Source organism: Marinitoga sp. 1135, from assembly GCF_013363245.1.
Lineage (GTDB): Bacteria > Thermotogota > Thermotogae > Petrotogales > Petrotogaceae > Marinitoga > Marinitoga piezophila.
Map to the genome: position 1 here is coordinate 115,344 of NZ_LBEZ01000009.1, position 55,967 is coordinate 171,310.

Genomic DNA, 55,967 nt, shown 5'->3' on the forward strand with positions numbered 1-55,967 from the left:
GTGTTGGGACATTTGTAACAGAAATAAATATTGTTTCAAGAAAAAAAATAGGTATTGTAGTTCAAAATACCAGTATTATATATGGTATTATAAAATTTTGCTCAAAAATTGGAAGCAAATGTTTTGTAATTGAAAGACCTACGACTCTTGAAAAAGAACGTGAGGCATTAAAACAATTACTTTCTATGAATATTGATGGATTAATAATAGAACCAGCTACAACAACATTAGCGAATGAAATATTGAAAGATTTATTAAAAGAAGGTTTCCCGGTTGTATTCGTTGATAGAAATATTGACACCGGATATAATATTCCTGTAATTTTAAATGATAATTATTCAGGTGCGAAAAAATTAGGTGAACATATGAAAAAAATACATAATACTCAAAATGCATTATATGTAATAAGTGAAGATATGTATATATCAAGTGTAAATGAAAGGTTTAAGGGGCTTTCTGCAGGTTTAAACTTTGAACCAGAAATTCTCAAACTACATTCAATAGATGGAGATTACTCCCAACTAAAAAAATATATAAAATATACAGATACTATTTTTTTCTGCAATGATATGATGGCTGTACGTGGAATTTCGACACTTCTAAAACTTGGAATTAAAATTCCTGAAGATATAAAGGTTGTAGGTTATGATGATGATTATGTTGCTCATATTCTTTCACCAAAACTTACAACTGTAAAACAAGATTTAATATTAATTGGCGAAACGGCAGCATCAGTTATAATAAATCTTATAAAAGGAGAAAAAACAGATAAAATACATAGAATAAAATCAGAACTTATTATTAGAAATTCCTGTGGTTGCAAGGAGGCGGAAGATGTATAGAGATAAAGATAAAGAAATAAGCCATTTAAAGCGATTACTTTCTGAATTTTATCCTTATTGCATTATAGAAAGAAAAGAATATATAGGTTGGAAAAATAATGATATAGAAATAACAATTCCCTATACCTGGAAAGGAAATATAGCCTCGTTTGAAAATTTTTTTTCTATATCAGAAAAAAATTTCTATCTACGGGTATGGTGTGGTGGGGAGTCACTTGTTTTAATAGATAATAAACCACATGGAGAAATAAATCCATATCATAGAGAAATAGATCTGACTCCGTTTGCCGATGGAAAAAAACATAAAATAAAAATAGAAACAGTTCCTCGGGGACTATTTGGAACAAAAGAAACAAGTGAATTCAACGAATCTTTTCTTATAAAATACGATATTAATTTTAAAAAAGCTTTATTATATGTATTTAACATAATTCAAATAGCTGAAGAAACCGATGATTTCTATCTGGCTAAAAAATTAATAGATTTAACAGATAATTTTTTGTCTTCAATATACGTACCTCGTGATACACAATTATATCTAAAATCTCTTTACGACAATAAAGCCATTATTGATGAAATAAAGAATATATGGGAACCACCTGAAATTATTCCATTTACTGGTACCAAGGATAATACAAACTTAAAAAATGAATTCCTGGATAAGTTTAAAAAATTTAAAGATTCTATAAAATCACTGTATTTCCCCAAAAATGGAAAAGTAAACCTTATTGGTCATGCACATATTGATTACGCATGGTTATGGCCTATAGAAGAAACAAAAAGAAAAATATTAAGAACCTTCTCAAACGCTGTAACCCTTGCAAAAAAATATCCAGAATTTATTTACACTCAATCTTCAGCAGTTATGTATAAAGATATAAAAGAAATGAATTCTTCACTATATAATGAAATAAAAAAACTTATAAAAAAAGATAAATGGGAACCCATAGGAGGAATGTGGGTTGAATCAGACTGTATGATTCCTTCGGTAGAATCTTTAATAAGACAATTTTATTATGGTCAAAAATTTTTTGAACTTGAATTTGGTAAAAAAAGCTCTGTATGCTGGCTTCCAGATGTATTTGGTTTTTCATGGACCTTACCTCAAATTCTTAAAGAAGCCGGTATAGATTATTTCATAACAACCAAATTAAACTGGAATGAATCAAATAACTTCCCTTATGATTTATGCAAATGGCGAGGGATTGATGGAAGTGAAGTTATATATTACAATTTTAAAAATATGGAAGAAGGTTATAATGGAAAGATTTCAGCTAAATCCATTATAAATACCTGGAAAAACTTTAGAGAAAAAGATAAAAATAATACAATATTATTATCCTTTGGTTATGGTGATGGAGGTGGTGGTCCAACAGAAGAAATGTGTGAAAACTACTATGCATTAAACGACGTTCCAGGAATTCCTGAAATTGCATACAGTAAGATCGAAGAATTTGTAAAAAATTTAAATATTGAAAATCTGGAAACCTGGGATGATGAATTATATCTCGAACTTCACAGAGGAACTCTTACTTCACAATCAAGAACAAAAATCCTTCATAAAAAAAGTGAAGATAAACTGAGAGAAACAGAAATTTTCAATGCATTAACAAATAATGATTTTCAGAAAGAGATAGATAATCTCTGGAAAATACACCTTTATAACGAATTTCACGATATACTTCCCGGTTCAGCAATAAATGAAGTATACAAAAAATCCGAAAATGATTTTTCCTATATACTGGAAACATTAGAAACTATAAAAAATAATATCTTTAAAAACACTTCTTCGGAAAATGATATTTATATATTTAATCCTTCTTCATTTTCTCAATATATCCTGTTTGAAGATGATAATCTATATAAGATTAAAAATAAAGATTATATTGTACAGAAAACTTTTGATGGAAAATATCTCTATTATATTAATGAAAAAATTGATCCATTATCTTCAATAAAATTATCTGTTGAAAAAAATCAAAAAATTGAAAGTTATAAAACTTTTTTCGAGACAACCTTAAGAATTGATATTTTTGATGATGGAACAATAAATATTTATAATAAAAGTAATGAAAAATACCTTTTTAATGAAAAAGGTAATATACTTTATATGTACAAAGACATTCCTTACTATTGGGAAAACTGGGATATAGATCCAAATTATCATAAATCAGCTATAAAATTAAACGCAGAAAAAATTGAAAATATCGAAGATGGTCCTATAAGAAAAGTAATAAAAGTATTATATAGAATTGAAAATACAGAGATAATCCAATATTATATTCACTGGAAACATATAAATTTCATAGAAATAAAAAATAAAATACACTGGCATCACCGAAGAACATTATTAAAAGCTATTTTCCAAACAAATATATTGAGCAGATATTTAACATGTGATATAGACAATGGCTATATTACACGTCCAACACATAAAAATACAAAATTTGAAAAGGCTCGATTTGAATTTATGGCACAACGATGGATAAATATTTCGCAAATAGATAATGGAGTTTCAATAATAAATAATGGAAAATATGGTTATTCTGCAAAAAATAATGAAATTGGTATTTCGCTCATAAAATCAGGAACTTATCCTGATTTTTATGCTGATGAAGGAATACATGAGTTTTCATATGGAATATATCCATCTAATGATATAAAAAGTACTATAATATTATCTGAAAATTTTAATAAACCTCTAAAAAAAATAAAAGGATCTTTATCTTATAACAATTTTATAAAAATTAAAAATAGCAACTTTAAAATTTATGCTTTAAAGAAAATAGATATAAACACTTTTGTTTTAAGATTGGCAGAAGTAATGGGTTCGTCGGGAAAAACAGAACTCTATTTTCCACATAATATAAAAAAGGTATATCTTGCAAATATTTTAGAAGAAAAAAAGAAAGAATTAAAAATTAAAAATGGAGTCCTCCCTTTAATATATAAACCATTTAAGATTTATACGCTTATATTAACCACTTAAAATTAATAATATTTAAGCCTCCTTTTAAAACTTAAAGGAGGCTATTTTTATAAAATTATAAAATAATTACCAAAATTCCTATTGTTATATATGATAATGTAAAAAGTGTATCTTTAAACTTCCAGTTAAACTGTTTATATCGTGTTCTTCCTTCCCATCCATTATAACATCTCGATTCCATAGCTATACTCAACTCATCAGCTCTTCTCAGTGCAGATACAAGCAATGGAATTATAATTGCCACCATACCTTTTAATCTTCCAGAAAACTTCCTTGAATCAAAATCTGCACCTCTGCTCATTTGAGCTTTAAAAATCCTTTCAGCTTCACTTGCCATTACCGGAATAAATCTAATTGCTATAGTCATAACCATGGATAATTCATGTGCAAATGATTTTTTTACCCTGAACCAGATTAAAACATCTTCCATTGCATTTGCCAGCGATGTTGGAGAAGTGGTAAGGGTCAAAACAGAAGATAGCATTATGGCAAAAAATAATCTAAATGTAATAATAGCCGCATTTGATAAACCAACATCTGTAATTTTTATAAACCACAATTGATAAATCACATTACCTTCATAATTAAAAAGTTGAATAACAAAAGCAAAAACAATAAGCATCCACATTGATTTTAAGGATTTACCATACATTTTAAGACCTATTCGAGATAGTAGCATCAAAAGAAAGGTATAAAAAGACATTATTGCAACATCATAAAAACTATTTATGGTAAAAGCAAATCCTGCAAGAAAAAACAAACCTATTAATTTTGAACGTGGATCAAGACTATGCATCAAAGATTCTTTTTCCACATAACGTCCTATAGCTATATTTTCAGAAAACATTATTTACACCACCTGTTATAACATTTACTACATTCTATTTTACTATTTTATTTTATCCTTTGAAGTATTTTTTGTTAAGATTCTATAAAGGAAAAAAATAAAGGCATGAGTTCAACTCATGCCTTTTTTAACTCTTCAATCTTCTTTTCAATTTCTTCTAATTCTTTGTTGATTTCTTCCCATTTTTTATCAAGGTTTTCATCATGTTCATGAGGCCCCATATACTTTTTAATAGCTTCTTTTTCTGATTCTAAAAATTTCTTTCTTTCAAGTAACTTTTCTAATTCACCCATATAAGTCCCCCCTGTTTTTAGTTGTGAAAAAATTCTTTTATCACTTACTAATTTACTCCCCATATTCATTATAACATAATTTTCAAAAAATTACAAATCAATTAATATATCAAAACAAAAATATTTCACCAATTTTTTAAATTTCTTTTTGCGTCCATATATCCCATTTTTATCAATCTTTTTGCATCTTCAGGAGAAAAATTCATAGGTGAGGGAACATTTCCTGAAGGTGTTATAATAACCATATTCTCAGATTTTTTCATATCAAGCATTATTTTAAAAACCAAATCTGCCGGACTATTAATAACAGGAAATACAGCTATCATTCTATCATATCCATATTTTTCTGCTAATAATGCCGGATATACGTTTGAAAAAACGCCTCCATCTGTATATTTTTTACCATCAATTTCAATTGCTCCAAATAGCGGATAACTTGCACTTGCAAAGATATAATCCACCATATGCTCTTTCATATCCTCTTTTTTTAAAAAAACAACCTTAAATTTATCAAGGTTAAAGGTTAAAATCCCATAGTCTATAGGGGATTTGAGAATTTCTTCTTCTGATATATATCCCTTTAAAAATGTATATAACGGTGTTGGATCCAGAATAAATGGTTTAAGATTTGGCGCATGGTTAAATGGATCAAAATCAAATATATCCTCTTTTTTCATAGAAGTCCATAGTTCCTCTATTTCATCTAATCTTCCCATTACAAATCCTGCTCCATTTAAAGCACCAGCTGATACGCCATATACACCATCTATTTTAATATTTTTTTCGACAATATATCTTAAAACACCTATTTCATACGCTCCAGCAGCACCACCACCGCCTAAAACAAGAAGGGTTTTTGAGTATGATATTATCCCTATAATTACAAAAATAAATAATATTATCTTTTTAATAATTTCACCTCGCTTTCAAAAGATATTTTTATTATAATATTCTAAAATTACCATAAAAATCCCAATAACCATAAAGGTATCTTATTCTTTAATGGCAAATCTATATCATCACGAATAACAAAATCCGAATTTTTAATCTTTTTATTTTTCCCACCAACCTCTATTTTTATTCCATTCCACACAAAATCTCCGTCCTGCTCATTCTTTGATGAAAATATTTTTCCTTTTTCTTTTAAAGCAAAAACAGTAAATGCTTCTCTGAAATTACCAATTTCGCCATTATATATATAATAATACGAAGGATCAGCCAGAAATATCTTTTCTCCTTTTGAATTTATTTTAAAATCCTTTTCCTTTAATACTATATTTATTAATTCGGCCTCTTCCATCACATTTAACAACTCATACAGTTTATTTTTGCTTAATTGCCATTCTTTTCCCATTCTTTCCACATTTATTGTAGGAATTTTAGAATATATTAAATATCCTATTATCGCTTTCATTAATTTTAAATGATTTTCTTTTATAGTATTTAAGAAAAAAGGAATATCGCTATATAATGTCTTTTCAAGAATATTTTCCATTTTTTCAACATAATTATTTTCGAGAAAAAACGGACGTGTTCCAGAAGAAGCATAATCCTTAAACAATTTTAAAATATCCATATCTCTTATTTGATTCATAAATCTGTCTTTTTCAATATTAAATGGATTTTCAATCTCCATAATCTCTTTATTTGTTAAAAAATGTATATACTCCCTAAAAGATAATAACGGTATTCTAACCTTTACAAATCTCCTTGAAAGGTCAGCTATTCCTGTTCTAAGAATAATAGAACTACTATCGCTTATCCATATTTTCTTATCAGGATACGAATCATACAATGCCTTTATATGTATACTCCATTTATTTAAATAATGCACTTCATCTATTATTATTCCATTATATCCCTGCAGAAAAACCTTTTCTCCAAGATCAAACAATGGAATAGCCGCTACTTTCGGATCATCACCAGATAGATAAAAAAAATTATTTTCCGCAGCCTTCATAAGCAAATATGTTGTCTTTCCAACACCACGCGGCCCATATAATAACATCCCTCTTGTATCATCATATTTTTCTATTTTTTGAAAATACAACCTTTTTTTTTCAGGCAATGCATTTAAAAGCCTTTCTTTTTTCAATTCAAGCTGTTCAATAACATCTTCTATTTCCATTTTCTCACCTCCGTTCTCTTCCAATACTTATTATATCACAATTCGTATCATTTTAATACTATTTTTGATATTATTTTTATTTATCGTATTAATATAGAACGATTTTTATAATAAATCGTTCTGTTTTGATACGAAGCGAAACTATAAATCATTGAAAAAAAATTAAAGTTCTTTTTTATTTTAAATTAGATATAAAAAATAGAAATAATAATATGAGAGAAGGCTTGAAAATTCCCGAAGAGAAACAATTATGATTGAGAAAAATAAAAACGAACGAAAACTCGCAGGTTGCCCGAGAAAATCACGAATGGAGGCTGTCAAAAAAACAGGATGTTTTTTTGAGCGCAGCTTCTGCAGGGATGCAGAATCTAAGCGACAGCCGGGAATGAGTGATTTTCGAGGATCAGCAACCAAGTCGTTTGAGGGAGTTTTTATTTTTCTCAATCAACAACAAAAAAGACGAACATGGATGTGAGTCTGCAACGACCCCTGAGAACGAGCAATTTTCGAAGATTAGCACTCAAGTCGCATGAAAGAGCTTTTATTTTTTCCAACACAAAGAAACTTCAAAGGTAAATTATAAATGCTCCCAATATCAAAAATACCGTTCCAACAATTCTAATAGCAATCCTCTCCCCAAAAACAAACCTCGCCATTATCGCTGTAACCAACGCCGACAACATAGAAACAGGTTCTGCAATACTTATATCAATATATCTAAACATATTCAACAATGCCACATAAGAATATGCATTAGAAATTCCGCCGTTTATAAGTGGAAATATCTTTCTTTTCACAATAGAAATATGCGGTTTTATTGATTTAAACTTTATCAATGTAAAAATTAAAAAATACGTGCTAACAATTAAATATATGCTTATAGAATAACTCATAGAATCTATACCTTTTGCAAAATAACCATCAAAAGTCCTTCCAATTGCCATAAGCATGGAAGAAATCAACATGGCAACAGCGCCTTTACTCTTTAGCAGATTTTTATAGGATTCCTTCATATTTACATCCTTTTTTAAATAAGAAACACCATAGAGCATAAATAAGCTTCCAAAAATCTTTTGAATAGTTATTGGCTCTCCTAAAAATATAAATGTTGTAATTATTAAAAAAATAACGTTCATATTATAAAGTGGCGCTATAACAGAAGCGTCCTCATTAGCCAATGCATAAACGTATAAATAAAAAGAAATTGCATAAATACTTCCACTTATCAGCGCAGCAATTATAGAATCTATTGTTAATTTATAAAAAAACGGAAAAAAGGATAAAAATGAAAAAAAGAAAAACGCCCATGAAGAAATGAGCGCATCATCATCTGTTGTTATCTGCTTTCCTGCTATTCTCTCATATCCCAATAATATAATCCTTATTGCAGTCCATAAATACACCATATTTATCTCCTTTTCTTATCCTAAAGCATTATCTAAAATCATCATTACAAGAAATCCAAATATAAGAGAAAAGGTTGCAGCTCTTTCATTATTGTGAGCATGTGTTTCAGGAATAATTTCATCGCTAATAACATAAAGCATAGCTCCTGCAGCCAATGCCAAAAAGAACGGTAAAGCTGGTTTCATTAAAACAATAAATGTTGCTCCAATTATTCCACCTATTGGTTCTACAAAGCCAGAAAAAGCTGAATACCAGAATGCCTGTTTCTTAGTATAGCCTGCTTTTATAAACGAAACAGCTGTTGCTGTTCCTTCGGGAATATTCTGAATTCCAATGGCTGTTGCAACTACAATACCATTTTTTATCATCTCTGTGGTTCCACCACCAAAACTCACACCAACAGCCATTCCTTCCGGAAAATTATGTAATGTAATAGCAATTACAAATAACCATACCTTTTTTACCACAGCAAGATTTGGACCTTCATGACCTTTTAAAAAGTGTTCATGTGGAGCATATGTATCCATTAATTCAAGAATTATTGCACCTATAATAATTCCAATTACTGTTATTGTAATACCTCCAAACTCTATAGCCGGAACAATCAAGGAAAACATAGTAGCTGCAAGCATAACACCAGCAGCAAACCCCAAAGCCATGTCCAGCTGCTTTTCTGTTAGCGTTTTTTTCATAAAAAATATTGGCAATGCTCCCAGAGAAGTTGCCGCTCCCGCAATTAAACTTGCAATTGTACCATAACTCCAGACTTGAAATCCTGTTAATTCCATTTTCTCACCTCTCTTTTCATTTTTATTATATACTAAAATATTATTTTTATCAACAGAAATATTATGATATAATATATTGAACATATTAGCGATTTTTATGTCTAAATTATCTGGAAAAAATAACGGAGGTGGTTTATAGATGTTCTATCCATTTTGGCTTGATCCTACTTTTATAATTTTATTGCCAGGACTAATTTTATCTATTATAGCTCAAATGGCTGTTCAAAGTACTTTTTCAAAATATTCGAGAGTAATATCTTCAACAGGAGAAACTGGCGCTGAATTTGCAACGAGAATGTTAAACAACCTTGGATTATATGATGTTCGTGTTGAAGCTGTTTCTGGATTTTTAACCGATCATTATGATCCAAGAAACAAGGTTCTAAGATTATCTTCTGCAACATATTCAAGTCGTTCTGTTGCAGCATTGGGAGTTGTAGCCCACGAAGTTGGTCACGCAATACAACATCAGGAAAATTATTTACCTTTAGTATTAAGAAATTATTCTGTTCCATTTGCCTCTATTGGTTCTAACTTATCATGGATTATATTTATAATTGGATTTTTATTTTCAAGTCCTGCATTAGTTCAAACTGGTATAATTTTATTTTCATTTGCTGTATTGTTTACAATAATTACATTACCTGTAGAGTTCAATGCAAGTGCAAGAGCAATAAAGATTTTACCTATGATGGGAATGCCAACATCTGAAGTTGTTCACGTAAAAAAGGTTCTTGGTGCAGCAGCTATGACATATGTTGCTTCAGCAGCAATGGCAATTTTGCAATTATTAAGAATGCTAATGCTCGCAGGTTTAATGGGAGATAGAGATTAAAATAAAATTAGAATAAAAATACCGCCATTTAAAAATGGCGGTATTTTTTATGATATAATTATTATATATTATTAATCGAGGTGATAGCATGGGAATGCTTGACGTAGTTGGACCTGTAATGGTTGGCCCTTCCAGCTCACATACACTTGGTGCATTAAAAATAGCAAGATTTGCTCACAAATTATTTGGTGAAAAACCAGATAAGGTTATTTTTTATCTTCACGGGTCATTTGCCCAGACATATTTAGGACATGGTACAGACAGAGCTTTAATCGCAGGAATTTTAGGATTAAGAGAATATGATTACAGAATCAAAGATGCTTATAATCTCGCTAAAAAAGAAAATCTTAATTATTCTTTCGTAAAAACAGACCTTGGAGATGTTCATCCAAATACCGTTTTAATAAGAATGGAAAAAGAAGGAAAGGTAAATGAAGTCCAGGGTGCCTCAATTGGTGGTGGTGCAATTTTAATCACAAAAATTAATGGCGTTGAATGTGAATTAACAGGAGATTATAATACATTAATCATTGTAAATAAAGATAAAAAAGGAGCTCTTGAAAATATTTTGGGCGTGCTGGAAGTAAATATAGCTAATTTATACTTAAAACGAACAAATATTATAGAAGGAAAGGCTTTAACCATTCTGGAATTAGATGAAATTCCTTCAAACCTTGAAAAACTAAATAATCTCGATTGTGTTTTAAGATACTTTTATATTGGAAGTGATAAGGAATGACATTTAAACAAATACTTGAAATGTGGAAAGAAACAAATATCCCTTTTGATGAAATTGTTCTCACAGAAGAAATGGTTGAAACTGGAATTGATCCTGTTGATTTAAAAAATAACATGAGAAAAATAGTTCAGGTGATGATTACAGAAGCAGAAAAGAATTATGGTAAAAAACACGAAAGTTTAACGGGATTAACAGGCGAAAATGCTCCAAAACTGTTAAATCACACGCCAAAAATGCTAAGCGAATTTAATTATGTCGCAACTATTACGGCAATTTCCACAGCAGAAAATAATGCAGCAATGGGAAGAATTGTAGCCTGTCCAACAGCTGGTGCATGTGGTGTAGTTCCCGCCTCATTATATGCATTAAAAAAGGTTTATAATGCCACAGAGGATGAACTGTTATCCTCTTTTATAGTTGCCGGAGCTATTGGCAGTATCATCGCTAAAAAAGCCACTATTTCCGGTGCTGCCGGTGGCTGTCAGGCCGAAATTGGAACCGCTGCAGCTATGGCATCAGCAGCTTTGACTTATTACTTTTCAAAAGATGCAGAAAAGTGCGGCAATGCAGCAGCATTAGCTCTAAAATCATTAATGGGACTTGTTTGTGATCCAGTAGGTGGATTTGTTGAAGTGCCATGTGTAAAAAGAAATGGCTCTGCTACAAATGTCGCTATTGTTGCTGCAGAAATGGCATTAGCAGGTATTGAAAGCGTTATTCCATTTGATGAAGTTGTCGATGCAATGTATAAGGTAGGAAAGATGATGCATGAAGATTTAAGAGAAACAGGAAATGGCGGAATTGCCGCAACACCAACTGCACAAAAATTAGTTCTTGAAATAAAGAAAAATTGGAAATAGCTACTCAAAAACGCGAATACATCTATGTAATTTTTAAGTTACTTAGATGTATTCTTTTTTTTACCTGAAATCATTGACAAATCTAAAAAATAAATGTATAATAAAAATGTAATCATTACAAAATTAAAAAACTAACACGGAGGTGTTTAAAATGGCAAATATACCATTAATAGGAGAAAAGTTTCCAGAATTAGAAGTTGTTACAACACACGGAGTAATGAAATTACCTGAAGCATTTAAAGGCAAATGGTTTGTATTATTCAGTCACCCTGCAGATTTCACACCAGTATGTACAACAGAATTTGTAGGTTTTCAAAAAAGATATGATGAATTCAAAAAATTAAACACAGAATTAATAGGATTAAGTATTGACCAGGTATTCTCACACATTAGCTGGATTAACTGGATTAAAGAAAAATTAGGTGTTGAAATTAAATATCCTGTTATTGCAGACGACAGAGGAATTGTAGCTGAACAGTTAGGATTAATTCATGCTGTAGGTAGTCACACAGTAAGAGCTGTTTTCATTGTTGATCCTAACGGAATTGTAAGAGCAATTATTTATTATCCACCAGAATTAGGAAGAAATCTTGACGAAATTATTAGAGCAGTTAAAGCTTTACAAATTTCAGATAAATCAAAAGCAGCAATGCCAGCAAATTGGCCAGAAAATGAATTAATAGGCGATAAAGTTATTATTCCACCAGCAGCTGATGTAAAAACAGCTGAAGAAAGATTGAAGAATTACGAAGGATACGATTGGTGGTTTGTTTATAAGAAACTTGAAGATTAATCAAATAGCGTTTTACAGTAATTCATCCCCTAAATAGAATGAAACATTGGGCTTCCTGTAACAGGAAGCCTTTTTTTGTGTTATAATTAAATAAAGAAAAATTACGAGGTGGATATAATGAAAACACTTGAAAGATCCTTTATAAAACTTGTAACCATATACTATTTAATACCTTTTTTATTAATAGCTTTGTATTTATCAATTAATACATATAACAAAGATATATCCTTCAAAACAACAGTGATAGAAACAAAGATAAACAATTTAAAAAGTGTAATAGAACTTGTTTTAGAAAGCAAGATGACCATCATTGACAATCTTGCCGAAAATATAAAAGAAGGAGCTTCTGATATAAAAACCATTTTAAATGGAACGTATATAATTAATTCACCAGATTTACGATTAATATATTTTGTAGATAACAAAGGTAATCTCACAGTGGCTCCACAGATTGAAATACCAGAAAATTTTGATTTTAAAAAAACAAAATGGTATCAGACAGCTTTAAAAGAAGGTTTTTCTCTCACAACCTCCTTTGAAGATCCTGAAAAAACAAAAATGGTTGTAACTCTCTCAAAAGCTATTTATGATGATAATAACAATTTTTTAGGCATTATATCTCTTGATATGACTTCTGAAAAAATGAAGAAAATTCTTCAAAAATTTGATCTATACAAAGATGAAAATCTTTATATTATAAATACAACTGGAGATGTAATATTTAATAACGTTGATAAAAAACTTAAATTCGATATAGATTTTAAAACACTTCCAGATGATACAAAAATAATAAATTCAAATGGAAAAAAAATGTACTATACAAATATTAAAAACAGACTTTTTGTAATATATGTATTTGATAACGTTGCAATCATTAAAAATGCTTTAATAAAATCTGTTGCGTATTTTATAGTTTTCCTTTCTTTTGTACTAATTGGTTCTTATTTTATCCAGAAGCATTTAAAGAAAAATATTGTTATACCTTTAGAATCGCTTTCAAATACAATGCAGGGATTTGTTAAAGATATTAATAAGAAAAAATTTGGTGGTTTTAGACTACCAAAAACAGATATACAGGAAATTAATGATATAATCGTTTCTTTTAGAACACTTTCCAGCACAATTATAGCAACAACTACAAATATGAATCTATTAAATGACCAACTTAAACGAATTTATAAGGTTACACAGGATGTAAATAGATTCTTCTTTAAATTTATCGATATAATTATTTCACTGGATAAGAAAGATTTAACAATTGAAGAGTTCTTTGAATCAACTCTGGAAATATTAATATCTCAAATAAAAGAAGCAAAATATGGAAGCATCTCTATTTTACAGGGAAATAAATGGAAATATATTGCTGCAGTTGGGCATGATATTGAAAAATTAAATGAATTAAATCTCGAAAATTCTATTGATTTGCATTTTGAGGAAAAAGTAAATATTATAAGATATAATGAAATGTTTGAATATAACAAAAAAATATTAAACGAAGAAGAATTTAAAAAATTAAAAGAAGCTACCAAACCATTTAAAGAAGCTATGACATATATAGGCAATCTTGAATGTTGTAAATTAATGATTTCCGTAGAAATCCCTGAAGAAGAAAAGATCAGATTTTCAGCAGAAAGCAGAGAAATATTTACAGCATTTATTGTATTATCAAAAATATTTATAGAGCAAAAATTTGAAATTGAAAAAATCGAAAAAATTTACTTTAAATTTGCTCAAAAACTTGCTTCTATCGCAGAAGGGCATGACGACGTTACCGGAAAACATATATTTAGAGTTGGTAAAATTTCCGCATTTATTGCTAAAAAAATGGGCTTTGACGATAAAACCGTTGAATTATTTGAAAAGTATGCTCCTTTACACGATATTGGTAAAATATACGTTCCACATGAAATATTAAATAAAGAAGGAAAATTAACTGACGAAGAATTTGAAGAAATGAAAAAACACACCATTTATGCCAAAAAACTTTTAGATGATGATAAACAATTTAAATTTGCACTTAATATAGCTCTTTATCATCATGAAAATTGCGACGGAAGCGGATATCCATATGGATTAAAATGTGAGGAAATTCCTATAGAAGCCGCAATAGTAAAGGTTGTAGATGTATATGATGCCCTTCGTGCCAAAAGGCCATATAAACGTGCATTTTCACATAAAGAAGTTATGAAGATAATTACCCAAGGTGATAATAGAACCAATCCAACTGACTTTCATAAAGAAGTATTAAAAGTATTTATCGAAAATGAAAAAGAAATAGAAAAATTATGGGATGAAATAAATAACAGCGGAGGTGAAGAGGTTTGAGCATTAATATTGAAGCAGTTGATATTAAATTTCCAGAAGATTGTAATGTTATTGTTGGGCAATCTCATTTTATAAAAACCGTTGAAGATATTTATGAAAAAATAGTAACAACAAACCCGGGAATGAAATTTGGTATTGCTTTTAATGAAGCAAGCGGTCCAAGATTAATTAGATTTGACGGTAATGATGAAGAATTAATCAATGTTGCCATTGAAAACGCTAAAAAGGTTGGCGCTGGACACTTTTTCATTATAGTATTAAGAGATGGATATCCTATAAACATACTTCCTGGATTAAAACAGGTTCAGGAAATAGTAAATATCTTTGCAGCAACAGCTAACCCTTTACAGGTATTAGTTGCTGAAACAAATTCAGGAAGAGGAGTAATAGGTGTTGTAGACGGTCAGCCTCCTCTGGGAGTTGAAGGAGAAGAAGACAAGAAAAAAAGATGGGAATTCTTAAGAAATATAACAAAATATAAAAGGTGAGGCCTTAAGGCTTCACCTTTTATATTTAATCTGGTCGGGGCGACCGGAGTCGAACCGGCGACCTTCAAATCCCGAATTTGACACGCTACCATCTGCGCTACGCCCCGAACTATAATAAAATTTTAGCATATAAATTATATCATAAAAAGCAAAAAATGTGATATAATTATTAAGAGAAAGTGAATTTAAAAAGATAAATATGAATGGAGGAAAAGTCATGAAAAGATTGTTGGTTTTCACATGGATTGAAACATGGGAAAAGCTTTTTGGAGAAGATACTGTAAAAAAAATTCTCGAAAGAAATAATGTTAATATCAATGAAAAAGGATCCCCGCTTGAAGATTTTGATGAAAACTTACTGGAAAAAATCATCAGGGAAATTGCAGACTCTGCCGGCATTAGTCGATTTGAAATGATGAAAAGAACCGGAAAGGCCAATATACAAACATTCTCAAAATGGTATCCTTTATTCTTTAAAAAACCAAATGCTTTATCTTTTTTAGCAGCCATGGACACAGTTCATTTATTACTTACACGAAGGCTTAAAGGTCTTGTCCCACCAAGAATTATATTTGAACCAATAAAAGAAAATAGTGCATATCTTACATATAAATCCAGAAGAAACTTTCAACCATATTTTCTTGGTTTAATCGATGGCGTCTCAGAATATTTCAACGAACGAGTTGAAGTTGAAAAAATCGAAGAAAAACAGGAAGATGGTATGAATGTTTTAAAGGTGAAAATCACAGGTGAAAAACCTTATGTTCGAATTGAAAAAATGTCTATTTTCAACACTATCTCTTTAGGATTAATAAAAACATTTGAAAATTTATTTGTAATACTAATACCATTATTTGCATTTATTGTTTCTTATCTTTCTTTTAAGTTTATAAGCAACGATATTATAGCCGGTATTGTAACAGCAGTTATTTTAGGAGCACTTTCCTATATAGGGGTCTTTGATTATAAAAAAGGAAGAAAGATTATAAAAGACATATTTGAAAATTACAAAAAAAGGAATTTCGATTATCCTGTTGTTGTAAAAGGTGCAAAAGAAATATCAGAAATTACCGATGAATTTTATGAATTAACCGATGAACTCAGAAAAATTTTACTTGGTGTTACCGGTGATGTGCAGGAAATCGAAGGCTCTGTAGATAACGTTACTAACTCAGCACAAAATCTAAAAGATTTAATAGATACCATGCGTGACCTTGCACAACAGGTAGCAGATACATCCGTCCAAATTAGTTCTGATACGGAATATGTTTCAGAAGCTATTAATTCAAACGTTGACACATTATCAGAAATAGTTGTAAAAGAAAGCGATATGGTTGGTTCATTAAATGAAGCAGTAAATTCTATTATGGACTCAGCTAAAAACGTTGAAGAATCTTCCATAGGTATTTTTGAAATGAGCAAAAGATTTAAAGAGCTTGTTGATTTAGGCGATACACTTCAAAATGAAGCAGAACAAATCAAAGAAATTGCAGCAACAGTTATGAATATTGCAGAACAAACAAACTTACTGGCGTTAAACGCTGCTATAGAGGCTGCAAGGGCAGGAGAAGCTGGAAAAGGCTTTGCAGTTGTTGCAGATGAAATTAGAAAACTTGCAGAAGAATCTAAAAAATCCGCAAATAACATATCCGAATTCCTCGGTTCAGTTTCAAATGGTATTAACGATTTAACGACAAAACTCACAAGTGAGTTTGAAGAAATGAAATCACAATCAGAACAGTTAAAGAAAAATTCTGATGAAAATAAAGCAGCAAGTGAAGAGATATCTCAAATTGCCGAAGAAATTTCCGTTCTCATTACACGTTTAAAACAGGAAGAAGAAAAACTGGAAAATACCACTCAAAATATAGAAAGTTTATTGGCTATTTCAGAAGAAAGTGCAGCCACAGCACAGGAAATCAGCGCATCTATACAAAACTTCTTATTTAATACCAAAGAGATACTTGAAGAAGTTGATAAAATCGGCGGTTACATAAAGATACTTTATGACAACTTTGAAGGTATTAATATATAGGAATTAAGGGGGAAATTATATGGAATACAACAAAAATTTAATTTATCAATTAGCAATTTATTTAGGAACACCATCATTCTATAATCTTCTTGGCGATTTATTAAAGGATGAATCAAAAAGCGAAAAGGTTGTTATTGTAAGAGCAGAAAGAGACAAATGGATAATTCTTGACGCAAAAGGTTTTGCACCAGAAAAGCTAGCATATGATTCATTAGAAGAACTATTGATAAAATTAGAAGATGTAAACATGCATAAATTCCCATTTAACACATATGTACTATTTGACGGACAATTTGAAGATAAGGCTATATTAAGAATTCTTATGATGCTATTTGAAAAAGAAGCTGAACTATACGAAAAGTATAGACTTGAAACAATTATTGATAGATTATCCTATCAGCTGGCAGGGCTTGAAAATCTAATTAAATACCTTTCAAAACAAATAAAGGAAGAGGATTTTGTTGAAGCTATACTTGGAAGTCTTTCTGAAATGTTCTTCTCTACAGTTGCTGTATATAGTCCAGAAAAACAATTAATAAAAAAAGTTGGAAAATTAACTGTTCCTGATGAATTAGAACTCTTTGAAGGTATGAATCTCGAAAAAGGTGACGGATACTATACCTTTAATTTCACCGAAGAACAAAAACTATATTATGATGTATTCAACATAAAATGCCTTTTACCATATTTAAAACATGGAGAATTAAAATATATTTATGTAATTTCAAGAGACACACCTTTTGAAAAGGAAGAAACAGAAATTCTTGAAACAATAAAAAGAATTACACAGTTTTTCTTTGAAGAAAATGCTATATAACATAAAAAGAGGATTCCTGAATTGGAATCCTCTTTTTATTTATGACACTGCGTTTTCATATTTCTTTTCAAATATTTTGCTTATCTTTTTTGCAACGTTGGTAATATCCCCTGCACCCAGGAATAAAAATACACCGTTTTCAATATCAAGTATCCTATCAATCATTTCATTTTCAGAATCTACAAATTCAGAGTCAGTTATTAACTTCGCCATTTTCCTTTCATCTACACCATCAATAGGATCTTCAAAAGCTGAATAAATCCTATATACAAAAACTTTATCCGCATTTTCAAGAACCTGACTAAACTTTTTATAATTTCTAAATAACCTTGTATATCTATGTGGTTGAAAAATCGCTATTATTGGAAAATCTGGAAAATACTCCTTTGCCGCTTTTATAGTATATTCAACCTCTTCTGGTGTATGTGCATAATCATCAACTACAAATATATGGCTATTTTTAAATAATACATTAAACCTTCTATTTACTGAATTAAATGTTTCAAGCGCCTTTTGAATCTTTTCAAATGAAATTCCATGTTCTAAGGCATATGCAACTGCAGCTATTGCATCATATGCATAATGTATTCCTGGAAGATTTATTTTTATCATTCCAACATATTTATTTTTATAATTAACCTCAAATGTTTGATAATACCCATGTGGCTGTCTATTAAAGAAATAATAATCAGATTTATCGTCCGAACCAAAAGATACCACTAAATTATCATTAAAAACATTCAAAATGGAATCATCGCCATTTAATAATACAAAGTCCTTTGCATGTGAAGCATGGGTATATATAGAATCAATAAGATTTTCAAATGAATTATTATAATGTTCAAGATGATCAGGTCTGAGATTGGTAATTATAGAAACATCTGTAATGGTATTTCTTATAAAACCATCGCTTTCGTCAACTTCACTGATAATAGGACCTGTTCCCATTCTAAAATTTCCATCTTCAAGATTATCATGTATTCCACCAAGAAATACCGTAGGATTACATCCAGATTCCTTTAAAATATGGGAAATCATCGCAGTAGTTGTTGTCTTTCCATCAGTTCCAGTAATACCAATACTATAATTGGTTTTTAATATATAATTCAAATATTCCATTCTATTTAGAATAGTTATATTATTTTTTTGCGCATATAAAATTTCAGGGTTATCAGATTTTATAGCGGTGCTTTTTATTACTAAATCTGCATCTTTTACATTTTCTTCAGAATGTCCTATAGAAATATCTATATCTTTATTCTTTAAATATTGTGTCCTTTCGCTATTTGCATTATTGGAACCAGCTACATCATAACCCTTATATTTTGTATAAAGAGCTAATGAACTCATCCCTATACCGCCAATTCCAGAAAAGAAGTATTTCATTTCAGGTTCCTCCTATTGAATTTCATTCAAAATTTTTTTAGCTATAATTGAACCGGGGTTTTCCTTATTTATTGTATAATCATTTCTTTTTTTAAATAAACGTATTATATTTTTTATTTTATCAAGTTCAACCTCATCCTCTTTAAAAACATGGATATCATTTTTGAGATTTTCAAGGTTTTTCGCATTTAAATATTGCTGATTCTCTGCAGACTGCCCCCAGGGTATAATTATAGCAGATAATTCAAAAAAATCAATCTCTGATAATGAAGTTGCTCCTCCTCTACATATGACAAAATCACTTATAGCTAAGTATTCATGCAATTTATCTACATATTCAAAAATTCTCACATTTGAAAATTTTTCTTTAATATTTTTTGAAACATGTAGGAAATTTATATCCTTTATTTCATTATAAACCTTAATCATCATATTGTCAATAAACTCAGAACCTAAACTTCCACCAAAAACAACTCCAAACTTTTCTTCCGGATTAAAACCCAGGTTTTCCAAAAGTCTTTTTCTATCAACATTTTCTGGAATTCGAATAGGATTTCCGCTATATATACTTTTCTCAGGGTATTTATTCCCTATAGTCTTTTCATAAGATAAAAATATCTTTGACGCATACTTACTTAAAACTTTATTAGCAATCCCCATTATACTATTCTGTTCAAGTAAAAAAATGGGAATATTCAAATCTTTAGCTGCCATCCCAACTGGAACTGTAACATACCCTCCAGTTAAAACAACAAAATGTGGTCTTATTCTCTTCAAATATCTTTTAACTTTAAGATAATTAATAAAAGTATTGCTTAATACATAAATATTTTTTAAGGAATATAAAGGCCTTTTTAACCCATAAACCTTTAAAGGTATCATATTAGCCTCTGGCAAATCTTCTGGAACTTTATAATAATCAAGTCTATTATATATAGTAAAATATGTTAAATCTAAATCAACAATCTTTTTGAATTCATTTATTAAAGATAATGCCGGATAATAATGACCACCAGTACCGCCACCAGAGAAGACAACTCTATACTTCATCTATTTTTTCCACCTTTTCAAGATTAGTTTGTGTTTCATTCTGTTTTTCAGGATTATTTCTAATAATTTCATAAAAAACCATTCCCATAATATATCCAATGGAAACAATAGTAATCAACAATGAAGAATTACCATAGCTCATAAGCGGCAAGGTTATTCCAGTAGTTGGCAACAAACCAACTGAAACACCAACATTTACAAAACTCTGAATAAATATCCAGAATGCAAAAACAACCATAAAACTCTTTGCAGCCTGATTCTTTATATGATATGACATTAAAATCAATTCCCTTGAAATTAAGAAATAAAGGGTTATTATCATAATAATTCCAAATTTTCCCCACTCTTCGCCAATAACAGCAATAATAAAATCACTATAAGAATATGGCACGGTATATTTTTCCTCTCCAATAAATGTTCCTGAGCCAAAAAAACCACCATTGCTAATTGCATCAAGAGATTGTTGTAACTGATAATTTTCCTCTTTATTCTTAAACTTTTCTATACGCTCCTGCTGATATCCATGTAAAATATCAGTATTTAAAAAAATCAAAACCCCTATAACCAAAAGCAAAAATATAGTTAAATAAAAATGTATATTTCTAACTCCATTTATATAAATAGTTAATAAAGCAAGAAAGAATATCAATAATGACGTACTTAAATCAGGTTCAAGAAAAATTAAACCCACAGTTAATATGGTTATAGCCATTGGAATAACAATTCCATATAAAAATGTATTCTTCTTCTCTTTTATCTTATAAAAATACCATGAAAGATATAAAGGCAAATATAATTTCATAAATTCTGACGGTTGAAGCTGAAAACCTGCAATAGTTATCCATCTTCGAGTTCCATTAATTGGAGTTTGAGTTAATGCAAGAACCAGTAATGCAACAAAAAACAAAAACAACGCATTCATTAGATGTTTTCCTCTGGTAACAAAACTGGAAAACAGAAATGCAAATATTCCTAACACAGCAGAAATACCTATTGTCATAACATGTTTTTGAAACATTCTATCTATCTGTGCAGATGAAAAAGTGTATTCCATTGCATTTAAAGAACTATATACAAAAAACGTTCCCAATATTAATGCCATTCCAATATATAATATAAACAACAAAGCCCTGCTTTTTAATACATTTATTTTCACATTATCATCTCCATTTTAAACTCTTTACAGCCTCTTTGAAAACTCTCCCACGTTCCTTATAATTCTCAAAAAGGTCAAAACTTGCCCCTGCAGGGGATAAAATTATGCTATCACCTCTTTCTGACCATTCCAGAGCAAGTTCAAAAGCCTTTTCAAAAGTATCTGTAATAATATAATTATTAAAAAATTCATACTTTTTAATCTCATCAACCATCTTTCCAAAAACTATTGTTTTCTTTGCATACTGTTGTAATTCTTCTAATAACATAGTCATATCCTCATTTTTTGGAATACCAGAAAGCATAGCAATATAACCTTTATTTCTAAATGACTTATATGCAGAATATGCTGCATGTGCATTTGTCGCTTTTGAATCATTAAAAAATCTAATTCCGTTATACTCTTCTATAAATTCCAGTCTATGTTCAAGTGTCTTAAAAGTTGAAATAAACTCTTCTATAACATTCTTTGAAATATCCAGGTTCAACGCAACTCCAACAGCAGCCATAACATCTTCCTGATATAGCTCAAATTGCAAACTTAAATTGTTTATATTAATTACAATATTCCCTGCTTCTATCATGTTATTTTTCCATACAATATTACCATTTTCCCCAAATAGAACAATTCTTTGTAAATTATCAAAATAACCTCTTAAATTGGCATTTACAAATGCCATTCCATTACCCATAACCGTTCGCTTTACCATATTGATTTTTGTATTATAGTACTCTTCCAAAGAAGAATGCCAGTTTAAATGATCAGGCATAAGATTTAGCAAAACAGATATCTCTGGAGTAAAGGTTGAACCCCAGAAAAGCTGAAAGCTTGAAACCTCTACAACATAAATTTCTTTATCCAGCGGTGCTGAACTTAATGGTGTCCCTATATTCCCACAAACAAATGTATTATATGTACTGCTAAGAATATGACCGGTTAACTGAGTTGTTGTTGACTTTCCATTTGTTCCTGTAATTCCCACAAAAACAGCCTCAGGATTATGTTTCTTTATGTAATTCCATGCAAACTCTATTTCAGTAGATATTTTAATATTTGAGGTTTTTAAAACCTTCACAACTTCGCTATCGGGTTTTACACCAGGGCTTAAAATAGCAAGATCGCAATTTCTTAGTAACTTCCCATGCTCTTCTTCATACTGTATATTATGTAAATCTAATAAATACTTATCTTCTTTTTTCAAAGGCTTATTATTACTAACAAAAACTTCATAGTTCTCTTTTAATAATATATTTTCAAGCAACGCTTTATTGCTAACACCGTATCCTACAAGGCATATCCTCATTTCAATCCCTCCGATAAATATAAGTCAATTAAATATTATACATTAAAAAGGATATTAATATATTAATTTTTTTTGAAATTAGAAAAATATATTTCTCTATATCCACTTGACACTGCAACAAATACCATGCTATAATTCACTCAGTGAATAAAAAATAAAATCGCGAGGTGAAAAAATGATATCAGAATATGCAAAGATACACGATACTGTAAAACTCGGTCATAATATAGAAATTGAAGAAAATGTCGTCATAGAAGAAGGAGCTATAATAGGTAATAACGTAGTTATAAAAAAGGACACAATAATAAAAAAAGGATGTGTAATAGCAGACAATACAGTTCTTGGAAAAAAGCCCTTTAAAGCCTCTGCGTCAGCTGTAACCGTAGAAAAAGAACTACCTCCACTTGAACTTGGAGAATATGTAACTATTGGTGCAAATTGTGTGATATACAGAGGGGCAAAATTATCCAATTTTGTTTTTGTAGGTGATCTTGCAAGTATTAGAGAAGATGTTGAAATCGGTGAATATACCATTATAGGAAGGGGCGTTGCAGTCGAAAACCAAACAAAAATAGGAAAACGAGTAAAAATAGAGACAAACGCTTATATAACAGCATTATCAACTATAGAAGATTATTGTTTTGTGGCTCCAGAAGTAACCTTTACAAACGACAACTTCCTCGGTAGAACCGAAGAAAGAAAAAAATACTTTAAAGGAGCTACATTGAAAAAAGGTGCAAGAATCGGTGCAAACTCAACAATATTACCAGGAATTACAATTGGTGAAGATGCCCTTGTAGCAGCAGGTTCAGTAGTTACAAAAGATGTTCCTTCTAAAAAAATTGTTCTTGGAAGTCCTGCTAAAGTATATAAAGACGTTCCTGAAGAACAATTATTAGAAAATCAAAGTTATTATAATGAATAATCAAAAAAGGCTGTTCAAATGAACAGCCTTTTTAATTATAATTATTTAAAATTTAAATTCAGCAAGTGCATTATTTAAAAGGTCTACACTCATCTGTAAATCCTCTGCGATTTCTGCAAGATTATCTGCCATATTCTGAATTTCATTGCTTGATTCCTTCATATTCTGAACATTTTCAAAGTATCTGTTCAATGAATCATTTACATTTGAGAAAGATTCTGCAATTGTCTGTGAAGAAGCATTCTGTTCTTCTGCTGATGCTGCCAATGATTGTGAACGTTCAGAAACTATAGCAGTTTGACTTAAAATATTATCCAATTCTCCAGTTAATACCTTTGAATTTTCAGTAACCTTTTCAACTGTTTCTTTTACCGTATATATTTGTTTTGTAGATTTGTCAACATTAGCCTTAATTGACCCCAATATACCAGCAATTTCATCTGTAGCTTTTCTTGTTTCTTCTGCAAGCTTTCTAATTTCATCAGCAACAACAGCAAAACCTTTTCCTGCTTCTCCTGCTCTTGCAGCTTCAATTGCCGCATTTAATGCCAATAAGTTTGTCTGTTCTGCAATATTAGAAACCTGTTCAATAACTTCTGTTATATTACTTGCGTAATTTTCAAGTTCTTTAATTTCATTTATTGTTTTCATTGTTTCTTCTGTTGCAGCATTTACAGCTTCTTCAAGTGATTTCATTACCTCTTTACTTGTATTTGTAGCTGTTTCAAGAACACCTGCAACATCAGCCAGTTCAATTGCTGCATTTGCAACTTCATCTGTAGAACGTGAAATTTCAGCAATTGCATCATTGGTATTATCTGTTTCTCTTCTCATTATCTCAGCTTCTTCTGCCATCATATCAAATGAAGCTTTGAATTCTTCAATAATTGCATTTGATTCCTGAGCACTTGAAGAAACATTATCCGCTGATATCTTAATTCCTTCCATTGATTTCTTTATAAATTCAAATGTTGGTCTTAATTTTTCACCAACAAGAGCATACATCTTTTTGGCAATAACCCCTATTTCATCATCTGAATGAATCTTAGCAGATACTGTTAAATCACCTTCTGCAATCTTTTCAAGTTCTTTTAATGGTGACAATGATTTTCTAAGCATATAAAATGCAAAAAGGCCTACCAACAAATTAATAGCAAAAACAACAAATTGAATTCTTCTCATTAAAAGAACCTTTTTTTCAGATTCCTTCTGGAATAATGTAACTGCAGTATTCATTTCAACCAAGAGTGGAACATTGTGTTCTACAATATACTTCATTGATTCTTCACTATGTGTGGTTCTAAAATCTTCAATATGCTTATAAAATTCATCCCACATTGACTTTACCTTTTCCAATTGCTTTTTTACTGTAGGAGGAGCTTCAGGAACATCAACCATTTTTTGCCAGGCAAGATCAAATGGGGCTTTTCCTCCGTCTTTTAAAGCATTAAGCGTTGTATCAAACACCTTTATAGTATTATCCAAACTCTTATTCAAAGCTTCATCTTTTAAAATATGATAAGCCAATGCTTCTTTGGTCATTCTTTGTGTAAGCATTCTCTGCCTTCCAGCAAGATTAATTACAAGTCCATCATAAGCCTGGGCTTTCGTAATCGTTCTCGTTGAAAAGTAAGTAAACAATGATAACAAAATAAATAGAACTATAGGTACTCCGAGTTTAACATATAAGCTGCTCTTTTTCATATTTTCTCCTCCCTGAATATTTAAAATTATATTAAATTTAAAATCTTTATCGCATATATTATACCATCTCCCAACAAAAAATCAACAATATTTTTAATTATATATATGAAGATTATAATCATAATAAAAATCCATTATTTATAAAATTATACAATATTTTTAAGAAAAAGTAAAGATTGAAAATAATTTCAGTATAGTATATAAATAATAAAATAAAAATTAATTGACAAAATTCAGAAATAATGTGGTAAAATATATATAGAACATATATAGACAAAATACCCCTTCCGAGCCTTTTCTCCTAAAACGCAAGCTGCGTCATGGAAAAAGGCCAATGGGTATAACTGGAAACGGTTATGCCTCCCGTGTTTGGAAAGGAAGGAAAATTCTAAAGGGGGGGTAAAAGTGTCATTTAACGGAAAAGTATTAAGAGTAAATCTTACCGAAAAAAGCGTAAAGGTTGAGAAACTGCCAGAGGATTATGAGCTCTATCTTGGTGGAAGAGGCCTTGCAACAAAGATGTTCTACGACGAAGTAGGCCCTCAAGTGGATCCCTTCTCACCTGAAAACAAATTATTCTTTGCAACAGGTCCTTTAACAGGAACTGCCGCACCAACAGGTGGAAGATATATGGTAGTAACTAAAGGTCCGTTGACAGGCACCATAGCTTCAAGTAACTCAGGTGGTTATTTTGGTGCAGAATTGAAATTTGCAGGTTATGACATGATTATTATTGAAGGAAAAGCAGAAAAACCTGTATACCTTATGATTAAAGATGATCATGTAGAACTTAAAGATGCTTCTCATCTCTGGGGAAAAGACGTATTTGAAACCACTGATATAATGATGGAAGAAATTGGAGATCCAAGAGCAAGAGTTGCATGTATTGGACCAGCAGGAGAAAAATTGGTAAAATTTGCAGCTATTATGAACGATAAACATAGAGCTGCAGGTAGAACCGGTGTTGGTGCAGTAATGGGGAGTAAAAACTTCAAAGGTATCGTTGTAAGGGGAACAAAGAGACCTGAGGTAAAAGATCCAGCAAAATTCATGGAAGTTGTAAAAGAAAAAATCAAAAAATTAAGAGAAAATGGAATTACCGGTGAAGGTTTGCCTAAACTGGGAACCAAGGTTCTCGATAATATTATTAATCAAAACGGATTATATCCAACAAGAAACTTCCAGGATTCAGTATTTGAATTTACAGATGAAGTTTCCGGCGAAGCGCTTGTTGAAAAAGGATATCTCGTTAAAAATATGCCATGTTTTGGCTGTCCTATAGCCTGTGGAAGAAGAGTAACACTTCCTAACGGCATTGAAACAGAAGGTCCAGAATATGAAACTGGTTGGGCATTTGGGCCAGATTGTGGCGTTTCAGATTTAATAGCTATAGTTGAAGCAAACCATCTATGTAATAAATATGGTTTAGACACAATTTCAGCAGGTTCAACAATTGCATGTGCAATGGAAATGTATGAAAAGGGCATTGTAAAGAAAGAAGAATTAGGAAATGGTCCTGAATTGAAATTTGGAAGTTCAGAAGCTGTAGTATTCTATACAAAACAAATTGGATTAAGAGAAGGAATTGGTGACAAATTAGCAGAAGGTTCTTATAGATTTGCAGAAAGCTATGGACATCCTGAATTTGCCATGGTTGTTAAAAAACAGGAAATTCCCGCATATGACCCAAGAGGTGCTCAGGGACACGGACTTGAATACGCAACAAGTAATAGAGGCGGATGTCACGTTAGAGGTTATATGATTTCTCCTGAAATTCTCGGTGCTCCTGAAAAAATAGATCCACAAGCACTTGAAGGAAAAGCAGAATGGGTTAAAGCATTCCAGGATTTAACAGCAGTTATAGACGCTGGAGGATTATGTTTATTCACATCATTCGCATTAGGTGCTGACGATTATGCTGATTTAATAAATGCTGCATTAGGATGGAACAAATCAACGGAAGAAATATTAAAAATTGGTGAAAGAATCTGGAATCTTGAAAGAAAATTCAATTTAGAAGCAGGAATCGATCCTTCACAGGATACTCTTCCAAAGAGATTGCTTGAAGAACCTGTAAAAGAAGGTCCAAACAAAGGTCAGGTTGTTCATCTTGATCAATTGCTTCCAAAATATTATGAAGTAAGAGGTTGGAGCAAAGAAGGTATTCCTACGGAAGAAAAACTCAAGGAGTTAGGAATTCTATGAAGGTTGAAATAAAATTTTTCGCTACCCTGAGATTACATCTCAGGGTAGCTTCATTATCTTTAGATTTAAATGAAAATACAACTGTAAATGAATTAATAGACATACTTGTAAAACATTTCAACGATGAAAAGGTGCGAGAATACCTTATTGATGAAAATGGTATTAGAAAAGGAACCATGATATTAATAAACGGAAAAAACATATTACATCTAAATGGTTTAGATACAAAAATCGAAGAAGGCGTTATTTCAATTTTTCCACCAGCAGGTGGGGGGTAATTCTTATTCCCTTATAAAATTACCTGTATCTTTTAAGAGATATCCACCCAGCTTCTCTGCATCTCTTTTAAACTCCTCAGAACCTATTATTTCCTGAATCAACTTAAATCTCGGATCATCTATAAAAGAAGGATGTATTAAAAGATCATATCTTTCATGTGCCACTGGCACAAAATCAAGATCATAAATATTGGCAGCTGCTTTTATTCCAAGCCCCACATCTGCCATATCCTTTTTTATTTTCAATGCAAGATTAACATGTGAATACTCTTCATCAGAATAGCCATGAATCTCATCCGAAGAAATACCTTCCTTCTCAAGATGATAATCCAATAAAATTCTTGTTCCCGCAGTTTTTTGCCTGTTAATATATCTAACTCCATCCTTTGTAAGATCTGAAAAAGTCTTTATACCTTTAGGATTTCCTTTTTGAACAATAAAGCCCTGTTCCCTATACGAAAGATTCATCAATGTATATTCATCAATATACTCTTCAATATAACTGATATTATACTCACCACTTTCAGGATCAAGAAGATGCATACCAGCCATATGAGCATACCCTTTTGCTATAGCCATTATTCCACCAATACTTCCAACATTAGCAGAAACAATATTTATATTCTTATCATATCTCTTTATATAATCAGCAAGCAAATCTATCAACAAATCATGACTTCCAATAACAAGAATATTATTATCCACTATTTCTTTAGAACGCTTAAGATGTATATTTATCTCTTCGCCATCTTCCAATACCTCTATACCCTTTTCTATATACACAACACCATCCTGTTTCGATACTGCTGAAATATTAGCGGCACCTCTCTTTAAAGGAATAGCTACATATCTATCTTCAACCTTACCAACACCAACCCTTAAATATTCCTTTTCTGTAATGGAAGAATGAATTCTCTTTCCAGATACACCTTCAATAATTTCATTGTCATAATATACTTCTTCCTTTGTTTTATTCAATATCAAAGGTTTCACTATATCCTCAAGTATTATATTGCACGAAACAGGAAATCCCGGCAACCCAATAACAGGTTTATCCTTAACAATACCTAAAATAGCAGGTTTTCCCGGTTTTATATTCAATCCATGAACAATAACCTTACCCAGCTCATTTACCGCATGAAAGGTAAAATCCTTTGAACCAGCTGAAGAACCAGCATTTAAAAGAATTAGATCATATTTTTCTATATTCTCTTCTATTGTTTTTTTTAAAACTTCCAGATCATCTGGCAATATACTATGCACATCAACATTTGCATTGTATTTCTCAATAAAATTCTTAATCATAGCAGAATTGGTTTCTGGAATCTGAAATTCTTCTGTTTTCTCTTCTGGTTTAACAATTTCATTTCCTGTTGGAATTAACAACACATTTAATTCTCTTAAAACAGGAATCTTAAATACGCCAGCCATCAATAAAAAGGATATATCATTTTCTGTAAGGGTATGATATCTTGGGAATAACATTTCGCCTTTACATATATCCTCTCCAACCTTTCGAACATCCTTATACGGAAAAACGCTATTTCTAATTTTAATCTTCGTATCATCAATAATCTCTATATTCTCTATCATTATTACCGCATCATATGGCTTATTAATAGGATAACCAGTATTTATATATTCAAAATCCTTCTCTAATTCCAGAATCTTTGGACTGCTTTCTGTTGCACCATATGTATGTTTGCTGATAACCGCCACACCATCCATAGCGCTGCTATTATAAGACGGAACATTCTCATTGGCAAAAATTGGTTCAGCAGTAACCCTACCAAAGCTTTCCCTTACATCAATATCTTCTTTCTCATCATTCCTAAAATATTCTTCCAGCATACTAAAAAACAATTTAATCCCCGCTTCAATATCCATCTTATTCAAATAAAATCTCCTTTTCAAAACTATCCCCCCTATTTTTTATGTGTTAATAAAATTATATCACAATAAAAAAGATTAGGAATTTCCTTCAGCAGATATCAATATAGTTGAAAAAAGAAAAATGATGTAAATGAAAACTAAGAATTTCCCGAAGCGGGAATTGCAGGATAGTTAGAAAAAATAAAAGCGAGTGAAGGCTCGCAGAGTGTCCAAGGTAAAATTACAAACGATTGAAAAAATAAAAGTGAATGAATACTCGCAGAGCACCCGAAAAAAACTGCGAATGGAGAAAGGATAAAAGAAAAATAGAAATAATAATATGAGCGAAAACTTGAAAATTCCCGAAAAAATTCGAAGTGGAGCCGGTCAAAATCACACGGATGTGATTTTGAGTGAAGACGAACAGGGATGTGAGTCTGTAGCGACCGGCGGGAACGAGAATTTTTGAGGATTAGAATTTTCTACCTGTTTGAGCGATTATTATTATTATTTCTATTTTTCATAAAACTTTCTAAGATCAGCTCTCAAGTCGTATGAATGAACTTTTATTTTTCTTCTTTTGAAATTAACAATCAATGTTTAAGCGTTTTTAATTGTTAGATATCATAGACTTTTAAGAATAAAAGAATTATAAAACAATAATCACCTTTTATTGACACTAATTAATTACCACAACCTTTAAGCAACATTTAATTAAACTATAAAATAATGTAAAATTTAATATAGTTGAAAAGAGAAAAAAACAGGAGGTTGAGAAATGAACAAGTATAAACTTCGTTGTATAAGTTGTGGAAAAGTATATGAACCTGATGAAATTGAATATACATGTCCAGTTTGCGGAGATAGGTTAGGAACACTTGAAGTTATATATGATTATGATGAAATAAAGGTTAAAAAGGAAGAGTTTGGAAAATTCGATAATATATGGCAGTTTGAGAAAATTTTACCAATAAGCGACAAAGCTTACAAAACACCTTTGCATATTGGCGGAACACCGTATTACGAACATAAAAAACTCGCTGAAGAATTAGGAATTAAAAATCTTTTTATAAAATACGACGGAACAAATCCAACTGCATCTTACAAAGATAGAGCATCAGCCCTGGCTATAGCCAAAGCATATGAAAAAGGATATGAAATAATATATTGTGCCTCAACAGGTAATGCAGCCAGTTCTTTAGCAGGATTATCAGCACCAACAAAATTAAAAACATATATATTTTTACCTGCTTCAGCACCAATTGCAAAAATATCACAACTTTTCATATACGGTGCAAACGTTATCCCAATAGACGGTACATATGATGAAGCATTTGATATTTCACTAAAAATTGGTGAAGAAAACGGATGGTATTGCAGAAACTCGGCAATTAATCCATATTTACTTGAAGGCAAAAAAACTGGAGCTCTTGAAATAGCTGTTCAAAGCAATTGGGATGTTCCAGATTACGTACTTGTAAGCGTTGGCGATGGTACAGTTATCAGTTCATTCTACAAAGGATTTTACGATTTCTATAAACTTGGATTAATAGATAAAATCCCAAGAATTATTGGTGTTCAGGCTGAAGGTGCCGCTGCAATAAAAAGAGTATTTGATAAAGGTGAACCATTTATGCCTGACGACATAGAAACACATACAATTGCAGATAGCATAAGCGTTGGAAAACCGCGCGATGTAATAAAAGCCTGCAAATACGTAAAAGCAAGTGGCGGATATTTCGTAAGTGTAAGTGATGAAGAAATATTAAATGCTATATATGAATTATCAACAAAGACCGGCATATTTGCCGAACCCGCCGGAGCTACTTCATACGCTGGTCTGAAAAGGATTTCAGAAAAAATTGGAAAAGATTCAACTGTTGCAATTGTAGTAACAGGAAACGGATTAAAAGATGTAAAAGCAATAGAAAGCTTTGTAAATCTAAAAAAAGTAAAACCAGACTTAAATGCTGTTAGAGAGGTGATTAAGGAATATGAAAATAAAATTTAAGTTAAACGGTAAAGATGTTGAATACGATGTTGCTGAACATAAAAGGGCTCTTGATTTTTTGAGAGATGATATGAGAATGACCTCCGTAAAAGAAGGTTGTGGCGAAGGTGAATGTGGTGCATGTACAATTATCTTAAATGGCAAAAACGTCAATTCCTGTATGGTTTTGGCAGTTGAACTCGATGGTCAGGAAGTATGGACTCTTGAAGGGTTAAATGAAAAGGGTGACACCATAATTCAGGAATCATATATTGAAAAGGGAGCTATACAATGTGGATTCTGTACTCCTGGATTCATAATGTCCACAAAAGTATTGCTTGATAACAATCCTTCACCAAAAGAAGAAGAAATAAAAGAAGCTCTTGAAGGCAATTTATGCAGATGTACAGGATATACCAAGATAATAGAAGCAGTAAAACTCGCTGCAGAGAAACGAGGTGAGTCCAGATGAAAGAGATAAAATATTTCAAACCAAAAACAATAGAGGAAATTTCAAAAATAAAATCTGAAAACGATGCCAGACTTTTATCAGGCGGAACAGATTTAATGGTAAAAATGCGAGCAGAAATCTTTAATCCAGAAGTAATTATAGACACCAAAGGTCTCGAGAAGGAAGAAGTAAAATTCTATAATGGAAGAGTAAGAATTCCTATAAACACAACATATGATGAATTAATAAAAAATGAAGAATTCAACAAACGATTTCCTATGATAGTGGAAATAATTAAAAAAATAGGTTCTCCACAAATTAGAAACAGAGCTACACCAATAGGCAATATAGCAAACGCTTCACCAGCAGGCGATTTCCTATTAAGCATGTACCTCTTTGATGGAAATGTGGAAATTAAACCTTCAAACAAAATTATGAAAATATCCCATTTTGTTACCGGTCCGGGAAAAATAAAACTTAAAAACGATGAGTTTATATATTCAATAGAATTAAAGGAAATGGAAGGATACAAATACTACTATGAAAAAGTTGGAAAAAGAAATGCAATGAACATATCCATTATCAGCATAGGCGTTCTTTTAAAAACAGATAATGATGGAAAAATAGAAGATATAAAAGTTGCATATGGCTCTGTTGGACCAACAGTTGAAAGATTCGAAGAAATAGAAGAAAAAATGAAAGGCCAAAAAGTATCAAAAGAATTATTTGAAGAAATGGGCGAAGAATATATGAAAGTAATAAACCCTATAACCGATGTTAGAGCTACAGCGGAATACAGGAAAAAAATGGTAAAAAATCTGCTTATAAAAGCATATTATGAATTAATAAAATAAACTTATTTCAAGGGAAGGGTGATAAGGGTGATTGAGATTAAGGATTATATCAGGCCAAAAAGTATCGAAGAAGCCTATGAAAAATTGGTTTCAGTGGACGGTGCCGAAATAATAGGAAGCGGTGCCTTTATGCGATTATCTTCGAGAAAGATAGAACTTGCCATTGATTTACAGGATGCAGGTGTAAATTATATAAAAGAAGAAAATGGCGAAATAAAAATTGGAAGCGCTACACCTCTTGGCGAAATAGAAAAAAGCGAAATAATAAAAAACGCTTTTGACGGAAAATTAGCCGAAATTATGAAATACATCTGGTCCGTTCAATTGAGAAACATTGCCACTCTTGGTGGAACAGTATTTCCAAAACTTGGATTCTCTGATTTGCTTACAGTATTACTTGTTTTAGATACAGATATTGTATTGCACAAAAACGGCAGAATGCCACTTGAAAAATTCCTCGAAGAAAAAATCAGAAAAGACATTATGGTTGAATTGATAATAAAAAACAACGGAAGAAAATTATCATTCCAGAATATGAGAAATTCATTCTATGATTTTTCAATATTAAATGCTGCTGCATCTAAATTGGACAATGACATTAAAATTGCTATAGGTGCCAGACCTGGCGTTGCAAGATTAACCCGGAAAACAATGGAAGAACTCAAAACACTTGAAAATATAGAAGAAAAATTACAGGAAATATCAGAAAAAGCCGCTTCAGAAGTTGAATATGGTTCAAATATAAAAGGTTCAAAGGAATACAGAGAAATGATTGCGCCAGTACTTGTTAGAAGGGCTTTAGAGGAGGTAATAAAATGAAAATAACCTTAACAGTTAATAATACAAAACATGAAGTTGAAATAAACCCTTCTGAATTTCTTCTCGATGTATTAAGAAGACTTAATTATATGAGTGTCAAAAAAGGTTGTGACACAGGAACATGTGGCGTATGTACAGTACTCATGGACGGAAAACCTGTCCTTTCCTGTTCTGTACTCGCAGCATCTGCTGACGGACATGAAATTACCACAGTAGAAGGGCTAAAAGATGATCCGGAATACAAGAAATTTACAGAGGCATTACTTGCCCAGGGAGCTGATCAATGTGGTTTCTGTAGCCCTGGATTAATTTTAAGCGTATATGCAATGAAAAAAGAATTAAAAAATCCAACAGAAGAGGAAATGAAAGAATACCTTGTTGGAAACTTATGTAGATGTACAGGATACGCAAGTCAAATGAGAGCAATAAAACAATTTTTTGAGGTGAAAGCATGAAAGAAGTAAAAAGAACTATCAAAAAAATAGACGGTTATGGACTTGTTAGTGGAAAACCTGTATATACAGATGATTTAGCGCCAAAAGACGCTTTAATAGTAAAAATTCTTAGAAGCCCTCATGCATTTGCAAAAATTAAAAACATAGATACGTCAGAAGCAGAAAAAATGGACGGCGTTGAATGTGTATTAACATATAAAAACGTTCCAAGAAATATCATTACCCGTGCAGGTCAGGGATATCCTGAACCTTCACCATATGACAAATTTGTGCTTGACGAATATGTAAGATATGTTGGCGATGAAGTTGCAGTTGTAGCAGCAAGAGATGAAATAACTGCAGAAAAAGCTTTAAAATTAATAAAAGTTGAATATGAAGTGCTTGAACCTGTGTTGGATTTTGAAAAAAACAAGGGGTCAAAAAGTATAATACACCCTGAAGCAGATTATAAAAGCGAAGGATTTATTAGTTCTGATCCAAAAAATAATATTGCAGCCTCATACGAAATGAGTGTGGGCGATGTGGAAGAAGAAATTGAAAAATCAGAAATTGTAGTAAAAGAAAGATTCTACACACAAGCACAGGCACATGTAATGATGGAACCACATGCAGCATATACATATCTTGATATGCAGGGAAGACTTGTAGTTGTTTCTTCAACGCAGGTTCCATTCCACGTCAGAAGAATCTTAGCAAGAGCATTAGGCATGGAAATTAGCAAAATTAGAGTAATAAAACCCCGTGTAGGTGGCGGTTTTGGTGGAAAACAGGGAATACACGGCGAACCATATGCAGCACTGGTTACCTTAAAAACCGGAAAACCTGCAAAGGTTTATTATACAAGAAAAGAAGTATTTGAATCAACATATACAAGACATCCTATGAGATTTGACGTAACTATCGGTGCAGATAAAGATGGAAAAATAAGAGTAATAGACGTAAGGGGACTTTCAGACACAGGTGCATATGGTGAACATGCATTAACCACATTTATGGTTGCAGGTTCAAAAGTATTGCCTATGTATAATAAAGTAAAAGCTGTAAGATTTGGTGGAGATGTAGTTTACACAAACCATCCACCAGCAGGTGCATACAGGGGATATGGCGCTATACAGGCAAACTTTGCAATAGAATCTGCCATGGATATGCTTGCAGAAAAATTAGGCATGGATCCTGTAAAATTAAGAGAAATAAATATGATTCGCGAAGGCGAAACATCACCTATATTCAAAATAATGGGTGAAGGCCGCGAAGGCGTTGAAATGATTGTTAATAGCTGTAAATTAGATGAATGTATAGAAAAAGGCATAAAGAAAATCAACTGGGAAGAAAAATTCAAAGCAGAAAAGAAGGGCACAAAAGTAAAAGGTGTGGGTATGGCAATAGCCATGCAGGGATCAGGTATTGCAAAAATAGATATGGCAGCCGCCACATTAAAATTAAATGATGATGGTTCATTTAATTTGCTTATAGGTGCAACAGATATAGGAACAGGTAGTGACACAATATTATCTCAAATAGCAGCAGAAGCATTAAATGTTCCAACTGAAATGATAATACCATATTCATCAGATACAGATACCACACCATTTGACACAGGTGCATACGCATCAAGTACAACATATGTTTCAGGTAATGCCGTAAGACTTGCAGCAGAAAAAATGAAAAATGAAATCATAAAAGCCGGTGCAGAATATTTTGAAGTACCTGAAGAAGATGTTGAATTTGACGGTAAAGAAATAAAAACAAAAGATAAAAAAATAAGCCTTAAAAAACTTGCTGAAATACTATATTACAACGAAAACCAAAAACAATTAAGCGTAACAGCGTCTTACGTTGGCGAAGAGTCTCCACCACCATTTATGGCTGGTTTTGCTGAAGTTGAAGTTGATACAGAAACAGGTAAAGTAGATCTGCTAAATTATGTAGCTGTTGTGGATTGTGGGACACCAATAAATCCAAACCTCGCCAAGGTCCAGGTAGAAGGCGGTCTTGCACAGGGTATTGGAATGGCAATGTATGAAGAGGTGATTTACGATAAAAACGGAAGATTGTTAACAAACAATCTTATGAATTACAAAATTCCTTCAAGACCGGACATTAAAAACTTAGATGTGGAACTTGTGGATAGTTATGAACCAACAGGACCTTATGGTGCAAAAAGTGTAGGTGAAATCGGAATTGACACACCTCCAGCAGCAATTGCAAACGCCGTGTATAATGCAGTTGGTGTAAGAATAAAAGATCTGCCAATTACACCAGAAAAAGTATTAAAAGCATTAAAAGAAAAGAAATAATTTATTTAAAAAATCCCCTTTCGCTTTTTCGAAAGGGGATTTTATTATTTATACAAATTCAAGAATATTTTATCTTTTTTTATAGGTCTAAATAATTCTATTAAGAAATAAAGAGAAATTATATAAAACACCGAACTCACAAGAAATAGATATGTATATCCATTACTCAATGAAGTTATAAATCCAAAAACAACAGCTGCGAGAGAACGTGAAATAAAATTCAAAAAATTTCTTATACTGCTAATAGTAGTAACCTTTTTTTGTGGAATATAACTCATTACAATAGTAGTTGACACAGGATTAGTCATATTCATAAACGAAAACCTCAAAGCATATAATACCGTAAATGCATAAGGATCTCTAACAAAAGCAAAGGAGATAATCAATGGTATAACAAGGATATTCATAATAAGCGAAAATTGATAAGCACCTATTTTTTTTGATATTTTCGATGAAAATATCGATCCTACCGCTGCGCCAAACTGCGCAAAAGCAAGAGCTGCTCCTATCATAGTAGGTTGTAAATTAAACAGGTCCTTAAATATAATATTCCCAAAATTCACAAATAATCCCGCACCAAATCCTATTAAAAAGGTTCTTATTAAATGTATCTTTACTATATGATATTGCAACTTATCAAAATCTTTTAAATTAAATAAATCCTTTAAACGCAAAGTCTGTCTGTGTTCGCTTTCATGAATAAAAATCAAAAATATATTCGAAGAAAGATGAAGCATCGCTGTAAAAACTAACGCATTTCCAAGCCCTAAAAACTCGCCCATTGTTCCGCCAATTAAATTACCAACAAGACCACTTCCCATTACAAGACCAAAATTATATCCAAAATACTTCCCTCTATTTTCATGTGTGGTAATATCAACTATTAATGAATTTAATAAAATCATCCTTGAAGTTAAAAAGCCACCATTTAAAAAGGCCGTAAGCAATAATATATTTTCAGAGGGATGAAATACTCTGAATAATAAAATTGTTGTAAATACCAATGAGGAAATTAACAACATAATCTTTTTTCCAAATTTATCTCCGGCAATTCCTATGAACAATCCAAGAATTGCTGAACCAATCATTTCAAGTGAAGTAATATGGCTTATAAATGAATTGGTATAACCAATATCCCTTAAAAAAAGATTAAAAACTACCCTATATATAGATTCAGCAAGTCCTGTTAAAACTGTATAAAACAATAGCTTTTTCATCTTATACCTCCAAATTAATTCGTAAAACTAACAAAGTTTATTATAGTATACTACAAAAAATCCCTCTTAATGTTAAACCGAAATTAAAATATTCCTAAAAATTATAGTTTGCTTTACTAAGAATATATGTTATAATAAAAGCGTGAAAAATTTTTCTTAGAAGGGGGAATTAAAATGGAATTATTAAATCCAGAAAATGCACCAAAAGCAGTAGGACCATATTCAATAGCAGTAAAAAGCAATGGTTTCATCTTCGTTTCAGGACAGCTTCCTGTAGACGTTGAAACAGGAGAATTTATAAAAGGCGATATTGCAAAAGCAACAACAACAATTTTAAACAATATCAAAAACATTCTCGAAAGCGCTGGAAGCAGTGTAAATAAAATTGTGAAGGTTAATGTATTTATGACAGACCTTTCAAAATTCGATGAATTTAATAAAGCTTATGGCGACTTCTTCGACGGCCATAAACCAGCAAGAGCAGCTATACAGGTTGCAGCATTACCAAAGGGCGCAGATATAGAAATAGAAGCTATTGCTGAAGCATAATTTTTAATTAAAATAAATACCCGGAATTTCAATTAATTCCGGGTATTTTATTATGCAAGTATTTTGTTTAATATTTCCCTATACTTTCCGTTTAAATATATCTTTCCTTTCTCACCATATATAATCTTCTCCTTATTATGAGGCGAATTTCTCGAAATAGCGCTCGTAAATGCAGAAATGGAACGCGAATCCTTCAAGTTTAACTCTTTTATAATCTCATCTTTCGAAGAACTTCCAACTTTAACCATATATCTTAAAAATTCTCTGGTAGAATCAGTCAACGAATTCACAAGACCTTTTAATTCATTCTCTGACCATTTCTCTTCCATAACCTTTGACCCTTTTATCAATTCCTTAAAATATTTAATCCGTATTGCAAGGTCATTTGACAAAATCCCAAATAATATTTCTGTTGGTAAATTTTCATATTCTATCAATTCTATCATCTCATACAAAAACGGTTCTATCTCCACAATACTCTTATCAAGATTTAAACTTTTCATGTTAATTTTCTCATTTCCATATATTAAAACTTCATTTTCCATATCAGCTGCTATTCTTAATCGCTCAAATAATGATATAATAAATAATGAGAGGAATTTTCTTTCCACTTCCTCAGGAAAGGTTTCGCTCTTTAAATATTCAAGAATCTCATAAAAATCATCTTTTGTTGTTAATTTATCAAAAATCTCGCTCTTTACCTTTTTTTCTTCTTCTACTATATTTTTTCCAAGAAATGTATATAACGTAGAAAGTATTTCTTTATACAAAATCATCACCCCGTTTATAATTTTATAACTTAATATATATTATACCAAAAAGGAGAGTAAAATATGCAAAAATCTATAATTGTAAAAGAAGGAAATTATTATAAAAGATTGGATAAATTCTTAAGAAATAACTATGAAAATCTAAAACTCGGGTTTATATACAAATTACTCAGAAAAGGTTTTGTATATGTAAACGGAAAAAGGGTAAAAAAACAGGATTTCGTTTTGAATATAGGTGACAAAGTTGAAATTAGATATAACGGTCCTCTTGAAGAAAGAAAAAAGGAAAAAAGCATATTGCCAAGACCTTTAGACCTGGAAATAATATTTGAAGATAAAAATATCCTTGCAATAAACAAACCAAATGGAGTTTCAGTGCATCCTGGAACAGGAGAAGAAAAGGTTACAATAATAGAAGGTGTTTTACATTATGCAAATGGCGAATTTGAACCACATCTTGTTCATAGACTTGACAAACATACATCTGGCGTTCTTGTAATAGCTAAAAACAAACAAATTGCACGAGAATTAACAGAAATAATCAGAGGAAGAAATATATTGAAGAAATATCAGGCATTAGTTTTAGGAATTTTAAAAGGAGAAAAAAATAAATTAGAGGACATACTTGACGATAAAAAAGCTGTATTATATTATGATGTCTTAAATACATACAGAATAAAAAACATACCGTTATCCCTTGTTGACATTGAATTAAAAACAGGAAGAAAACATCAAATAAGAAGGCAATTTGCAAATATCGGCTCGCCTGTTGCAGGTGATAATATATATGGTGATTTTGAAAAAAATAAGATATTAAAAAGATTTGTAGGACTAAAAAGATACTTCCTGCACTCATATTACCTTGAATTTGATTACAAAAACAAACGTTATACATTAATGGCGGAACTAACTGACGATTTAAAAAAGGTTTTAAACAGATTGGAGCGATAAGCTTTTGAAAAATCTTAAAACGCTTATATTCTATATAACCATATTCTATGCAGTTTTTAGCTTTATCTATATCTCATATAATGATTATAAATTCTTATCCAGAGGATATCATATCATTGATAACTCCAGATTAAAAACCCAATCAATAAAGATTGGGGAAAAGGTTGTGGAATATTACAAATATCAGGATTATATCCTAATAAGCGAAAATTCCACCAATATAACTTTGGATGACTTTAAAAATATAGTCCATAGATTCAATAATATAATAGTTGCCGAGTTTTCAGACTTCGGCTTCATCTTTGACAGATATAAAATCTATCTTTCAGATGACGAATTAAAAAAAATAAGATATGCTCATTATATAAAACCAAAGGAAATGGATAAATACGATACAGAACAGGTTGTTCAACGGTATTGGAGAGCGTTTAATGAAAGAAGAATAAACCTTTTCTATATTCCAGAACATAAAAACAGATCTGAAATAATAAATGCCATAGAAAAAAGAATGAAAAATCATAAAGATTATATATTGCCATTGGAAAATATTCCTGAATACTTTGATATTATCTCAGCTGCAGTTCTTTTAGCTTTTGGAGCAATATATATACCGTTGTTTTCAATAATATATGCTATATTATATTTTTACTTTAACCCCTGGTCGTATGTATTTGCAGCGATATTTTTTTCCTTTATTTCATGGATAAAATGGAAAAATCATTTTGAAAAAGACAAAGCATATATAAAAGCTGTTTTGTTTAATATACTAATTGGTATATTAATCTACTCTTCAGGATACAGTTATTTATACATCTATAAAATTTCTGTTATTAGAGGTATTAAATTATTACTCATTACCCTTCCATTTATACTATTTATAGTCCAGATAAAAAACTTTAAATTAAAGAAAAAAGACATAATTCTCTCTTCAATAATCCTTGGGATAGTATTTATCTATTATATCCTCAGAAGCGGAAATTTTGGCATTTCCACAATGACAGAAAGAAAAATAAGGGATTTGCTTGAAAAATATCTAATTGCCAGACCGAGATTTAAAGAATTACTGGGATACACTTTCATCTTCACAAAACCACCAACAGAATTCTTTAAAATATTCTGGAATATAGGGCAATCTATAGTATTTGTCTCAATAATAGACACCTTTTTACACTTTCAAACACCGCTATACCTTGGTGTATTGAGAACAATAAATGCTTTTGTTATTGCAGGAATTATTATAGTTTTACTTAGAATTATCGTGTATAAACTAATATATAATCGGGGTGAATAAAATGGGAAATGAAATAAGAATAAAGGCTATTGATGCTGGAAAAAATATAGACATTGCACTTATAGCTGCAAAATTGCAATTGCCAGTCATCACAAAATGGGAAATGCCATTAATATTAAACTATAATCAAAAAAACGTACATGTTTATCAATTTGGAACCTTTGTATTTTTTGATTTCACCGACAAGGAAATAAAGGATTTTATAGTCTATCTGGAAAAATTAATAGAAGAAGAATATAAAACGGTTTTAGAAGATGAATTAATCATAAAAATCGATAATAATATAAAGGGAAACTTTTATATTGATTACAACATAGAAACATTATTCATAAAAGAAGAATTCATTACTCAGGAAGTTCTTTCATTAATATCATTGACCATATCCCAAAGTGTGGCATTAGAACGATATGAACAACTTTCGGACGAGCTTGAAGATGAAATAGAAAAAACTATATATAGATACAAAAAATTCAAGGCATTTTTGCCAATAATAAGGAATATTGTAATAGGAAAAACATTAAATCTTGTAAAAACAAGACATGAAATAATATCTGATATTATGATTCTTGATAAACCGTCCATTACCTGGGAATGGAATCTATACGACGAATTATATGAATCACTTGCAAGATTTTTTGAGTTAAAAAGAAGATATAAAAACCTTTCGCATAAATTAGATTATGCACTGGAAACTTACACTGTATTAAACGAAATAAGCGAAGGCTCAAGAGCCAATTTTCTCGAATTTCTTATTGTTGTTCTAATAGTTCTCGAAATCGTCATGGCATTCTTGCACATCTAATAAAATCCAAGCATTTATTTTTCTCAATCAACAATAAAAACCATCATTGAAAGGAGAACAAAAATGCTAAAAGCCAATCTTTTAAATTTTACAACATTATATAGATTCGGAACACCATTTGAAACAGACGCTGTAACACTCGACAAAAAATCGCTTAATTTCACCGAAACAGAACAACTCCCCTTCTTTTCTTTTGAAAAAAACGACACAATTTTCACATTAAAATTCCAGCTCAATGAAGAAGACCGTATATACGGTTTAGGACAAACACTTGGAGGATTAAACAAAAGGGGAAAACGCTATAAACTATATGCAACAGATGACCCTTTACACACACCGGAAAAAGAGTCATTATATGGTTCTCACCCTTTCTTAATAGTCAACAACAAATTTGGACTCTTTATTGATTATCCATCAGAAATAATATTTGACATAGGATTTACAAAACACGACATAATGGAAATCACAATCCCATCAAACAATTTTGATTTATACATATTCAACTCACAAAACAATATTGAAATTATCAAAGAATATTTAAGGCTAACGGGAACACCATATATTCCTCCAAAATGGGCTTTTGGATATCAACAATGCCGATGGAGTTACCCTGATGCTAAAACAATAAAAGAAGTCGCTGAAAACTTTAGAAAAAAAGAAATTCCATGTGATGCAATATATATGGATATTGATTATATGAAAGACTTTAAAGTCTTTACCATCGATGAAAACAAATTTCCAGACTTCGATAAATTTATGAAAGAAATGAAAGAAAAAGGATTTAAACTCGTTCCCATAGTTGACCCAGGTGTAAAAATCGAAAAAGGATATGACGTCTATGAAGAAGGAAAAGAAAAAGGATATTTTTGTAAAGACAAAGATGGAAAAGACTTTGTAGCAACAGTATGGCCTGGATTCACACATTTTCCAGACTTTTTAAATCCGGAAGTTAGAAAATGGTGGGGAAGAAAATATAAATTATTTACAGATCTTGGAATATATTCATTCTGGAATGATATGAATGAACCATCAATCTTCTTCGTTCCAGACGCTCTAAAAAAATATCTTAAAGAAATAAATGAAATGCTAAACAAAGAAATAGGTCTGGAGTTCTTTGGAATAAAAGACGGAATAAACGCTCTTTCAAACAAAAGGGAATATTACAGCGAATTCTATCATAATACCCCTTATGGAAAATTCTCAAATGAAGAATTACATAATCTATATGGTTATTATATGGCAAAAGCTACAGTTGAAGGATTTAATGAACTTATTCCAGATAAAAGATATTTATTATTATCAAGAAGCAGCTATGCCGGACATCATAGAATAGCCACCATATGGATGGGCGATAATATGTCCTGGTGGGAACATATGCTCGTAAATATAAGAATGCTCCTCTCATTAAACATGGCAGGATTCTTCTATACCGGCGCTGATATAGGCGGATTTGGCAGCAATGCGTCACCGGAATTAGTTATTAGATGGATGCAACTTGGAGTTTTCTCACCATTATACAGAAATCACTCAGCTCTTGGAACCCGTCACCAGGAACCATGGGCTTTTGACGAAAATATTGAAAATATAATGAAAAAAATCATAGAGTTTAGATATGCCTTAATCCCATATCTTTATTCTGAATTCTTCAATTCAATTGAAGAATTAACACCTTTTATTTCACCTCTATTCTTGCATTATAACGACGATGAAACTTCCTTTGAAATAGAAGATCAATTCATGGTTGGAAAATCCTTAATGGCTGCACCAATAATACAGCCTAATGCAAAAGGGCGTTTTGTATATTTACCTGAAAATAAATGGTTATACTGGAAACTTTCCGATTTTAAAGAAAGAAATGTAGAAGTTTTAACCCCAGGAACCCATTACATAAAAGCGGGATTAAATGAAATACCTGTGTTTATAAAAGAAAATTCATTAATCGTATTAAACGAAGAAAAATTAAATTATGTTGATGAAAAAGCAACGGAAGAAATTATCGTTATAGGTTTTGTAACTGACAAAGCGGAATTCGTCTATTTTGAAGATGATGGAGAAAGCTTTGCATTTAAAGAAGGCAATTATGCAAAAATAAAGATTACTGTAATCAAGAATAAAAATGGATATGACTTTGAAGTTGAAAAAGATGAAAGTGAAAAATTCGAAACTTCCTTAAAAAGAATAAAATTTGAGATTTATAATGAAAATAATGAGAAAGTAGTTTTTACTCTTTCTTTATAGTTTGCTACCATAATTAAATATTTGAACTTTTTTTAGAGTTGAACATTCTAAATAGCTTGAAAAATATTTGTATTTACTGTATAATTAATATAAGGTTTCATTTGTGAAGCGAGGTGAATAATATGGCAACATCATCCTTTAATAAAGATTTTATATTAAAAAGCAAAAAGGAAGTAGAAAGTTTTATTAAAATATTAGAAAAAACTTCTAAACCTATAAAAATTGATAAAAATTTAGTCTCACCTGAAAAAGAGAAAGAGGGTGTAGAAAAATTAAAATTACTTTTTACATAAAAAATTCCCCCAGATGGGGGAATTTTTTTAGTTAAGGTTCTCCATAAATTTAAAATCTACTGGAACAACATGAGTAACGCCATCTCTCATAGTAATTCCATGGAAAATATCGGCAATTTCCATCATCAATTTATTATGTGTAATAACCAAAAACTGTGTCTTATCAGCATGTTTCCTTATTAACTTCGCCAGTTTTCCTGCATTTATATCATCAAGCGGCGCATCAATTTCATCAAGCACATAAAATGGGCTAGGATTCACATTCATAAGTGCAAAAAGGAAAGCTGAAGTTATCAAAGCTTTCTCTCCACCAGAAAACAATTGCAATTTCTGGAAATTCCTTCCTGGCTTTTTAACGGAAATTTCCACACCTTTTTCAAAAGCCTTTCCTTCACCAAACATCTTCAACAATCCATCGCCGCCAACAAATAATTCTTTAATAAACTCACCAAACTTTTCATTTACAAAATTAAATGTCTTTAAATATTTCTCCTCTGCTTCCTGATCTATCTTATCAATACCTTCCTGTAATGTCTTAATAGACTTTAAAATATCCTCTTTTTGCTTATATCTATCATCAAGATCCTTTTTCACCATTTCATATTCATCTAAAACAGCAAGATCAACACTTCCAATATGTTTTAAAGCCTTTTTAATATCCTCAATACGCCTTTCAAGTGCCATAATTTCCATATCGTTTAAATTTTCAAAAACAAATTCTTCTGTATCAATTCCCATATTCTTTGCCTTTTCAAATAAAAAGTCCTTTTCATGAATAAGATTTTGTTTCTCTAAATCCAGCTCATGCGCAGCATTCTTCAAATCATCTATCTTATCCTTTATTTCATTTCTAAGCTTTTCATATTGTTCCAATTCCTCAAACTTCTCTTTCTTACCTTCTCTACTCTTTTTAAGCATTTGAAATGCCTCATTCATTTCCTCATTAATTCTTTTAATTTCCTCTTCATAATCTTCTAACTCTTTGCTTTTTTGTTCCATCTCATTCTTTAACTGCTTAAACTTATTCTCAAGTGATTCAAGATGATTTTCTATGCTTCTCAAATTATTCTTTACTTCATTTCTTTCCTTTTCATATTCTGAAATCTTTGACAATACAGAATTCTTATGCAAATTCAATTCATCCAATCTTGCAATCTTCTTCCTGAGTTCATTATCTATTGTCTTATTGCTCTTTTCTATTTCCTCTATTTCAATTTCTATTTTCTTTTGCAAATCAACATTATCGTTTATTTTTATTTCCAGTTCCTTCAATTCTTCCTCTATTTCATTTATCCTATCTTCAAATGTATCTATTCTGCTCAACACCTCTTCATACCCATGTTTTGCATTGGAATATTCCTTTTTAAAATCCTTATATGAATTCTTTCCATTTAAATGATTATATCTTATCTCATTTAACTTCTCTTCCAATTTTTTAAGCTCCACAGTTGAACGCTTATAATTATATTCCACCTTTTCCAAATTTTTTTCATTTAAAGAAATTTCTTCTTCTATTTCCTTCAATGACTCTTCAAGCTCAGCTAATTCTCTCTTTCTTGAAAGAAGAAGTGTTTGATTATTGTTTTTTGAAGCACCACCTGTAATTGCACCAGATGTGTTTATTATCTCTCCAGAAACAGTTGCAATTGTAAGCGACACATTCTTCATTCGATTTTTAATTTCCAGTGCTGTTTCAAGCCTATCAACAATTATTGAATTACCAAACACATATTTTATAACCTTTTCATATTCTGGATCATAACTTACCAGATCTACCGCATAGCCATAAAATCCTGGTTCATATTCCAGCTCTTTTACCCTTCTTAAATTTGAATTAATCAAATCAAGAGGCAAAAATGTAACTCTTCCAGCTCTTTCTGCTTTTAAATATTTTATATATGAAGACACCTGTGAAGAGCGTTTTATAACCACATTTTGAAGTCTAAAACCTGCAATTGTGGTAATAGCCGTTTCCAACTCTTCAGGTACCTCTATTAAATTCAAAACCACATCCACAATATTTTCATCATTATGAAACGCCTCAAACAGTTTTTTTATTGCATATGAAAACCCTTCATAATCCGAAATCTGCAGTTTTAAATTCTCTATCTTTCTTTTTGTTAAATCCTCTTCACGTCTTAACTTTTGAAGATATTCATATGTTTCCGAAACGCTCCTATGCAGCTCTTCTGTTTCACTTTTCTTTTCTTCAATCTGATCCATTAATTCCTTTTCTTTTTTAGAATAATGCTCAAGATCCTTTTCAAGAACTTTTAATTTTTCCTCTAATTCCTCTATCTTCTTTGCATAATTTTCCTTTTCAGTCTTCAAAAACTTCAATCGCTCATCCTTACTCCCCTGTTCGCTTATTAACTCATTTTTAGTTTTTTCATATTCTTTTCTTTCTTCAATTAATCGCTTTAATTTCTCTTTCAAAGAAGTTAGCTTATTCATCTCTTTAGAAATAGAAGCCTCTATCTCTTTCTTTTCATTTTCAACCTCTGTAATCTCTTCATTTAATTTACTCAATTCATTTTCATACTTTTCTATTAAATTCCTAATTTCTTCAAATCTCTTTTTATTTCTGGCATAATCCTCTTCAAACTTCGTCTTTTCCCAGCTATTTTCAACAATGGCTGAATTTAATTGTTTCAATTCATCCTCAAGATGTGTTTTCATCTTTTCATATGAATCAAGACGTTGCTTGAAGTTTTCCAGTTTTTCTCCATATGCAGAAAGCTTTTCATCCTTCTCTTCTATCTCCGCCTTTAATTCCCTGTATAACCTCTCAACCTCAAAACTCTTAGCAAGCAATTCCTTAACCTCTGACTTATTCTCAAGAATCTTATTCTCAATCTCCTGTATTTTCTCGCTTATCTTTATATTCTTGGCACCAAAATACTTAACCCCTATTTCCTTTAATTCCTTATTATACTCAACATATTTCTTAGCTCTCGATGCTCTGTTTGACAATGATCTAACCCTTTTCTCAACCTCATACAATATATCGTTTAATCTTTCAAGATTCTCCTTTGTCTGTTCAAGCATTCTCAAAGCTATTTCCTTTTTATCAAGATAAACCTTTATTCCAGCAGCATCCTCAATAAGCGCTCTTAACAATTCAGAAGGAGCTGCTATTAATTCCTTAACCTGGTCCTGACCAATAATAGAATAAAAGGACTTACCAACACCTGCACCACCCATTACCTCAATTAAATCCTTCAATCGGGCATTTCTATTATCAATCTTATATTGTATCTTCCCATCAGCAGAAAGAATCTTACCAAGAGTTCTTATCCTTCCCTCATCATCCTCTATCTTTATAAACACCTCAGCCTTTTTGGCAGGAGGCAACTTTTCAGTCCCACTAAAAATAACATCAAACTTCTCCTCTATACGCATTTGCTTTGAGGATTGTTCGCCCAATAGCCATCTTATGGCATCCACAATATTCGATTTTCCTGAACCATTTGGTCCAACAATACTAACAACATTTGCATCAAGATTTAATGTTGTATTTTTTACAAAACTCTTAAACCCTTTTATCCTCAACTCAAGTAACTTCAACCACTTCGCCCCCTAACTTATTACTAAAACTATTATATCATAAAAATTTTGTGCAATAATAACAAATAAAAATTAAATCAAAAATCAAGAAAACATTCATAAAAAGGTTCGTTCATGCGACTCAATTGCTGATCCTTGAAAATTCCCAACTTAGTTTTCTTTTCGAACTTTTTTTGATATAATAATATAAAAAGACTATATATCGGAGGTATCTATATGCAAAACGTCAAACGAAACTTCTACGCATTCATCTGGCACGCAATATTCCTCGCAATAGCAAGCTCATTCATCGAAGTAAACACCGTAGTCTCCTCATTAATCCTTCAAGCAGGAGGCGGTGAATTCCTGCTCGGCCTTGTCACAGCAATCTCTGTTGGAATTCCACTCTTAGCACAATTATTCTTTGCAGGGTTTCTCGTTTCAAAACCTCTAAAAAAACCATATCTATTAACAGGAATATACCTTAGAATCTTTTCATTATTAGCAATAGGTTTATTATTAATCTCTCCATTATCAGAAAAAACACTGTTAACCCTGATTATTATTATAATTTCTATATTCTCATTTAGCGGTGTATTTGCAGGTGTAAGTTACACCGATTTACTTGGAAAATCTATACCAAAGGACTTGCAAAGAAAATTCATGAGCTTCAGGCAAATATCCAGAAGTTCCTTTGCACTATTAAGCGCATTCTTAGCAAAGTATATATTAAATAAATTCGAATATCCACACAATTACTCAAACATGTTTCTCATAGCTTCATTTTCACTGTTCATAGCCTCACTTGGATTCTGGCTAATCAAAGAAGAAAAATTTGAAGTAAAAAGGGAATTCCCTTCTTTCATGGAAATAATAAAAAATATTCCTACAATACTTTCAAGGGATAAAAATCTCCTAAATTACGTTATCTTTAGCAATTTAACAGGGTTTGGTTTAATAATAATACCATTTTATGTATTACTTGCCAAAAACACATTTACCCTTTCAGACAAAATGGTTGGAAACTTCCTGTTATTACAAATGATAGGAATAGTTTTATCAAGTTTCGTCTGGGGACCATTATTACATAAAAAAGGCTACAAAAAAATATTGAAATACTGTATAGCAATTGGAGGTTTAATCCCAATACTTGCATTAATATTAAGCAAAACATCACCATTATTATACTCAACATTATTCCTGCTAACGGGAATTGCAATAAGTGCCCGTCAAATGACATTTGAAGGTGTTTTAATAGAAATCAGCGATCATCATAACAGAGCATTATACGTTGGAATCTCAGGAGCTTTAAACTTTGTAACAGCATTACTCCCATTAATAATTGGCGCAATTATAAAACACGTTGGTTTTATTAACGTATTCATCTTTGTAGCTATAATGATATACTCAAGCTTATATTTCTTAAATCAGATGAAATTAGAACATTAGAACTTTCTAATGTTCTAATTTTTTAATTTTCTAATTCTCTAATTCTCTTTTAATCTAAATTTAAAAGAAAATACATATATATTTTTTCAATAGATATATGATTTGTGATATAATTAATAATGTAAAGGATAAAAATGCCAAAAATAAAGTGAAAATTATAACTTTTTTAGGAGGGATATTATGAAATACGACATTATTGTTATTGGTGGAAGTGCAGCTGGACTCGTTGCAGCAATGACTTCAAAAAAAATCTACAAAGACAAAAAGGTACTTGTTATCAAAAAATTAGACAAAGAATTAGTTCCATGTGGAATACCATATATCTTTCACACACTTGGTGGTGTAGAAAAAGACTATATGGGAATTGAAGAAAAATTCAAAGCTATGGGAATTGACTTATTAATTGATGAAGTTATAGACGGTGATGCAGAAAAGAAAACAATATCAACAAAAAGCGGAAAAACATTTGAATATGAAAAATTAATTATCGCAACAGGTTCAACTCCATTTAGAGCTCCAATTCCTGGAAATGAACTTGAAAATGTACTAACAATTCCAAAGGATCATTTTTATCTCGAAACAGTTCACGAAAAACTCAAAGATGCTAAAAATGTGGTAATTATCGGCGGTGGATTTATCGGTGTTGAAGTTGCAGATGAAATCAAAAAAGCCGGTAAAAACGTTACATTAATAGAAGCAAGAGATTATTTATTACCAGCATCATTTGACAAAGATTTTGGAGAAATTGCACGTGAAGAAATTGAAAGCGATAATGTAAAAGTATTATTGAATTCTAAAGTAAAAGAAATCGCAGGAAACGGAAAAGTTGAAAAGGTTGTTCTTGATGGTGGAGAAGAAATACCTGCAGATGTTGTAATACTCGCTACAGGTTATAAGCCAAATGTTGAAATTGGAAAGAAAATGGGTTTAAAAATTACAGATCTTGGATACATTGAAACAGATGATTACATGAGAACATCAGTAGCTGACATTTACGCAGCAGGAGACTGTGTACAACACAAAGATTACTTCACAGGAAAACCATCAAGACTTATGCTCGCATCAGCAGCTGTTTTTGATGCAAGAATTGCAGCATCCAACCTTTACAAATTAAGAGTATTAAGAACAAACAAAGGCTCATTAAACGCATATTCAACAGTAATTGGAGGCAAAGCATTTGCTGCAGCAGGAATTACAGAAGCAGTTGCAAAACAGGAAGGTTTCGATATAGTTGTAGGAAAAGCGGAAGTTATGGACAGACATCCTGGTAAATTTGCAGATGCTTCAAAAATCGTATTAAAATTAATATTCTCAAAAGAAAGTGGATTATTATTAGGAGCTCAAATGGCTGGCGGAAAGAGTATAGGTGAAATGATAAATATTATCAGTTTAGCAATTCAAAAAGAAGTTACCGTTCAGGACATTATGACAATGCAAATAGGTACACACCCATTATTAACAGCAGCTCCAACTGTATATCCACTCTCAGTAGCAGCAGAACAGGCTTTTTCACAAATGTAAATACAATAATAAATACAGCCCCTTTAAGGGGCTGTATTTTATTGTAACTTCCTTTTCATCCTCAACAAAAAACCAGGGCAAAAATTTGACCCTGGTGGTTTGGAAAATGAATTATATAAATATATACCGTGGACCACATTCTAATCTTTCTTAGAAGGATCCATGGTATTTTTTTATAACTTCTCAATTATATATTCCTCAATATTCCTTTTTTCTGAATTTATATTCATTCCTATGAGATATATTTCTTTTCCGCTGTATTTTTCATAGTATTTCATTTCTTTTATTTGTTTTAATGCTTCGTCGCTACTTTGATCCAGTTTTATCTCAAATAAATATATCCTGTCGTCAAAATCTATTACTAAATCACTTCTTCCAAGATTTGTCAATTCTTCTGCTTTTACATCTATTCCTGCCGAGGCTATTATTGTAAATATCAATGAGTGATAATATTTTTCTTCTTTTTTGTGTAGATTATACGGAACAGCGCTTATTATCTTTTTTATTTCTTCTATTAATCCTTTTATGTCATTTTCTTCTATTTTTAAATATATCTCACTTACCCTGTTTATTTCTTCATCATTAAATCCATAATTGGCTTCTAATATTAGTGTTGAAAAACTGTTTTTCACTTCAAAATTTGGATAGTCCAGTATATATTTTTTCTTTAATCCATATTTTTTTATTCCTTTAAAGGTTAAATACCCTGCCTGCGTAAAGAAGATATTTGCTCTTGCATCTTCTATTTCTCGTGTTGAGAAATCTTCCGCACTTACCGGTATTTTTACTAAATCCTCATATTCTATCTTTTTACCTTTTATGTATTCATACAGAAAACTTGGTGATCCGCTTTCAAACCAGTAGTTTCTAAGTTCTTTTTTCTGGAAAAATTGTAATATCGAAAATGGATTATATACTGTATGTTCTCCATCAAATGAGAATCCATTATAATATCTTTTCATTTCCTCTAATAATTCTTTTTTTGTTATTCCAAACTTTTTTGCCGTTTCTTCTATATGTTCTTTAAAATAATATTCTAACTCTTCCTGGGTATATCCAAACATTTGTGAATATGCTGTATCTAATGATATATCGTTTAAATTGTTTAATGCTGAGAATACTCCTGTTTTGGTAAATTTTGTTATTCCGGTTATGAAGACAAATCTTATATGTTCATCATTCGCTTTTATTGTTGTATAAAAATCTCTCAATATTTCTCTATTGCTTTCCGCTTTTTCTTTTTTATTTATATTGTCCAATATTGGTTTTTCGTATTCATCAACTAATATTACTACTTTTCCTTTTTCTGATAGCTTCATTATTAATTCATCGAATGCAAACGCATAGTCTGTTTCTTCTATATTTATTCCGTTCCTTTTTCCTTCTTGTATTATTATCTTTGTTAAACTTTCTTTGAGTTTTTCTGTATTTTCTGATTTCGCCTTTAATAGATTTAATCTTATTATTGGATATTCCTTAAAATCCCATTTGTCATATATATATGTTCCCTCAAATAATTCCTTCTCTCCTTTGAATAAGTAATAAAATGTTGATACTGTTAAACTTTTTCCGAATCTCCTAGACCTTGACATAAAATAAAATTTTCCACTATTTATTAAATCATATAAATATTTGGTTTTATCCACATATATATAATTTTCTTCTATTATTTCCTTATAATCCGCTATCCCTACCGGCAGTTTTTTCATCACTTCCACCTCCACAATTGAATTATATCACAATTCAATTATGGTTTCCCTTCATTTCCAACAAAAAAACCAGGGCAAAAATTTGACCCTGGTGGTTTGATATAAATTATTCCCTCATTCTCAAAAAATTGGTTTTACAAAACTTGAAACTTTATTCTTTATTTTCAACGATTTCCATTAATTCTTTAACAAGATAATGTACAGTTGTGCAGGGAGCTTTTTTGGCATAAGAATTTTCTTTTCTAAATTTTTTTATTAACTTTTCTGCATTATTATATGCTTTTCTCCAACCAATAGTTTTTTCTAAAATTTCAAATATATCTTCTCTATTTTTACTATAACCTTTTTTGTCAATATGTTGTTTTATTTTACTGTCTAATTTATTTACATATTCATTACAAGTAAGATCCGAATAATTACTTTCAAAATACAAAAATAACCATAATTCAAAACATTTATTAGACCATGCAACGTTATATCCATTGTTTATTGCTTCCTCAATGGCTTTATTAAAACTATCATCCGAAAAATCATCTTTATCAAAAACCAACCATATGTTACCATAAATATTTCCGGACCTATTAATTATTTTTTCTATTTTCTTTACCAACTTTTCTGTTCCCAATCCTTTTCCTTTTATTGTTATATTATAAGTTTTTAAAACATTCGGATCTCGTCTTAAAAGTCCTTTTTCTCCAAATTTCCTTTTTATTCCTTCAAAATAATTTACTTCTGTCATTTCACCTTCACAAAAAATAAAATATCTTATGACATTCTCATCTCGAGAATTTTCTCTTCTTATTTTTTTCCTTCCTTTTCTTCTACCACTCAATCTTACCATCCCCAAAATAAAAATCCTTTATTATTGGTATAGCCCCATATTTTCCTTTTAAATAATCTTTATCATAAGAAGCATCATTTCTTACCTTTTTCCCATTTATTTTAAATTCAACCAATGAAAACAAAATTGATTCTTTATTTTCTTTATCAGCAAACCAAATTTCATCTCTTCTAAATAAATCCTTTGTAAGTATTGTTACATTGTGTGTTGTAAAAATCAATTGTGCATTATTTCTATTTACTTCTTCATCATGAAACATTGATATTATTTTCCTCATTAATATTGGATGTAGCTTTGAATCAAGTTCATCAACAAATATTGTTTCACCATTTTTAAATACATCATAAAAAATATTGTATAACACAAGCATCTTTTTCGTTCCATCAGATTCTTCTTCAAAAGGCAATTCTACAGGCTCCTTTTTTTTATTCAAATGCTTTGAAAATAAAACAGGTATTTTTTTATTTTCAATTTCTATTTCTCTTACAACAATATCTTCAATCTCTATATCAATAGATTTTAAAAAACTTACTATTCCTCTTATATAATTTTTATCCTTGTATCTAGACTTCAATCTATAATTTGTTTCATAAATTAACTCAGTTAAACTATCTCCAAAATTTACCACTTTAGTATTATTAAACCATTCAAAAACACTTTTTACTTCTTTTATATTCGTATTGCCCAAAAATGACAAAAACAATGTAGAACCATTAATAGCATTTTTAGCTAATTCTACAATTTCTTTTAAATTTTTTGATGACTTAATGTTATTCTCTGTTCTTTCAAAAACTGTATTATACCTATTTCTTCCCCTGAAATCCCTTTTATACAACCATTCTTCATAAACTTTATTATTATCAATTAAAAATCCGTATTGATATTCATCACCTTTAACTTTAAAAAAAACTTCAAATTCTGATTTTCCATTTTTTAATTCTTCATCAAAAGCATATCTCTTAAGGGGAATTTTCTTCTTTTCTCCAGCTTCTTTAAACGAAGATAACACCCAATATCTCATAAATGCAAATGCTTCTATAATATTACTTTTTCCTCCTGCATTTGGTCCATATATTGCTGCTACTTTTAAAAACTTTTCACCCTTTTTATCATAAATAAGATTATATTCATGTTCTTTAATTGAAGTTGCTGTCATATCTAGAGAAACCTCATTTTTATATGATTTAAAATTTTTAAAGTTGAATTGTATGAGCATTATTCTCACCTCCAACTTAATTATAACATAAAAAATTAAAAAAAGAATAGTTTTTTGAGAAAAATTCTCAAAAAACTATTCTTTTATAAAATTGTATTTATTTTCATAAAAAATGGCAAAAATTTGACCCCTCTACTTTAAAATAATCTATTATATTATTTTCAAAATTTGTGCATTTTTATTTTCCCTTTATGGACCATTTTTCAATTTCATTCATGGCTTACTTTTAGTATACAATATACACACAGCGGGAGCTGTGGGAGGATTGATAGTGCAATTGGTTTTATTTCAAATTTATGTTTGAGTTTTTTGTAGAAAACAATTGTTATAATAATTTCTATTTTTTATTTATTTCACTTTCGATGGATTTTCAAAGTTTGTTTTTATAAACCATACATTGATTTTTACTCCATCTATTTCTTCTATTTCATGTTTGAAATCCTCTATTGCTTCTGAATATATCACAAGCCAGCCTTCTTTTAAGCCACTTCTTTTTAAATATTCCACCAATTGCTTTTTCGATTTTTCATATTCATTTCCTGTTAGATTTGCTTTTATTTCTATTAGATATTCTCTGTTATTTAGATTTATTAATAAATCTATTCTTCCTCCTCCTACCTGTGTTTCTGGATATACCTTTCCT

The 55,967-nt window shown here is 30.7% G+C and carries 46 protein-coding genes, 1 tRNA gene and 1 riboswitch (1 of these 48 only partly in view); of the genes, 27 read left to right on the plus strand and 20 right to left on the minus strand.

Annotation, left to right across the window (positions count from 1 at the left end; all coding sequences use genetic code 11):
* Positions 1 to 842 carry the 3' portion of a GntR family transcriptional regulator gene (locus XO10_RS05645; RefSeq protein WP_075780507.1) on the plus strand. 184 nt of this gene lie to the left of the window's left edge, so only the last 842 of its 1,026 coding nucleotides appear in the window; its start codon lies beyond the left edge, outside the window; its stop codon occupies positions 840 to 842.
* Positions 835 to 3,831, plus strand: a complete 2,997-nt coding sequence (locus XO10_RS05650) for a glycoside hydrolase family 38 C-terminal domain-containing protein (protein WP_075780508.1) — start codon at positions 835 to 837, stop codon at positions 3,829 to 3,831. Before XO10_RS05645 ends, XO10_RS05650 begins: the two co-directional genes overlap by 8 nt.
* Before the next feature lie 55 nt (positions 3,832 to 3,886).
* Here the strand turns inward: XO10_RS05650 and XO10_RS05655 are convergent, their stop codons facing one another.
* From XO10_RS05655 to XO10_RS05680, 6 genes are all read right to left on the minus strand, one after another.
* Positions 3,887 to 4,678: an energy-coupling factor transporter transmembrane protein EcfT gene (locus tag XO10_RS05655; protein ID WP_075780509.1), complete on the minus strand. Its 792-nt coding sequence runs from the start codon at positions 4,676 to 4,678 to the stop codon at positions 3,887 to 3,889.
* A 116-nt stretch (positions 4,679 to 4,794) separates the two neighbouring features.
* A complete protein-coding gene (locus XO10_RS05660; RefSeq protein ID WP_014296604.1) occupies positions 4,795 to 4,971 on the minus strand; it encodes a hypothetical protein in 177 nt (58 codons plus the stop codon).
* 125 nt (positions 4,972 to 5,096) lie between these two features.
* Positions 5,097 to 5,885 carry a patatin-like phospholipase family protein gene (locus XO10_RS05665; protein WP_083635662.1) on the minus strand — a complete coding sequence of 263 codons (789 nt, stop codon included), beginning with the start codon at positions 5,883 to 5,885 and terminating at the stop codon, positions 5,097 to 5,099.
* A 44-nt stretch (positions 5,886 to 5,929) separates the two neighbouring features.
* Positions 5,930 to 7,099, minus strand: coding sequence for an ATP-binding protein (locus XO10_RS05670; protein ID WP_075780510.1), 1,170 nt, complete (start codon positions 7,097 to 7,099; stop codon positions 5,930 to 5,932).
* A 566-nt stretch (positions 7,100 to 7,665) separates the two neighbouring features.
* The gene (locus XO10_RS05675; protein ID WP_075780512.1) at positions 7,666 to 8,505 is read right to left on the minus strand and encodes an EamA family transporter; all 840 of its coding nucleotides are present in this window, start codon (positions 8,503 to 8,505) and stop codon (positions 7,666 to 7,668) included.
* Positions 8,506 to 8,520: 15 nt separating this feature from the next.
* Entirely contained in the window at positions 8,521 to 9,294 is a 774-nt protein-coding gene (locus XO10_RS05680; protein WP_014296608.1) for a ZIP family metal transporter, read from the minus strand.
* Positions 9,295 to 9,433: 139 nt separating this feature from the next.
* On the opposite strand from XO10_RS05680, the gene XO10_RS05685 reads away from it, so the two are divergent.
* The 6 genes from XO10_RS05685 (at position 9,434) to XO10_RS05710 (ending at position 15,334) form a co-directional block, all read left to right on the plus strand.
* Entirely contained in the window at positions 9,434 to 10,129 is a 696-nt protein-coding gene (locus tag XO10_RS05685) for a zinc metallopeptidase (protein ID WP_014296609.1), read from the plus strand.
* An 88-nt stretch (positions 10,130 to 10,217) separates the two neighbouring features.
* Positions 10,218 to 10,868: an L-serine ammonia-lyase, iron-sulfur-dependent subunit beta gene (gene sdaAB, locus XO10_RS05690; RefSeq protein WP_014296610.1), complete on the plus strand. Its 651-nt coding sequence runs from the start codon at positions 10,218 to 10,220 to the stop codon at positions 10,866 to 10,868.
* Positions 10,865 to 11,728 (plus strand): L-serine ammonia-lyase, iron-sulfur-dependent, subunit alpha, encoded by an 864-nt coding sequence (gene sdaAA, locus XO10_RS05695; RefSeq protein ID WP_014296611.1) that lies wholly within the window; start codon positions 10,865 to 10,867, stop codon positions 11,726 to 11,728. The genes sdaAB and sdaAA overlap by 4 nt, the downstream gene beginning before the upstream one ends.
* Before the next feature lie 151 nt (positions 11,729 to 11,879).
* Positions 11,880 to 12,521, plus strand: coding sequence for a peroxiredoxin (locus XO10_RS05700; RefSeq protein WP_014296612.1), 642 nt, complete (start codon positions 11,880 to 11,882; stop codon positions 12,519 to 12,521).
* A 117-nt stretch (positions 12,522 to 12,638) separates the two neighbouring features.
* A complete protein-coding gene (locus XO10_RS05705; protein ID WP_175418303.1) occupies positions 12,639 to 14,846 on the plus strand; it encodes an HD domain-containing phosphohydrolase in 2,208 nt (735 codons plus the stop codon).
* Positions 14,843 to 15,334: an adenosine-specific kinase gene (locus tag XO10_RS05710; protein WP_014296614.1), complete on the plus strand. Its 492-nt coding sequence runs from the start codon at positions 14,843 to 14,845 to the stop codon at positions 15,332 to 15,334. The genes XO10_RS05705 and XO10_RS05710 overlap by 4 nt, the downstream gene beginning before the upstream one ends.
* Positions 15,335 to 15,365: 31 nt before the next feature.
* Here the strand turns inward: XO10_RS05710 and XO10_RS05715 are convergent.
* Positions 15,366 to 15,441, minus strand: a tRNA-Pro gene (locus tag XO10_RS05715).
* A 110-nt stretch (positions 15,442 to 15,551) separates the two neighbouring features.
* On the opposite strand from XO10_RS05715, the gene XO10_RS05720 reads away from it, so the two are divergent.
* Together XO10_RS05720 and XO10_RS05725 are read left to right on the plus strand one after the other, a co-directional pair.
* Positions 15,552 to 17,369, plus strand: coding sequence for a heme NO-binding domain-containing protein (locus tag XO10_RS05720; RefSeq protein WP_014296615.1), 1,818 nt, complete (start codon positions 15,552 to 15,554; stop codon positions 17,367 to 17,369).
* Between the two features lie 19 nt (positions 17,370 to 17,388).
* On the plus strand, positions 17,389 to 18,186 hold the full coding sequence (locus tag XO10_RS05725; RefSeq protein ID WP_014296616.1) for a hypothetical protein: 798 nt from the start codon (positions 17,389 to 17,391) through the stop codon (positions 18,184 to 18,186).
* 39 nt (positions 18,187 to 18,225) lie between these two features.
* On the opposite strand, the gene murC is transcribed toward XO10_RS05725, so the two are convergent.
* Genes murC through murD form a run of 4 tightly spaced genes read right to left on the minus strand, consistent with a single transcriptional unit; the run spans position 18,226 to position 23,081 of the window.
* A complete protein-coding gene (gene murC / locus XO10_RS05730; RefSeq protein ID WP_014296617.1) occupies positions 18,226 to 19,572 on the minus strand; it encodes a UDP-N-acetylmuramate--L-alanine ligase in 1,347 nt (448 codons plus the stop codon).
* Positions 19,573 to 19,584: 12 nt separating this feature from the next.
* Complete coding sequence (locus XO10_RS05735) at positions 19,585 to 20,622, minus strand: glycosyltransferase (protein ID WP_014296618.1); 1,038 nt, start codon at positions 20,620 to 20,622, stop codon at positions 19,585 to 19,587.
* On the minus strand, positions 20,612 to 21,778 hold the full coding sequence (locus XO10_RS05740; RefSeq protein WP_014296619.1) for an FtsW/RodA/SpoVE family cell cycle protein: 1,167 nt from the start codon (positions 21,776 to 21,778) through the stop codon (positions 20,612 to 20,614). The genes XO10_RS05735 and XO10_RS05740 overlap by 11 nt, the downstream gene beginning before the upstream one ends.
* 4 nt (positions 21,779 to 21,782) lie before the next feature.
* Positions 21,783 to 23,081, minus strand: a complete 1,299-nt coding sequence (gene murD, locus XO10_RS05745) for a UDP-N-acetylmuramoyl-L-alanine--D-glutamate ligase (protein ID WP_175421225.1) — start codon at positions 23,079 to 23,081, stop codon at positions 21,783 to 21,785.
* A gap of 175 nt (positions 23,082 to 23,256) precedes the next feature.
* Between murD and XO10_RS05750 the strand changes: the two genes are divergently transcribed.
* Positions 23,257 to 24,006: a DapH/DapD/GlmU-related protein gene (locus XO10_RS05750; protein ID WP_075780515.1), complete on the plus strand. Its 750-nt coding sequence runs from the start codon at positions 23,257 to 23,259 to the stop codon at positions 24,004 to 24,006.
* A gap of 45 nt (positions 24,007 to 24,051) precedes the next feature.
* Here XO10_RS05750 and XO10_RS05755 read toward each other — a convergent pair whose 3' ends face one another.
* Positions 24,052 to 25,710: a methyl-accepting chemotaxis protein gene (locus XO10_RS05755; RefSeq protein ID WP_014296622.1), complete on the minus strand. Its 1,659-nt coding sequence runs from the start codon at positions 25,708 to 25,710 to the stop codon at positions 24,052 to 24,054.
* Between the two features lie 273 nt (positions 25,711 to 25,983).
* Positions 25,984 to 26,106, plus strand: a riboswitch (molybdenum cofactor riboswitch).
* Positions 26,107 to 26,115: 9 nt separating this feature from the next.
* Between XO10_RS05755 and XO10_RS05760 the strand changes: the two genes are divergently transcribed.
* Together XO10_RS05760 and XO10_RS05765 are read left to right on the plus strand one after the other, a co-directional pair.
* On the plus strand, positions 26,116 to 27,915 hold the full coding sequence (locus XO10_RS05760; protein WP_014296623.1) for an aldehyde ferredoxin oxidoreductase family protein: 1,800 nt from the start codon (positions 26,116 to 26,118) through the stop codon (positions 27,913 to 27,915).
* A complete protein-coding gene (locus XO10_RS05765; protein WP_014296624.1) occupies positions 27,912 to 28,193 on the plus strand; it encodes a MoaD family protein in 282 nt (93 codons plus the stop codon). The genes XO10_RS05760 and XO10_RS05765 overlap by 4 nt, the downstream gene beginning before the upstream one ends.
* A 3-nt stretch (positions 28,194 to 28,196) precedes the next feature.
* On the opposite strand, the gene XO10_RS05770 is transcribed toward XO10_RS05765, so the two are convergent.
* Positions 28,197 to 30,107, minus strand: coding sequence for a molybdopterin biosynthesis protein (locus XO10_RS05770; RefSeq protein WP_175421226.1), 1,911 nt, complete (start codon positions 30,105 to 30,107; stop codon positions 28,197 to 28,199).
* A gap of 736 nt (positions 30,108 to 30,843) precedes the next feature.
* Here XO10_RS05770 and thrC point away from each other — a divergent pair.
* Genes thrC through XO10_RS05800 form a run of 6 tightly spaced genes read left to right on the plus strand, consistent with a single transcriptional unit; the run spans position 30,844 to position 36,931 of the window.
* Positions 30,844 to 32,076 carry a threonine synthase gene (gene thrC, locus XO10_RS05775; RefSeq protein WP_175421227.1) on the plus strand — a complete coding sequence of 411 codons (1,233 nt, stop codon included), beginning with the start codon at positions 30,844 to 30,846 and terminating at the stop codon, positions 32,074 to 32,076.
* A complete protein-coding gene (locus tag XO10_RS05780) occupies positions 32,060 to 32,527 on the plus strand; it encodes a (2Fe-2S)-binding protein (protein WP_014296627.1) in 468 nt (155 codons plus the stop codon). The genes thrC and XO10_RS05780 overlap by 17 nt, the downstream gene beginning before the upstream one ends.
* Entirely contained in the window at positions 32,524 to 33,360 is an 837-nt protein-coding gene (locus XO10_RS05785; RefSeq protein ID WP_175421228.1) for a xanthine dehydrogenase family protein subunit M, read from the plus strand. The genes XO10_RS05780 and XO10_RS05785 overlap by 4 nt, the downstream gene beginning before the upstream one ends.
* Positions 33,361 to 33,387: 27 nt before the next feature.
* Positions 33,388 to 34,179 (plus strand): xanthine dehydrogenase family protein subunit M, encoded by a 792-nt coding sequence (locus XO10_RS10790; protein WP_041638527.1) that lies wholly within the window; start codon positions 33,388 to 33,390, stop codon positions 34,177 to 34,179.
* Entirely contained in the window at positions 34,176 to 34,634 is a 459-nt protein-coding gene (locus XO10_RS05795; protein ID WP_014296630.1) for a (2Fe-2S)-binding protein, read from the plus strand. Before XO10_RS10790 ends, XO10_RS05795 begins: the two co-directional genes overlap by 4 nt.
* Positions 34,631 to 36,931: a xanthine dehydrogenase family protein molybdopterin-binding subunit gene (locus tag XO10_RS05800; protein ID WP_175421229.1), complete on the plus strand. Its 2,301-nt coding sequence runs from the start codon at positions 34,631 to 34,633 to the stop codon at positions 36,929 to 36,931. The genes XO10_RS05795 and XO10_RS05800 overlap by 4 nt, the downstream gene beginning before the upstream one ends.
* 44 nt (positions 36,932 to 36,975) lie before the next feature.
* Here the strand turns inward: XO10_RS05800 and XO10_RS05805 are convergent, their stop codons facing one another.
* Complete coding sequence (locus tag XO10_RS05805) at positions 36,976 to 38,148, minus strand: MFS transporter (RefSeq protein ID WP_175418310.1); 1,173 nt, start codon at positions 38,146 to 38,148, stop codon at positions 36,976 to 36,978.
* A 174-nt stretch (positions 38,149 to 38,322) separates the two neighbouring features.
* Between XO10_RS05805 and XO10_RS05810 the strand changes: the two genes are divergently transcribed.
* Positions 38,323 to 38,697, plus strand: a complete 375-nt coding sequence (locus XO10_RS05810; RefSeq protein ID WP_175421230.1) for a Rid family detoxifying hydrolase — start codon at positions 38,323 to 38,325, stop codon at positions 38,695 to 38,697.
* A gap of 50 nt (positions 38,698 to 38,747) precedes the next feature.
* Here XO10_RS05810 and XO10_RS05815 read toward each other — a convergent pair whose 3' ends face one another.
* Positions 38,748 to 39,467, minus strand: a complete 720-nt coding sequence (locus tag XO10_RS05815; RefSeq protein ID WP_175421231.1) for a hypothetical protein — start codon at positions 39,465 to 39,467, stop codon at positions 38,748 to 38,750.
* Between the two features lie 63 nt (positions 39,468 to 39,530).
* Here XO10_RS05815 and XO10_RS05820 point away from each other — a divergent pair, with 63 nt between their 5' ends.
* The 5 genes from XO10_RS05820 (at position 39,531) to XO10_RS05840 (ending at position 45,042) form a co-directional block, all read left to right on the plus strand.
* On the plus strand, positions 39,531 to 40,418 hold the full coding sequence (locus tag XO10_RS05820; RefSeq protein ID WP_175421232.1) for an RluA family pseudouridine synthase: 888 nt from the start codon (positions 39,531 to 39,533) through the stop codon (positions 40,416 to 40,418).
* Positions 40,419 to 40,422: 4 nt separating this feature from the next.
* Entirely contained in the window at positions 40,423 to 41,709 is a 1,287-nt protein-coding gene (locus tag XO10_RS05825) for a DUF5693 family protein (protein WP_075780526.1), read from the plus strand.
* Position 41,710: 1 nt separating this feature from the next.
* Complete coding sequence (locus tag XO10_RS05830; protein WP_014296636.1) at positions 41,711 to 42,511, plus strand: RMD1 family protein; 801 nt, start codon at positions 41,711 to 41,713, stop codon at positions 42,509 to 42,511.
* 63 nt (positions 42,512 to 42,574) lie between these two features.
* On the plus strand, positions 42,575 to 44,749 hold the full coding sequence (locus tag XO10_RS05835; protein ID WP_175421233.1) for a TIM-barrel domain-containing protein: 2,175 nt from the start codon (positions 42,575 to 42,577) through the stop codon (positions 44,747 to 44,749).
* A 122-nt stretch (positions 44,750 to 44,871) separates the two neighbouring features.
* Positions 44,872 to 45,042 carry a hypothetical protein gene (locus XO10_RS05840; RefSeq protein WP_175421234.1) on the plus strand — a complete coding sequence of 57 codons (171 nt, stop codon included), beginning with the start codon at positions 44,872 to 44,874 and terminating at the stop codon, positions 45,040 to 45,042.
* A 27-nt stretch (positions 45,043 to 45,069) separates the two neighbouring features.
* Here XO10_RS05840 and smc read toward each other — a convergent pair whose 3' ends face one another.
* Entirely contained in the window at positions 45,070 to 48,609 is a 3,540-nt protein-coding gene (gene smc / locus XO10_RS05845; protein ID WP_175418313.1) for a chromosome segregation protein SMC, read from the minus strand.
* A gap of 216 nt (positions 48,610 to 48,825) precedes the next feature.
* Between smc and XO10_RS05850 the strand changes: the two genes are divergently transcribed.
* Positions 48,826 to 50,037, plus strand: a complete 1,212-nt coding sequence (locus XO10_RS05850; protein WP_014296641.1) for an MFS transporter — start codon at positions 48,826 to 48,828, stop codon at positions 50,035 to 50,037.
* 180 nt (positions 50,038 to 50,217) lie between these two features.
* Positions 50,218 to 51,558 (plus strand): FAD-dependent oxidoreductase, encoded by a 1,341-nt coding sequence (locus tag XO10_RS05855; RefSeq protein ID WP_014296642.1) that lies wholly within the window; start codon positions 50,218 to 50,220, stop codon positions 51,556 to 51,558.
* A gap of 173 nt (positions 51,559 to 51,731) precedes the next feature.
* Here the strand turns inward: XO10_RS05855 and XO10_RS05860 are convergent, their stop codons facing one another.
* From XO10_RS05860 to XO10_RS05875, 4 genes are all read right to left on the minus strand, one after another.
* Entirely contained in the window at positions 51,732 to 53,267 is a 1,536-nt protein-coding gene (locus XO10_RS05860; protein ID WP_175421235.1) for an ATP-binding protein, read from the minus strand.
* 151 nt (positions 53,268 to 53,418) lie between these two features.
* On the minus strand, positions 53,419 to 54,099 hold the full coding sequence (locus XO10_RS05865) for an RloB family protein (RefSeq protein WP_175421236.1): 681 nt from the start codon (positions 54,097 to 54,099) through the stop codon (positions 53,419 to 53,421).
* Positions 54,089 to 55,324 carry an ATP/GTP-binding protein gene (locus tag XO10_RS05870; protein WP_175421237.1) on the minus strand — a complete coding sequence of 412 codons (1,236 nt, stop codon included), beginning with the start codon at positions 55,322 to 55,324 and terminating at the stop codon, positions 54,089 to 54,091. Before XO10_RS05870 ends, XO10_RS05865 begins: the two co-directional genes overlap by 11 nt.
* 348 nt (positions 55,325 to 55,672) lie before the next feature.
* Positions 55,673 to 55,967, minus strand: a 295-nt coding sequence (locus XO10_RS05875) for a GxxExxY protein (RefSeq protein WP_303048664.1), incomplete at its 5' end; no start/stop codon positions are given.

Coding starts and splice junctions, on each gene's coding strand:
- XO10_RS05720 (WP_014296615.1), top strand. CDS start 15,552: ATGAAAAGATTGTTGGTTTTCACATGGATTGAAACATGGGAAAAGCTT.
- XO10_RS05655 (WP_075780509.1), bottom strand. CDS start 4,678: ATGTTTTCTGAAAATATAGCTATAGGACGTTATGTGGAAAAAGAATCT.
- sdaAB (WP_014296610.1), top strand. CDS start 10,218: ATGGGAATGCTTGACGTAGTTGGACCTGTAATGGTTGGCCCTTCCAGC.
- XO10_RS05785 (WP_175421228.1), top strand. CDS start 32,524: ATGAAAGAGATAAAATATTTCAAACCAAAAACAATAGAGGAAATTTCA.
- XO10_RS05795 (WP_014296630.1), top strand. CDS start 34,176: ATGAAAATAACCTTAACAGTTAATAATACAAAACATGAAGTTGAAATA.
- XO10_RS05685 (WP_014296609.1), top strand. CDS start 9,434: ATGTTCTATCCATTTTGGCTTGATCCTACTTTTATAATTTTATTGCCA.
- murD (WP_175421225.1), bottom strand. CDS start 23,081: ATGAGGATATGCCTTGTAGGATACGGTGTTAGCAATAAAGCGTTGCTT.
- XO10_RS05835 (WP_175421233.1), top strand. CDS start 42,575: ATGCTAAAAGCCAATCTTTTAAATTTTACAACATTATATAGATTCGGA.
- XO10_RS05660 (WP_014296604.1), bottom strand. CDS start 4,971: ATGGGTGAATTAGAAAAGTTACTTGAAAGAAAGAAATTTTTAGAATCA.
- XO10_RS05755 (WP_014296622.1), bottom strand. CDS start 25,710: ATGAAAAAGAGCAGCTTATATGTTAAACTCGGAGTACCTATAGTTCTA.
- XO10_RS05670 (WP_075780510.1), bottom strand. CDS start 7,099: ATGGAAATAGAAGATGTTATTGAACAGCTTGAATTGAAAAAAGAAAGG.
- XO10_RS05860 (WP_175421235.1), bottom strand. CDS start 53,267: ATGAAAAAACTGCCGGTAGGGATAGCGGATTATAAGGAAATAATAGAA.
- XO10_RS05725 (WP_014296616.1), top strand. CDS start 17,389: ATGGAATACAACAAAAATTTAATTTATCAATTAGCAATTTATTTAGGA.
- XO10_RS05780 (WP_014296627.1), top strand. CDS start 32,060: ATGAAAATAAAATTTAAGTTAAACGGTAAAGATGTTGAATACGATGTT.
- XO10_RS05675 (WP_075780512.1), bottom strand. CDS start 8,505: ATGGTGTATTTATGGACTGCAATAAGGATTATATTATTGGGATATGAG.
- XO10_RS05765 (WP_014296624.1), top strand. CDS start 27,912: ATGAAGGTTGAAATAAAATTTTTCGCTACCCTGAGATTACATCTCAGG.
- XO10_RS05650 (WP_075780508.1), top strand. CDS start 835: ATGTATAGAGATAAAGATAAAGAAATAAGCCATTTAAAGCGATTACTT.
- XO10_RS05820 (WP_175421232.1), top strand. CDS start 39,531: ATGCAAAAATCTATAATTGTAAAAGAAGGAAATTATTATAAAAGATTG.
- XO10_RS05680 (WP_014296608.1), bottom strand. CDS start 9,294: ATGGAATTAACAGGATTTCAAGTCTGGAGTTATGGTACAATTGCAAGT.
- XO10_RS05830 (WP_014296636.1), top strand. CDS start 41,711: ATGGGAAATGAAATAAGAATAAAGGCTATTGATGCTGGAAAAAATATA.
- XO10_RS05800 (WP_175421229.1), top strand. CDS start 34,631: ATGAAAGAAGTAAAAAGAACTATCAAAAAAATAGACGGTTATGGACTT.
- XO10_RS05810 (WP_175421230.1), top strand. CDS start 38,323: ATGGAATTATTAAATCCAGAAAATGCACCAAAAGCAGTAGGACCATAT.
- XO10_RS05805 (WP_175418310.1), bottom strand. CDS start 38,148: ATGAAAAAGCTATTGTTTTATACAGTTTTAACAGGACTTGCTGAATCT.
- XO10_RS05705 (WP_175418303.1), top strand. CDS start 12,639: ATGAAAACACTTGAAAGATCCTTTATAAAACTTGTAACCATATACTAT.
- XO10_RS05750 (WP_075780515.1), top strand. CDS start 23,257: ATGATATCAGAATATGCAAAGATACACGATACTGTAAAACTCGGTCAT.
- sdaAA (WP_014296611.1), top strand. CDS start 10,865: ATGACATTTAAACAAATACTTGAAATGTGGAAAGAAACAAATATCCCT.
- XO10_RS05855 (WP_014296642.1), top strand. CDS start 50,218: ATGAAATACGACATTATTGTTATTGGTGGAAGTGCAGCTGGACTCGTT.
- XO10_RS05700 (WP_014296612.1), top strand. CDS start 11,880: ATGGCAAATATACCATTAATAGGAGAAAAGTTTCCAGAATTAGAAGTT.
- XO10_RS05840 (WP_175421234.1), top strand. CDS start 44,872: ATGGCAACATCATCCTTTAATAAAGATTTTATATTAAAAAGCAAAAAG.
- thrC (WP_175421227.1), top strand. CDS start 30,844: ATGAACAAGTATAAACTTCGTTGTATAAGTTGTGGAAAAGTATATGAA.
- murC (WP_014296617.1), bottom strand. CDS start 19,572: ATGAAATACTTCTTTTCTGGAATTGGCGGTATAGGGATGAGTTCATTA.
- XO10_RS05870 (WP_175421237.1), bottom strand. CDS start 55,324: ATGCTCATACAATTCAACTTTAAAAATTTTAAATCATATAAAAATGAG.
- XO10_RS05735 (WP_014296618.1), bottom strand. CDS start 20,622: ATGAAGTATAGAGTTGTCTTCTCTGGTGGCGGTACTGGTGGTCATTAT.
- XO10_RS05850 (WP_014296641.1), top strand. CDS start 48,826: ATGCAAAACGTCAAACGAAACTTCTACGCATTCATCTGGCACGCAATA.